This window comes from Aromatoleum toluvorans, assembly GCF_012910905.1.
GTDB classification, from domain to species: Bacteria; Pseudomonadota; Gammaproteobacteria; order Burkholderiales; family Rhodocyclaceae; genus Aromatoleum; species Aromatoleum toluvorans.
This window is the reverse complement of record NZ_WTVN01000034.1, coordinates 1-50,167: the sequence shown is the minus strand read 5'-3', so window position 1 is coordinate 50,167 and position 50,167 is coordinate 1. Positions and strand designations below refer to the sequence as shown.

Here is a 50,167-nt window from a genome sequence, read left to right as displayed (position 1 = left end):
CCGCACAACACCAAGGTCCGCAGCTTCCTCGCCGACATGGAGCCGGTGATCGCGCTCGCGCCCGACGCGCTCATCATGGCCGACCCCGGCCTCATCATGATGGTGCGCGAGCGCTGGCCCGAGGTCGGCATTTCTTGTAGTGGCTGCGTGCTGCTGGGGAAGCGCGCAAGGATACCGGAAACGACACCGGCGCCCGTAGGCGCCGGTGGTGCTGCGTGGCGGGAGGCAGGCTCCCGCTGCGATCAGGCCGACTTCTTGGCCTTGGTCGCGGTGGGCACGCTCACCGCATCGACGGCGGCGCGGGTGGTCGCCGCGACGTTGGCTTCGGTGAACTGGATGACCTTGCGGGTCGCCTTGTTCATCGTGTCGTAGGCCGAGTTGGCGGCGGCGATCGCCGACTGCACCGCGGCGACGGCGACTTCGGAGCCGGCCGGGGCGGACTTCGCGGCCTTCTCGAGCGCGGTGCCGACGGCCTTGTTCACTTCGGAGAGCTGGGTCTCGAAGGGCGCGACGGCGCGCTCGACGCCCTGGGCGACGATCTCGTAGCCGGAATGGAACCAGGCCAGCGCCTTTTCGGCGGACGGACGGGCAAGCGAAGCCGACACGGCGACGAGCTCGTTCGGCGTCTTCGCGGCGAGCAGCGCACGCGTCGCCGCGACACCATCCTCGAATGCGGTGCGGCTGGCGTTGAGGTTCAGCGCGACGAGGCGCTCGACGGTGTCGAAGCTGCTGCGGGCGGAGGCTTCGGCGGTGGCGAAGACGTTGCGGGCGGCGGTGGCGAAGCTTTCGTTGGTGGCGATCATGGTCATCTCTCCTCGGGGGGCGGGGTTTGTCGTCTGCAAGCTTCTGCCGTCGACCGGTTTGCTGCATTGCACAATTCCATTGTAGCGGGACGGGAAATCCCGTCAAGAAATATTTTGTGCAGTGCAACAAATGGCCCGTGAGAGGACCGGCCGCCGTCCGGGCTCAAGCCGCAACGCCTTGTCCGGCGGGGCTTGCGGCGTCGTCATGGACGAAGGCGCCGCGGCGCAGGAAGGCCGTGACCTGCTCCGCGCAGCGCGCCGAGAACAGCATCTCCATGTGGCTGACGTGCAGCGTGACGGCGTCGCGCGCGGCGGCGATGCGGGTCTCCTCGACGCGCACGATGCCGTCGTGGGGCCGCGGCAAGCCGACCAGCGTGCCGGCGAGGCCGATCGGGCGGGTGCCGGCGATCACGCCGATCTCGGTGCCGGGCAGCTCGGGGCGCGCCATGTCCATCCAGTCGCGCATCGAGCGGCCGACCAGGGCCGACACGCAGGGCACGCGCAGCAGCGCCGCGGCACTGCGCGATGTGGCCCACGGCGGGCCCATCAGCACGATGCGGTGCACGCGCGGCTCGGGATGGCGGGCGAGGGCGTTCGCGATCACGACGCCGCCCAGGCTGTGACCGACGAGGTGCAGCGGGCCGGCGCCGGGCAGGGCGGCGAGGAAGGCGGTGAGGGCGTCGGCGTTCGCAAGGAGCCGGCCGCGCACCGACGGATAGGACCACGCCAGCGCCGTGAAGCCGGCGCGGGCGAGGCGGCGGCGCAGGAGGGTGAAGACGACCGGGTGCATCCACAGGCCGTGCACGAGCACGACGGTTTCCCCGCCTCCGTGCGCCGGGGGCGCGGCCGGCGCGGGCCTCATGCGGCGGTCGTGAACACGGTGAGCACGCCGGTGTAGCCGTACAGGCGGTCGCGCGCGACTTCGCCGCCGGCGAAGAAGCCGGCCAGCGGGACGTCGCCGAGGGCCTCGCGCAGGGCCCGCAGTTCGGCGTGCGGCGCGCCGAAGTGCGGGCCGCCGCGGCCCGAGCAGCTGACGTACAGCGCGCCGGCGGCCTGCTCGCCGCTCGCGGCGAGTTCGGCACGGATCTCGTCGACGATGCGCACGAGGTCGGCGCGGGCCGCCTCCGGGTTGCGCGTGCAGAAGGTGAGCCGGGTGCCGACCGCGATCTCGTCGCCGACCGCGAGCACCTGATGCTGCGGATCGACGCCGACCAGGTGGCGGACGAGGGTGTCGCTGCCGAAGCGCCCCGGCGGCGCCAGCCGGTCGCCCTCGCCGCCTTGGCCGAGGCCGACGAGCGTGGCCGACAGCGCTTCGAGGAGCTCGTCCTCTTCGAGTTCGCCGTCCAGCCCGAGGTCTACGAGCAGGCACTCGAGCGCGGGGCGCCCGTCGAGGCGGATCGCGTAGTTGCCTTCGCCTTCGGTGACCATGCGCTGCGGTCCGATCGGCTGGCAGCCCTGCGTGACGCGCGACACCAGTCCGACCGCCGACGTGAAGGCGACGCCCGACAGCCCGCCGTCGAGGACGCGGTCGGCGATCTGCAGCGTGTGGGTGCGCGCCGACGACAGGCCGCCGAAGAGGTAGCCGGTCGTGGTGCGTGCGGCGAGCTCCTGCAGCAGCTCCTGCACGTCCGGGGTGGTGGCTTCGGCGTGCACCAGCGCGGTGTGCGCGACGAAGTCCGTGGGGTGCTGCGGCAGCGGCTGCAGGCCGGAGAAGAGGCGGAAGGCGTCGCGCGGCAGGGGGGCGAGCATCAGCACCAGCGCCGGCTCGTCGAAGTATTCGATGCCGGTGGCGGCGACGCCGAGACCGTCCGTGCCGACCCACGCGACCTCCGGCAGGTCGTCGCGCAGCGCGGCGACGATCGCTTCGGCGTTGGCAGCGTAGTAGTCGCTGAGGTAGCACCAGCCGAGCGTGAACGGGGCGGCATCGGGATGTTCGGCGCGCCGCGCGGCGAACTGCGCCTGCAGCTGGTTGTGGGCGCGCGCGAAGGCGATGCGCCAGTCGGGGTGCGCGGCGTGCGCGAGCACGAACGAGGCGGGCGACATGTCCAATACTCCGTGAGGGTCACGCCGGGTTGGACACCGGCGCTGCGGGGGCGTTTGGAGCGGGCGTGAAAAACCCCGTGCGGGTGAGAGGCGATGAGCGAGAAGCGCGGCAGCGACGGCAGTGAAGGGCGGGAAAGCGGCATCACCGTCTATTACGACGGTGCCTGCCCGAGTTGCGTGCGCGACCGCGCGCAATACGAGCGCCTGGCCGGCAAGGCGAGCGCGGGGACCTGCTGGGTGGATATCACGGGGCGCGACGCCGAGCTGCGTGCGCAGGGCATAGACCCGGACGCGGCGCTGCGCGAGCTGCACGTGCGCGACGCCGAAGGCCGGGTGCGGCGGGAACTCGACGCCTACATCCTGCTGATGTCGCGCGTGCCGCCGCTGCGCCCGCTGGCGTGGCTGATCGGCCTGCCCGGCGTGCGGCCGCTGGTGTCGCGCTGGTACCGCGCGAGCGTGCTGCGGCGGCTGCGCGCCGAAGGGCGGGGGTGAGCCGCCCCTCGAGGCTCAGGACGCCTTGCCGAGCCCGAGCGGTGCCGGCGTCAGGCTGAGGATGCGCTGGTACAGCGTCTCGGCCTCGTCCTTGGGCTTGATGCCGAAGAGCGGGTTGTCGTTCTCGCGGAAGGCCGCGGCGATCTCGACCCAGTCCTCGGGCGTGAGGATGCGCTCGGCGATGGGGATCAGCGCGTCTTCCTCGGTGCGCAGGTGGTCCCACTCGAACTCGGCGTAGCGCTCGGCGGTGGCGCAGAAGGCGTCGCCGGCCTTCGCGTCGCCGCCCTGGAAGGCGAGGAGCGTCTTCTTGAGATCCTCGACCATCGGGTAGCCGAGGTTGTGCTCGCGCTCGAGCCGGGCGATGAGGGCGTCGGCCTCGCGCGTGCGGCGCTGCACCGCGGCGAAGAGGTACTTGTCCTCCTTCGGGTGGTGCCAGCGGTCGGGGTAGGACACGATGTAGTCGAGGATCGCGCGCAGCAGCGGGAAGTTGGGCGCCTCGCCCTTGCGCATGCCCTTCACGAGGTAGCGCAGCGAGTACAGCACGGCGCTGATCGCGAGGTGCTCGTCGCGGATGATCTGGATGGCTTCGGGTTTCACGGGGAGCCTCGTGGTTAGTGGGCGTCGAGCGCCCTGCCAATATCTGCACCGAGGGTGCGCTGGTGCGCGAGTGCCTCGGTGATCTGGGTGACGACCTGGATGCGGCGGCCGGCGCCGGCGCGGATCTCGTCCATCGCGGCGAGCGCGGCCCGGCTCGCGTCACTGCCTGCCTTGACGACGCCGTCGGCCTGTTGCATGGCTTCGGAGGCGTCGCGCGACATCGCGGCGATATCCGCCGCAATCTCGCCGATCTGCTCGCTCGCGACCTTGGCCTGTTCGGCGAGCTTGCGCACCTCGTCGGCGACGACCGCGAAGCCGCGTCCGGCCTCGCCCGCCCGCGCCGCCTCGATCGCGGCGTTGAGCGAGAGCAGGTTGGTCTGGTCGGAGATCTGCTTGATCGTCTGCACGATCGCAGCGATGCGGCTCGACTGGCCGGCGAGCGTTTCGAGGTCCCCCTCGGCGCGCGCCATCGACATGCCCATGCGCTCGATCTCGGCGCCCGCGTCGGCCATGCGCGTCGCGCCTTCGGCCACGCACGCGCCGCTGGCTTTCGCGAGCGCGTTCGCGGTCGCCATGTCGGCGAGCGTCTGGTCGATGCTGGCGAGCAGTTCGGCCATGCGCTGGCGGGCCGCCGCCACGGTCGCGCGGTCCTGTGCGTTGCGGCGCTCGGTCTCGTGGCTGGCGGCGACGGAGGCCGCGCGGGTCTCTTCGAGGACGGACTCGAGATTGCGGATGTGCGACTGCGCCGCCTCGATTTCAGCCCGGTGTGCCGCACGCTCGGCCGTGATGCCGGCGACGCCGCTGCGCCGCAGACGCGCCACGACGACGAGGAAGCCCGCGACGGCGAGCACGATCGCGCCGTGATGCAGGGCGCCGGGCTGGAACACGAGGGCCGCCAGCGCGAGCGCGGTGGCGGCGGTCGCGGCGAGAATGGGGGTCCGGTCTTGTGCGCGTTGCATGTGCCGTCGCCCCGGTTCAGACGCGCTCGAACGCGAGCGCGATGCCCTGGCCGACGCCGATGCACATCGTCGCGAGGCCGAAACGGCCGCCGGTGGTTTCGAGCTGGTTGAGCGCGGTCGTCACCAGGCGTGCGCCCGAGGCGCCGAGCGGGTGGCCGATCGCGATTGCGCCGCCGTTCGGATTCACGTGCGCGCCGTCGTCGGGCAGGCCGAGCTGGCGCAGCACCGCGAGGCCCTGCGCGGCGAAGGCTTCGTTGAGCTCGATGGTGTCGAACTGGCCGATCGTCATGCCGAGGCGTGCGAGGAGCTTCTGCGTCGCCGGCGCCGGGCCGATGCCCATGATGCGCGGCGCGACGCCCGCGGCGGCGGTGCCGAGGATGCGCGCGCGCGGGGTGAGGCCGTAGCGGCGCACGGCGTCTTCGGACGCGAGCAGCAGCGCGCAGGCGCCGTCATTGACGCCGGAGGCGTTGCCAGCGGTGACGGAGCCGTCGGGGCGCACGACGCCCTTCAGCTTCGCCAGGACGTCCGGTGTCGTGTCGGGGCGCGGGTGCTCGTCGGCGGCGAAGATCACCGGATCGCCCTTCTTGCGCGGGATTTCAACGGGCAGGATCTCGCGCTTGAAGAAGCCGCGCTCGTTCGCGGCGGCCCAGCGCTGCTGGCTCCTGAGCGCGAAGGCATCCTGGTCGGCGCGGCTGACGCCGAAGTCCTGCGCGACGTTCTCGGCGGTCTCGGGCATCGAGTCGATGCCGTACTGCGCCTTCATCAGCGGGTTCACGAAGCGCCAGCCGATGGTCGTGTCCTCGATCTTCGCGCTGCGCGAGAAGGCGGTGTCGGCCTTGCCCAGCACGAAGGGGGCGCGGCTCATGCTTTCGACGCCGCCGGCGATCATCAGCCCGGTCTCGCCGGAGGCGATCGCGCGCGCGGCGATGCCCAGCGCGTCGAGGCTGGAGCCGCACAGGCGGTTGACGGTGGTGCCGGGCACCTCGACCGGCAGGCCCGCGAGCAGCGCGGCCATGCGCGCGACGTTGCGGTTGTCCTCGCCCGCCTGGTTGGCGCAGCCGTAGATGACGTCGTCGACGGCGGACCAGTCGACGGCGGCGTTGCGCGCCATCAGGGCCTTGATCGGCAGCGCGGCGAGGTCGTCGGCGCGCATTGACGAGAGGGTGCCGCCGTAGCGGCCGAAGGGGGTGCGGATGGCGTCGCAGATGTAGGCGTGACGGGTCATGTCGGGGAGTCTCCTCTCGTTATGTCAGGGGCGGCCGTCTCGTGCGGGCGCTCCGCGTGCCATTGTGGGGCCAAACGGCCCGGCAGCGTCGGGCGCTGCGTTTGCTCCGGGGCGGCAGCCCGTGTTGCGTAGGGCGGAAAAGCCGGAGGCGCCTTCCGCCGCATGCATCGATGCCGAAGTAGCGAAATCGACGGCATACGGCGGAAGGCGCTTTTCCGCCCTACGGGCTACGTATCCTTAATACGTTTCGACGTGGAAGCGTGCCTTCGACAGCAGCTGCGGGCGCAGCGCGTCCCAGTCGGCGCCCTTGGCGCGGCAGATGTCGCGGAAGGCTTCCAGCACGCCGGCTTCCATGCCCTTCAGGCCGCAGATGTAGATGTAGCAGTCGTCGTCCTGCAGCATCTGGAACACCTTGTCGGCGCGCTCGCGGATGGCGTCCTGCACGTAGCGCTTGGGTTCGCCGGGCACGCGCGAGAAGGCGAAGTTGATGTCGATGAAGTCCTTCGGCAGCTTCTGCAGCGGGCCGAAGTAGGGCAGTTCCGCGGGCGCGCGGGCGCCGAAGAACAGCACCATCTCGCCGCCTTCCTTGCGGTCCATGCGGCGGCGGCGGCGCTCGGTCATCGCGCGCATCGGCGCGGAGCCGGTGCCGGTGCAGATCATCATGATCGACGAGCCGGGATGGTTGGGCATCAGGTAGGTCGAGCCGTAGGGGCCGGTGACCTGCACCTTGTCGCCCTTCTTCAGGTCGCACACGTAGTTCGACGCGACGCCGCGGGTCGGATTGCCGTCGTGGTCCTCGACGACGCGCTTCACCGTGAGCGACAGGTTGTTGTAGTGCGGACGCTCGCCGTCGCGCGGGCTGGCGACCGAGTACATGCGCAGCAGGTGCGGCTTGCCGCGTTCGTCGACGCCCGGCGGGATGATGCCGATGGACTGCCCTTCGAGCACCGGGAAGGGCGTCGTGCCGAAGTCGAGGACGATGTGGTGGATGTCGCTGGAGGCGTCCTCGGCGGTGAGGCGGTAGTTGCCGGTGACGGTCGCGGTGATCGGGGTGGCCGGCGTGTAGAGATTTACGTAGGGGTGGGACGCGGACCACGGCGCCAGCGCCGGGCCGCCCTGGCCGGCGGTCGCGACTTCGGTGATCTGCTGCACTTCGGCGGGGAGTTCCGCCGCGCCCATCACCGTCGCTTCGAGCTGGTCGAGCTCGGTGGTGTCGGGCAGGTAGTCCCAGGAATACTGGTCGTCGAGGGTGTGCGGCGCGGCCTTTTCGACGTTGCGCCACGAGTCGATCGCGCCCGTCGGACAGGGCGAGATGCAGGCCAGGCAGCCGTTGCAGGTGTCGAACTTGACGACGTAGTTGCGGCTGTCGTGGGTGATCGCATCGACCGGGCAGATCTCCTCGCAGGTGTTGCAGCGAATGCAGATCTCGGGATCGATGAGGTGTTGCCTGGCGAGGTTGGCGTGCTCTGCGGGCGCGTTCATGGTTGTCTCTCTCCACGGGTCGGGGCGGTTTCCCCCCCGTTCTGTCGTGTTCGGGGTTTCGTAGGGCGGAAAAGCGAAGCGCCTTCCGCCGGATGTTTTTGGCTCGACGCATGGTCGAACCGCAGGCATGCGGCGGATTACGCCTTCGGCTCATCCGCCCTACGGGGGCCTCTTAATTAAAGCGCACGTACTCGAAGTTGACCGGCTGGTTGTTGATGCCGCGGCCCGGGGCTGCGATCCAGTTGGCGAACTTGCCCGGCTCGAGGCAGCGACCCATCAGCGAATGCACGTACAGGCGGTCGCTTTCGGTCGGCAGCCAGTTGTTGTGCTGGTGCGTCCATTCGGCTTCCGACAGCAGGCGGCCGTCCGGGCTGACATGCACGTCGGCGAACATGCCGATGCGGCGGTGGAAGCCCTTGTGCGGCAGCGTGAAGCGGAAGGCGAAACCGAACTTGGCCGGGATGCGGTTCCAGCGCTCGACGCCGGCCTGCACGTCGGTGATCCAGTCGTCGCGCAGGCGCTCGTTCAGCGCCGACAGCGCGGCGACCTTGCGGGTGCCGATCGTGTCGCCGGCCACGTCCATGACCTCGTATTCCGAGTTCTGCAGCTTGTGGTCGTCGTCGATCTTCTCTTCCTCGAAGCGGCCCTTGAGGCCGTTCGTGTAGTAGGTCGCGGCGTTGGACGACACTTCGGCGCCGTACAGGTCGCTGGTGACGCTGTAGTGGAAGTTGAGGTACTTCTGCAGCGTCGGCAGGTCGATGACGCCGGCGGCGCGCAGCTTGGCGGGGTCGTCGGTGCCGAGTTCCTTCATCACTTCGCAGGTGCGCTGGATCACGCGGGCGATGCCCGATTCGCCGACGAAGAGGTGGTGCGCTTCCTCGGTGAGCATGAACTTGCAGGTGCGCGCCAGCGGGTCGAAGGCCGATTCGGCGAGCGAGGCGAGCTGGTACTTGCCGTCACGGTCGGTGATGAAGGTGAACATGAAGAACGACAGCCAGTCCGGGGTCTTCTCGTTGAACGCGGTGAGGATGCGGGGGTTGTCCTCGTCGCCCGAGCGACGCTCGAGCAGGGCCTCGCCTTCCTCGCGGCCGTCGCGGCCGAAGTGCGCGTGCAGCAGGTAGACCATCGCCCACAGGTGGCGGCCTTCCTCGACGTTCACCTGGAACAGGTTGCGCAGGTCGTACAGCGACGGGGCGGTGAGGCCGAGGTGGCGCTGCTGCTCGACCGATGCCGGCTCGGTGTCGCCTTGGGTAACGATGATGCGGCGCAGCGTCGAGCGGTATTCGCCCGGGACTTCCTGCCACACGTCCTGGCCCTTGTGCTCGCCGAAGGTGATCTTCTTCTCGCCTTCCTGCGGCGCGAGGAAGATGCCCCAGCGGTAGTCGTGCATCTTCACGTAGCCGAAATCGGCCCAACCCTTGGGATCGACGCTGACGGCGGTGCGCAGGTAGACGTCGTAGTTGGTCGAGTTCTCCGGACCCATGTCGTCCCACCAGTTCAGGAAGGACGGCTGCCACTGCTCGAGCGCGCGCTGCAGCGTCTTGTTCTCGTTGAGGTTGACGTTGTTCGGGATGCGTTCGCTGTAGTTGATCATCTCTGTACTCCTCCGATTTTGGTCGTGTCGGCCGGGGATTCCGTAATCCGCCGGCCTCTCGCTTTTGCTGCCATTTCCCCGCCGCGCCAGGGCGCCGGATGCAACGGCAGGGGGACGGCCTGCCGCGCGGCGCGGGAACGATTCGTGGGTCGCTTACACGCGGTTCCAGTCGAACTGCGCCTTCTTGCCGGAGCCGAAGAGCTTCAGCGCGCCGTTTTCGCCGACGGCGTTGGGGCGGTTGAAGATCCAGTTCTGCCACGCCGACAGGCGGCCGAAGATGCGGGTGTTCATCGTCTCGCCGGGGCCGAAGCGCAGGTTGGCTTCGAGGCCGGTGAGCGCGTCGGGCGACAGCGCGGCGCGTTCCTCGATGGCGATGCGCACTTCCTCGGCCCAGTCGAGGTCGTCGGGGATCGCGGTCACGAGGCCCAGCTCCATCGCCTCGGCGGGCGACAGCAGGCTGCCCTGCTTTGCCTTGACGGCGGCGACCGGGGCCTCTTCCTGGTAGAAGCGCGCGGCGATGCGGGAGAGGCCATTCACCATCGGGAAGGTGCCGAAGTTCATCGCCGACAGGCCGATGACGTTCTTGGCTTCCGCGGCGTCGAGCATGTAGCTGCGGTCGGCGGCGAGCGCGACTTCGAGCAGCGTGCCGGCGAAGCACGAGCCCGGCTCGATCAGCGCGTACAGGCTGCGCGAGGACACGTCGATGCGCGCCAGCGTGCGGCGGAGCATGCCGATCGTCTCGCGGACGAACCAGTTGTCGCGGTTGGCGTCGATGGTCGCGTCGATGTCGAGCACGACCTGGGCGTCGCCTTCGGTGCGCAGCTGCCACAGGCCGACGTCGAGGTGGTTGGTGCGCAGGTTGAGGATCGCGTCGTCGAGTTCGCGCGCCATCTGCAGCGGCCACCACTTGATGCCCTGGGCTTCGATCTCGGCGGCGGTCTTCGCGGTGACGGCGGCCGGCGCGCGCACGGTCAGCGTCACGGTGCGGCCGTCGGCGTCGATCGTCGCATCGACGAATTCGTAGTGGTAGCCCTTCTCGTCGACCGTGCGCTCGAGCGTCGTGAGCTTCACGCCCTTGGCGCCGGCCGGGCGGTCGGAGGTCTTGGCGAGTTCCTTGGCGCGGGCCTGGATGTGCTCGGCGAACTGCTGCTGCTTGACGACGTCGTCGACCAGGCGCCAGTCCTTGGCACGCTGGCCGCGCACGCCTTCCGAGATCGTGCAGAAGATGTCGGCGTGGTCGCGGCGCACGCGGCGCTTGTCGGTGACGCGGGTGAGGCCGCCGGTGCCCGGCAGCACGCCCAGCAGCGGCACTTCGGGCAGCGACACGGAGGAGTTGCGGTCATCGACCAGCACGATCTCGTCGCAGGCGAGCGCCAGCTCGTAGCCGCCGCCGGCGGTGGTGCCGTTGCACGCGGCGAGGAACTTGAGGCCGGAGTACTGGCTGGAGTCCTCGATGCCGTTACGCGTCTCGTTGGTGAACTTGCAGAAGTTCACCTTCCACGCATGGGTCGAGAGGCCCAGCATGTAGATGTTGGCGCCGGAGCAGAAGATCTTCGGCTTGCCGGAGGTCACGACGACAGTGCGCACTTCCGGATGCTCGAAGCGCACGCGCTGCAGCGCATCGTGCAGTTCGATATCGACGCCCAGGTCATAGGAGTTGAGCTTGAGCTTGTAGCCCGGGCGGATGCCGCCGTCCTCGTCGATGTTGAGCGTCAGCGTGGCGATCTCGCCGTCGGTCGCGAGCGACCAGTGGCGGTACTTCGACGGCTCGGTGCGGTAATCGACCAGTTCGGCGACCGGCTTGTTGGCGACTGCTTGCATCGTGTGTCTCCTCTCTCTCTGTAGGACGTGCTCAGCCCAGGACGAGCTGGCGCAATTTGATGAAACTCTGGTCCACCGTCTCGCCCGAGGTGTCGAGCACGGTGTCCGCCTTGGCGTAGAGGGGCAGGCGCGCCTCGAGGATGCGCTTGAGGTCCTCCATCGCCTCGTCGTTGCCCGCCATCGGCCGCAGGTCGCCCTGGGCCATCACGCGGGCCATGTGTTCTTCCGGCTGGGCCTTGACCCACACCGTCATGCATTGCGACAGCAGCATCTCGAAGCTCTCCGGCTGCGACACCACGCCGCCGCCGACCGAGATCACGGCGCGCGGGTTGTCGCGCAGCACGCGCTCGAGGGTGCGCTTCTCGATGCGGCGATAACCGGACTGGCCGTACAGCGAGAAAATCTCGCGCCCGGGGATGCCGGTTTCCTTCTCGATCTCGCGGTCGAGCTCGACGAAGGGCATGTTCTCTTCCTGTGCCAGGCGCTTGCCCAGCGTCGACTTGCCCGCGCCGCGCAGGCCGATCAGCGCGATGCGCTTCCTGCGCACGGCTTCCTCGTGGCCGAAGTCGCGCATCAGGCGGAACACCACTTCTTCCAGGCGGTGCTGCGGCAGGCGCTCGAGGAAGCGGCGGATCAGGCGCTTCTCGACCGTGTCTTCCGTTTCCGGCGCGAGCAGCTCGATCAGCGGGACGTTGAGCGCGCGGGCGATGTTGTGCAGCAGGACGATGGACACATTGCCGTCGCCGCCTTCGAGGTGGGCGAGGTGGCGTTCCGACACGCCGGCTTCGCGCGCCACGAGCTTCCTCGTCATGCCACGGCGGTCGCGGATCTCGCGGACGCGCTTGCCGAGCGTCGGCAGGATATTGCCGTCGGCGGACTGGTCGGCCGCCTGGAGCTCTTCCTGCTGCGATTCGGTGGTGGGTTCGAGGCTCATCGGATTTCCTTTCTTGCAGCGAACTGCATCGGTTGAGTTGAACAATAGTGCAGCAAGATCGAGACGTCAACACCTAAAGTGCAGTTTTATTTGTGCTGCACTGCAGTAATCTGCAGTTTGTGTACATTGTAGAAGACGTCTGACCGGCGTGTCGTGTCGAAAATTGCAGCTTTCGGGACTCGTTGCCAATAAAAGTGGAAGTAAAGTGCTTGACGGGGAAATTTCCGCGTGTATTCTATCTCCACCGGTTGCGCCTCGGCGCGACGCCAGAACATCAGTCATCCGGCGCAAGACCGCGATGCCTCAACAGAGAGAGGAGACAAGCAGGTGAAGCTGGCTAATTACGTATACGGGCAGTGGGTCGAAGGCGCGGGCGAAGGCACGGCGCTCACCGATCCCGTCACCGGCGAGGCGCTGGTGCGGGTTTCGTCCGACGGCATCGACGTCGCGCATGCACTGGAGTTCGCCCGCCGCGAAGGCGGCGCTGCACTGAAGGCCATGAGCTACGAGGAGCGCGCCGCCAAGCTCGCCGCGATCGCCGAGCTGCTGCAGGCCAAACGTGCAGAATATTTCGACCTCTCGCTGCGCAACTCCGGCGCGACCGAAGGCGATGCGTCCTTCGACGTCGATGGCGCCATCTTCACCGTCAAGAGCTACGCCCGCGCCGGCAAGGCGCTCGGCGCCGGGCGCCACCTGAAGGAAGGCAGCCGTGTGCCGCTGGCGAAGACCGACGTCTTCCAGGGCCAGCACTTCCTGATGCCGCTCACCGGCGTCGCGGTCTTCATCAACGCCTTCAACTTCCCCGCCTGGGGTCTGTGGGAGAAGGCCGCGCCGGCGCTGCTCGCGGGCGTGCCGGTGTTCGCGAAGCCGGCGACGCCGACCGCGTGGCTCGCCCAGCGCATGGTCGCCGACGTCGTCGAGGCCGGCATCCTGCCGCCGGGCGCGATCTCCATCGTGTGCGGCTCGGCGCGCGACCTGCTGGATCACGTCAGCGAATGCGACGTCGTGTCCTTCACCGGCTCGGCCGACACCGCGGCGCGCATGCGCACGCACCCGAACGTCGTCGCGCGCTCGGTGCGCCTCAACGTCGAGGCCGACAGCGTCAATTCGGCGATCCTCGGGCCGGATGCGCAGCCCGGCACGCCCGAGTTCGATCTCGCGGTGAAGGAGATCGTGCGCGAGATGACGGTCAAGACCGGCCAGAAATGCACCGCGATCCGCCGCATCCTCGCGCCCGCGGGCACCTCGCGCGCGCTCGCCGATGCGGTGGCGGGCAAGCTCGCCGGCTACAAGGTCGGCGATCCGCGCAGCGAAGGCGTGCGCGTCGGCCCGCTGGTGAGCAAGGCGCAGCAGGCTGCGGCCTTCGAAGGGCTGGCGAAGCTGAAGACGGAATGCGAAGTCGTGTTCGGTGGTGATCCCAACTTCGAGCCGGTCGGCGCGGACGCCGCGGTCTCGGCCTTCGTGCAGCCGACGCTGCTGTTCTGCGACCAGGGCCTGGCGGCACGCCATGTGCATGACGTCGAAGTCTTCGGCCCGGTCGCGACCATCGTCCCCTACGCCGATACCGCCGACGCGATCGCGATCGCGCGCCGCGGCCACGGCTCGCTCGTTGCGTCCGTGTATTCGGGCGATGCCGCCTTCCTCGGCGAGCTGGTACCGGCGATCGCCGACCTGCACGGCCGCGTGATGGTCGTCGATGGCGCGGTGGGCGCGAACCACACCGGCCACGGCAACGTGATGCCCACCTGCCTGCACGGCGGCCCGGGCCGCGCCGGCGGCGGCGAGGAGCTCGGTGGCCTGCGCGCGCTGGCGATGTATCACCGCCGCTGCGTCGTGCAGGGCGGCCCCGCGGTGCTCGAAGCCCTGTCGCGTGACGCAGTCGACGCCGCGCTGCTCGGTGCATGAACTATAAAACCTGTACGCATCCCGCCCCCAATCCCCAGCCCTGACGGAGAGAGACGGAACATGACGCCTGACCAGTTCCAGACGCTGATCGCGAAAGTGACCGGCGCGATCGCCGGCCGCGCGATCGACGCGCAGCTTGCGGACTTCCTCAACGAACGCTTCCCGGCGAACGGCCCCGAGTTCCGGGCCATCGCGCAGGCCTGTAGCGAGGCCGTCGCGGCCGGCTGGATGTGCGATCGCGAGCACGGCGGCATCCGCTACGGCCGCGTCATCAAGCCGACCGACGCGCTCCACGGTTTCAGCGTCGACGTCGTCGAGATGCAGGACCTCGTCGGCCCGCAGCACGCCCATCCCAATGGCGAGATCGACATGATCATGCCGCTCGAAGGCGACGCGAAGTTCGACGGCCACGGCGCCGGCTGGTTCGTGTATGGGCCGGGCAGCGTGCACCGGCCGACCGTGATGGGCGGCCGCGCCTATGTGCTGTACCTGCTGCCGCAGGGCGCGATCGAGTTTACGAAGCAGTAAGGCAGCCTCTTTAACCGCCTCGCGCGCACGACAAGGCACGGCGCAGCCCCCGTCACGGGGTGTTTCGTGCCGAGGCGTCCGCCACGCGCCAACGAGGCGCGGAACACCCCGTGACGGGGGCGGTTTACTGCAAGAGGCTGACCTGAACAAATAACGCCGGCATCAAGACCGGCATCGGAATACCCCCGGCACCTGCCGGACGAACGGAGGAGAGAAAGGCATGACCACGCTCAGCGCCGCGGACCACAGCACCAGTCCGCCCACCATCACCCTGCCGCGTCAGTACAACGCCGCGGACGACCTCATCGGCCGCAACCTCGACGCCGGCCGCGGTGCGAAGACCGCCTATATCGACGACAAGGGCCGCTATACCTACGACGAACTCGCCGCGCGCGTGAACCGCTTCGCCAACGCGCTCGGCAGTCTCGGCATCGTGCGCGAGCAGCGCATCCTGATGTGCGTGCACGACTCGATCGACTTCCCGACCGTGTTCCTCGGCGCGATCAAGGCCGGCGTCGTACCGATCGCGGTGAACACCCTGCTCACGCAGTCCGACTACGAATACATGCTGACCGACAGCCGCGCGCGCATCGCCGTCGTGTCGGCGCCGCTGTACGACACCTTCGCGCCGCTGCTGGGCAAGGTCGAGTCGCTCGAACGCATCGTCGTTGCCGGCGCTGAGAACGCACAATCGGGCGACAACGCGCTCGGCAGCCTGATGGACCAGGCCTCCGACAAGTTCGACGCGGTCGCGACGACCTGCGACGATCCCTGTTTCTGGCTGTACTCGTCGGGCTCGACCGGCGCGCCCAAGGGCACCGTGCACATCCACTCCAGCCTGATCCACACCGCCGAGCTGTACGCCAAGCCCATCCTCGGCATCAGGGAAAGCGACGTCGTGTATTCCGCGGCCAAGCTCTTCTTCGCCTACGGCCTCGGCAACGGCCTGACTTTCCCGCTCGCGGTCGGCGCGACCGCCGTGCTGATGGCCGAGCGCCCCACCCCCGCCGCCGCCTTCAGGCGCCTGCGCGAGCACCAGCCGACGATCTTCTACGGCGTGCCCACGCTGTACGCGTCGATGCTGGCGGACGCCGACTGTCCGACGCGCGACGAGCTCGCGATGCGCATGTGCACGTCCGCCGGCGAAGCGCTGCCGGAAGACATCGGCCGGCGCTGGACCGAGCGCTTCGGCGTCGAGATCCTCGACGGCATCGGCTCGACCGAGATGCTGCACATCTTCCTGTCCAACCGCCCCGGCGAAGTGCATTACGGCACCACCGGCAAGCCGGTGCCGGGCTACCAGGTGCGCCTGATCGACGACGACGGCAATGAAGTCGAGGGCGCCGACGAGCCGGGCGAGCTGCAGATCTCCGGCCCGTCGAGCGCGGTGATGTACTGGAACAACCGCGAGAAGACGCGTTCGACCTTCCAGGGCCCGTGGACGCGCAGCGGCGACAAGTACTCGCGCAATGCCGAGGGCTACTACGTGTATGCCGGGCGCAACGACGACATGCTCAAGGTGTCCGGCATCTACGTGTCGCCGATCGAGGTCGAGTCCTGCCTGATCCAGCACCCGGCGATCCTCGAGGCGGCCGTCGTCGGCCACGAGGACGAGGAGCGCCTGATCAAGCCCAAGGCCTTCATCGTGCTCAAGCCCGGTTTCAGCCGCTCGGAGCAGCTCGCGGCGGAGATCAAGGCGCACGTGAAGGCGCACCTCGCGCCCTACAAGTACCCGCGCTGGATGGAGTTCGTCGACGAGCTGCCGAAGACGGCGACGGGCAAGATCCAGCGCTTCAAGCTGCGCGCAATGGCTGCAAAGTAGGGCGGAAAAGCCGGAGGCGCCTTCCGCCGGATGTATTCGGCCCGAGGTGTCTTCGGCCCCGCGCATGCGGCGGAAGGCGCTGCGCTTTTCCGCCCTACGAACAAACAGATCAAAAGGGGCAAAGCCCCACCCATCCCCATGGAGGAGACAACCATGCAGAAGACGCAAGAGAAGCGCCGTACGATGAAGCAGGTGATGCTGGGCGCACTTGTCGGTGTGCTGGGCGGCGCGCTGGTGCCGCTGGGCGCCGCGCAGGCCGCCGAGAAGATCAAGGTCGGCCTGATGCTGCCCTACACCGGCACCTACGCCGCGCTCGGCACCGCGATCACCAACGGCTTCAAGCAATACGTGCAGGAGCAGGGCGGCAAGCTCGCCGGCTACGAGGTCGAGTATTCGGTCGTCGATGACGAGTCCGACCCCTCGAAGGCGACCGAGAACGCGTCCAAGCTCGTCAAGCGCGACAACGTCGATGTGCTGGTCGGCACCGTGCATTCGGGCGTCGCGCTGGCGATGGCGAAGGTCGCGCGCGATACCAAGACGCTGCTGATCATCCCCAACGCCGGCGCCGACGAGCTGACCGGCCCGCTGTGCGCGCCCAACGTCTTCCGCAGCTCCTTCTCGGCCTGGCAGCCGGCGTACGCGATGGGCAAGATCGTCGCCGAGCGCGGCCACAAGAACGTCGTCACGGTGAGCTGGAAGTACTCCTTCGGCGAGCAGTCGGTCGCGGGCTTCAAGGAAGCGTTCGAGAAGGCGGGCGGCAAGGTCGCGAAGGAGCTGTATCTGCCCTTCCCGAACGTCGAGTTCCAGCCCTTCCTGACCGAGATCGCGTCGCTCAAGCCCGACGCGGTGTTCGTGTTCTTCGCCGGCGGCGGCGCGGTGAAATTCGTCAAGGACTACGACGCGGCGGGCCTGAAGAAGTCGATCCCGCTGTACGGCTCGGGCTTCCTCACCGACGGCACCATCGACGCGATGGGCGGCTCGGGCGAAGGCCTGCTGACGACGCTGCACTACGCCGACAACCTGACCAACCCGAAGGACCAGGCTTTCCGCAAGGCGTACGCGATGTCGTACAAGATCCAGCCCGACGTGTATGCGGTGCAGGGCTACGACGCCGCGCAGATGCTCAAGACCGGCCTCGACTCGCTCAAGGGCGCCAAGTTCGACAAGGACGCGGTGATCAAGGCGATGGCGGCGGCGAAGATCGACAGCCCGCGCGGCGCCTTCACGATCTCCAAGGCGCACAACCCGGTGCAGGACATCTACCTGCGCAAGGTCGAAGGGCGTGACAACAAGCTCATCGGCGTCGCCGAGAAAGGCCTCGCGGATCCGGCGCGCGGTTGCAGGATGTAAGGCCAACTCGCCCGGCCACCGGTTCAGACAAGGTCCCTTCCCCTTCAAGGGGAAGGACAGGATGGGGATGGGTTTCTTTCGGGCGCTTCGGAGTCCACCCATCCCCACCCCAGCCCTCCCCTTGAAGGGGAGGGGGCGACCGTGCCTACCGGGCCGATAGCAGTCCGTCCCATCCGCTCCAATCCAACATATCCGGGCACCCAGAAAAGGCGCCCGGAGGGGAAGACTCATGGATTTCGTTTCCTTCCTGATCCAGGTGCTGAACTCGCTGCAGTACGGCCTGCTGCTGTTCCTGGTGGCCAGCGGCCTGACGCTGGTGTTCGGCATCATGGGCATCATCAATCTCGCGCACGGCAGCTTCTACATGGTCGGCGCCTACCTCGCATTCGCGCTGACGAGCCTGACGGGCAACCTGATGCTCGCGATCGCGCTGGGGCTGCCGCTCGCCTTCGTGTTCGGCGCGATCCTCGAATGGGCACTGTTCTCGCATCTGTACAAGCGCGACCACCTCGAGCAGGTGCTGCTGACCTACGGCCTGATCCTGATCTTCGAGGAGCTGCGCAGCCTCGCCGTCGGCGACGAGGTGCATGGCGTGACGATCCCGGAACTGTTCTCGGCGTCGATCCCGCTCTCCGACAACCTCAGCTACCCCGTCTATCGCCTGGTGATCTCGGTCGTGTGCCTCGCGCTCGCGGGCGGGCTGTACTGGCTGATCCAGAAGACGCGCCTGGGCATGATGATCCGCGCCGGCAGCCACGACCGCGACATGGTCAAGGCGCTCGGCATCGACATCAACCTGCTGTACCGCACCGTGTTCGCGCTGGGTGTCGCGCTCGCGGCGCTCGCCGGCATGCTTGCGGCGCCGATCAGCTCGGTGTATCCGGGCATGGGCTCCAGCGTGCTGATCATCTCCTTCGTGATCGTCGTGATCGGCGGCGTCGGCTCGGTGTGGGGCGCGCTCGTCGCGGCGCTGGTGATCGGCTTCGCCGACACCTTCGGCAAGGTGCTGCTGCCGGATCTCGCGGGCCTGATGGTCTATCTCGTGATGGCCGTGGTGCTGCTGTGGCGCCCCGAAGGCATCTTCAAAAAGGCGTGAGGGAGACAAGGCGATGAATTCCCGTACCACCACCTTCCTCAAGCTCGCGGCGCTGGCCGGCGTGCTGGCCTTCCCGGCCTTCGGCTCGGAGTTCTACGCCGAGCTGATCGCCAAGGTGCTGATCCTCGCGATCTTCGCGATGAGCCTCGACCTCTTGGTCGGCTTCACCGGGCTGGTGTCCTTCGGCCACGCCGCCTACTTCGGCATCGCGGCCTACGCGGTGGCGCTGCTGACGCCGAAGTACGACCCGGCGAGCCTGTGGCTGGCGCTGCCCGCCTCGGTGCTCGCGGCGGCGGTCGCGGCCTTCCTGATCGGCCTCTTCGTGCTGCGCACCAAGGGCATCTACTTCATCATGGTGACGCTCGCGTTCGCGCAGATGGCCTACTACGTGTTCCACGACACGCCGGTGGGCGGCGGCTCGGACGGCATCTACCTCAACTTCAAGCCGGATGCGGCGATCGCCGGCTGGGCGCCGTTCGACCTCAACGAGCCGCATCACCTGTACTACTTCGTCGTCGGCGCGATGCTCTTCGTGTATGCGCTCTTGAAGCTCGTGCTGCGCTCGCCCTTCGGCCGCGTGCTGGTCGGGATCCGCAGCAACGAGCACCGCATGCTCTCGCTCGGCTACGCGACCTTCCGCTACAAGCTCGCCGCCTTCACGTTGGCGGGCGGCCTCGCGGGGCTGGCGGGCTTCCTGTACGCGGTGCTGTTCGGCTTCGTCACGCCGGAGTACCTGTCGTGGCACAAGTCCGGCGACGTGCTGCTGATGGTGATCCTCGGCGGCATGGGCAACCTCGTCGGCGCGATTGCCGGGGCGGTGGCGCTCGTGGGCCTGCAGGAGATCTTCACCGGCCTCACCAAGCACTGGCAGTTGCTGATGGGCCTCACCATCGTCGCCGCGGTGCTCTTCATGCCGGGCGGCATGGCCGCGACGCCGGCCCGCATCCTCGCGCGCATCAACGGGGGAAAGACCAATGAGTGAAGTGCTGCTTGCCGCCGAAGGCATGACGCGCCGCTTCGGCGGCCTCACGGCGAACCAGAACGTCAACATCGCCCTTGAGCGCGGCGTGCTGCACGCGCTGCTCGGGCCCAATGGCGCCGGCAAATCGACCTGCATCAACATGCTGTCGGGCGACCTGCCGCCGTCCGAAGGCACGATCCGCTTCAAGGGCGAGGACATCACCGGGCTGACCGCCTACCAGCGCTCCAGGATCGGCATCGGCCGCAGCTACCAGCGCACCAACATCTTCCCGAAGTTCACGGTGCTGGAGAACTGCCGCCTCGCCGCGCAGTCGCGCAAACCCCGCCCGTGGAGCCTGCTGACCGATGCGCTGCGCATGCCGGATGCGGTCGAGCGCGCGCGCGCCGCGATCGCCGAGGCGGGCCTTGCCGGCCGCGAGGAGCGCGTCGCCGGCACGATGTCGCACGGCGAACAAAGGCAGCTCGAGATTGCGATGGTGCTCGCGACCGACGCCGAGGTGCTGCTGCTCGACGAGCCGCTCGCCGGCATGGGCTCGGAGGAGTCGGCGCAGATGGTCACGCTCTTGAACCGCCTGAAGACGACGCGCGCGATCCTGCTCGTCGAGCACGACATGGACGCGGTGTTCGCGGTTTCGGACCGCATCACCGTGATGGTCAACGGCCAGGTGCTGGAATCGGGTTCGCCGGAGCAGATCCGCAACAGCCCCGACGTGCAGCAGGCCTATCTCGGACACGAGGCGGAGCATGAATGACATGTCCATGTTCAGAATGAATGACACGGCGGCCCCCGTCGCGATGGCGGCCGTGGCCCCGGCCGCGCAGGCGGCGCCCGACCAGCGCGAGCTGCTGCTCGAGGCGATCGGCCTGCACACCTATTACGGTTCCAGCCACATCCTGCACGGCGTGAATTTCCACATCCGCAAGGGCGAGGCGCTCGGCCTGATGGGCCGCAACGGCATGGGCAAGACGACGCTGATCCGCACGATGATGGGCTTCCTGATGCCCAAGGCCGGCGGCGTGCTGGTGCGCGGCCAGCGCATGACCGGCGGGCCGACGCACAAGATCGCGCGCCTCGGCATCGCCTACGTCCCCGAAGGCCGCGGCATCTTCCCGAACCTGTCGGTGAAGGAGAACCTGCTGATGGCCGCGCGCGCCGGCGTCGACGGCCAGCGCGACTGGACTTTCGACCGCGTGATGGCGACCTTCCCGCGCCTTGCCGAACGCCTCACCAACGGCGGCGGTCAACTCTCGGGCGGCGAGCAGCAGATGCTCACGATCGGGCGTGCGCTGATGACCAACCCGGACCTGCTGATCCTCGACGAGGCGACCGAAGGCCTGGCGCCCCTGATCGTGCGCGAGATCTGGCGCGTGGTGCGCGAGATCCGCGACAGCGGCATCGCCACGGTGATCGTCGACAAGAACCACTCGGCGGTCACCGCGCTGACCGACCGCTCGATGATCCTCGTGAAAGGCCAGGTCGTGTTCGATGGCCCGAGCGAGGAGGTGCGCAATAATCCCGAGCTCATCCAAAAACACCTGGGGGTCTGAATGAAGCAGGTTCATGTCGGCGGCAAGAATCTCGAATACGTCCGGCTGCCTTCCGCGCATCCGCGCGAAGGCGCGCCCGCGATCGTGTTCCTGCACGAGGGGCTGGGTTCGGTGGCGATGTGGCGCGACTTCCCGCAGAAGATCGCCGATGCGACCGGCTGCGAGGCGGTGGTCTTTTCCCGCGCCGGCTACGGCCGCTCCGATGCGGCCGAGCTGCCGCGCACCACGCGCTACATGCACGACGAGGGCCTCGCGGTGCTGCCGGCGCTGCTCGACGCGCTGCAGCTCGACCGGCCCATCCTCCTCGGCCACTCCGACGGCGGCTCGATCGCGCTGATCTGCGCGGGCGGCACCGACACGAAGCTCTCCGGCGTGATCCTGATGGCGCCGCACGTGCTGGTCGAGGACATCTCGGTGAAAAGCATCGCGCAGGCCAAGGTCGCGTGGCAGAGCACGGATCTGCCGGCGCGCCTCGGCAAGTACCACGCCGACGTCGACGCGGCCTTCCGGGGCTGGAACGACATCTGGCTGCACCCGGATTTCCGCGCGTGGAACATCGAGGAGTACGTGCCGCGCATCGCCTGCCCGGTGCTCGCGATCCAGGGCGAGGACGACGAGTATGGCACCATGGACCAGATCGACCGCATCGCCGCGCAGGCGCGCGACGTGGATCTCGTCAAGCTCGCCGACTGCCGCCATTCCCCGCACAAGGACCAGCCCGCGGCCGTGATCGAGGCCGTCGGCGAATTCGTGAACCGCATCCTGGACTGAAACCGCCATGATCTTCGAATGCAAGAAACCCATCCGCTTCCACCACTGCGACCCGGCCGGCATCGTCTTCTACCCGCAGTGCCTGGTGCTGTGCAACGAAGTGATCGAGGACTGGTTCGACCGCGGCATCGGCGTGGACTTCTACAAGCTGCACGCCGAGATCCGCCGCGGCGTACCGATGCGCCACCTCGAAGTCGATTTCATCGCGCCGAGCATGCACGGCGACGAACTGACCTTCACGCTCTACGTCGCGCGCATCGGCGGCAGCTCGATGGACATCGTCACGACCGCGTCGATGGGCGAGCAGGTGCGCTTCCGCGCGAAGCAGACGGTGGTGTGGGCCGATCTCGGCGGCGCCCCGCGCGCGACCGCGATCGACGGCGAATGGCGCGAGCGCTTCAGCCGCTTTCTGGAGCCGCATAACCCGTAGGGCGGAAAGCCGAAAGCAACTTCGCCGCCGCATGCGCTCATCCGGGCCCGGCATACGGCGGAAGGCGCTTCGCTTTTCCGCCCTACGATCGAGAACGAAGGACAGACGATGGACTACAGCCGTTACACCAACCTCAAGGTCGAGCTCCACGAGCACGGCATCGCCGAAGTGATCCTCGGCGAGCCGGGCAAGCTCCCCGCCGCCGACGCCACCGGCCACGGCGAGCTCGCCGACATCTGGCGCGACCTCGACCGCGATCCGGCGGTGTCGGTGATCGTCGTGCGCGGCCAGGACAAGGGCTTCTCCGCCGGCGGCACACTGGACCTCGTCGCCGCGATGGTCGACGAGTTCGAGCACCGCGCCCGCGTGTGGAAGGAAGCGCGCGACATCGTCTACAACATGATCAACTGCTCGAAAGTGATCGTCTCGGCGATCAACGGCCCGGCGGTCGGCGGCGGCCTCGCCGTCGCGCTGCTGGCGGACATCTCGATCGCCGCGAAGAACGCACGCCTCATCGACGGCCACACCCGTCTGGGGGTGGCCGCGGGCGACCACGCCGCGATCATCTGGCCGCTCCTGTGCGGCATGGCGAAGGCGAAGCTGCATCTGCTGCTGTCGAACGAAGTGAGCGGCGAGGAAGCCGAACGCATCGGCCTCGTGTCGATGGCGGTGGAGGCCGACGCCCTGCGCGCCACCGCCTTCGACATCGCGAAGAAGCTCGCCGCCGGCCCGCAGACGGCGCTGCGCTGGACCAAGCACAGCCTCAACAACTGGCTGCGCCAGGCCGGCCCGATCTTCGACAACTCGGTCGCGCTGGAGATGCTCGGCTTCACCGGCCCCGAAGTGCGCGAAGGCCTCGCCGCCGTGCGCGAGCGGCGGACGCCGAATTTCCCGAGCACTTCACCGATATGACGTAGGGCGGAAAAGCCGAAGGCGCCTTCCGCCGTGGTGCTTGGATCGCCCCATGCATCCGGCGGAAGGCGCTGCGCTCTTCCGCCCTGCGAAACCCCAGAACGGCGCCGCAGAGCGCCCGACCCCCCCTCAACGACACAGAGAGAACGCCATCATGACCATCTACCAGTGCAGCGCCTGCTACTTCCCCTACAACGAGGCCGACGGCCTGCCCGACGACGGCATTGCGGCCGGCACGAAATGGGAAGACGTCCCCGAGGACTGGGTCTGCCCCGACTGCGGCAACGGCAAGGAGCACTTCAACCCGGCCCCCGATTCGGAGTGAGGTGACGCGATGACCGCGCTCACCACCGACGTGAAGGTGCTCGTCATCGGCGCCGGGGCGATGGGCAGCGGCATCGCCCACGTCGCCGCCGCCGCCGGGCACGCCGTCTACCTCTACGACACGCGCGCCGAAGCGGTCGAGAAGGGCCGCGACGGCATCGCGCGCGACCTGCGCTTCCTCGCCGCCAGGGGCAAGCTCGCCGAGGCCGAGGCGGACGCCACGCTCGCGCGCGTGATCCCCGTCACCGAGCTCGCCGCCGCGCGCGACGCCGGCCTCGCGATCGAAGCCATCGTCGAGAACCTCGACGTCAAACAAAAACTTTTCCGGGCGCTCGAAGACCTGCTCGACGCGGACGCGATCCTCGCGACCAACACCTCGTCGCTGTCGATCACGCAGATCGGCGCCGCGCTCGACCGCCCGGAACGCCTCGCGGGCCTGCACTTCTTCAACCCCGCGCCGCGCATGAAGCTGGTCGAGATCGTCTCCGGCCTCGCGACGACGCGCGCCCTCGCCGACACGCTGTACGAAACCGCGAAAGCCTGGGGCAAGGTCCCGGTGCACGCGACCTCGACGCCCGGCTTCATCGTCAATCGCGTCGCCCGCCCGTACTACGCCGAGGCCCTGCGCGTGCTGGGCGAGCGCGCCGCCGACCCCGCAACGCTCGACGCGGCGCTGCGCGACGGCTGCGGCTTCCCGATGGGCCCCTTCGAGCTGATGGACCTCATCGGCCACGACGTGAACTTCGCCGTCACCCGGTCCGTCTTCGACGCCTACTTCGGCGACAAGCGCTTCACGCCGAGCCTGATCCAGCAGGAGCTCGTCGCCGCCGGCCGCCTGGGGCGCAAGAGCGGGCGCGGTTTCTACGACTACGCCGAAGGCGCGAGCCCGCCCGCGCCGCAGAGCGAAGCGCCGCAGCAAGGTGAAGCCGCGGTCACGGTGGTCGGCGACCTCGGCCCCGCGACCCCGCTGATCGCCCGCCTCGAAGCCGGTGGCGTCATCGTGCGCCGCGTACCGGGCGAAGGGCAGGGCGCCGGCGCCGCCCGCGGCTGGATCGACATCGGCACCGCCCGTCTGGCGCTGTCCGACGGCCGCAGCGCCTCGCGCCGTGCCCACGAGGAAGGCTTCGCCAACCTCGTCGTCATGGATCTCGCGCTCGACTACGCAACGGCCAAGCGCCTCACGCTCGCCCGTGCCGATTCCTGCGGCCACGGGGCGTGGAACGCCGTCGTCGGCACGCTGCAGCGCACCGAGGCAGTCATCGGCCGCCTCGACGACGTCGCCGGCCTGGTCGGCCTGCGCACCGTCGCGATGCTCGCGAACGAAGCCGCCGACGGCGTCCTGCAGGGCATCGGCACCGCCGCCGACATCGACACCGCGATGCGCTACGGCACCAACTACCCGCGCGGCCCGCTCGCGTGGGCCGACGCGCTGGGCGTCCCCTTCGTCGCGCGCGTGCTGGAGAACCTGCGCGCGCACTATGGCGAGGAGCGCTACCGCCTGTCGCCGCTGCTGCAGCGCGTGGCATTGCGGCCGGACGGGCGCTTCCACGCCTGATCCCCGCGGCGGGGCAGGGCCGCGACGCCTTGCCCCGCGCGCCTGCCGCACCCTCGTGACACGGCGCCCCCGCTCCTGCGCCTTCCGCCACCGCTAATGGGTCGGCGCCGCCGCCCTGCGCCCTGAACGCGTCGACGGGCACGCAGGGATTCGCCGTCGATTCCCTTTTCCTCGCCTCGCCCCTTACCGCAGGTCCGTCCGCCTGCACTCCATTGCAGTCGAATGAATAATTGTTCATTCTGCGCTTGCTTTCGCCAAACTCCGGATGTAGAGTGAACGAACATTCAGTCAGTTGATGGACATCAAACAGACTGGAGTGGAGACGGGAACGGACAGGGGACCGGGACGACTGGGCCGGCAGGCTCCCCGACAGGGCGGATCGCCCGGCGGGTGGGGCAATCACAAGGAGACGGATTCATGAACGACGGATTGTTTGACCAGTTCAAGGAGTGGTACGAGAAGCGCCACGACTACGCCCGCGCGTGGAAGGCGCGCACCGGCGGCCAGGTCGTCGCGACGATGTGCACCTACACGCCCGAGGAGCTGCTGATCGCGGCCGGCATGCTGCCGGTGCGTGTGCTCGGCGCGCACGAGCCGCAGAACGTCACCGAGCCGCACATCTTCGGCATGTTCTGCCCGTTCTGCCGCGACTCGCTGGCGCAGGGCCTGCTGGGCCGCTTCGACTACGCGGAAGGCGTCACGCTGACGCAGTCCTGCATCCAGTACCGTCAGGCCTACAGCTCGTGGCGCCAGAACGTGCCGACGGTGCAATGGGACTACTACGTGGCGATGCCCAATGACGTGCAGTCGCCGCACTCGCGCAAGGCGCACTACGCCGAGATCCAGCGCTTCCGCGTGTTCCTGCAGACGCTGACCGGCAAGGAACTCACCGACGACATGCTGCGCGACGCGCTCGTGGTGATGGACGAGAACCGCCGCCTGCTGCGCGAGCTGTTCGACTACCGCAAGGACGAAAATCCCAAGGTCACCGGCGTCGAGGCGCTGTACGCGTCGATCACCGCGCAGTTCATCGACAAGCGCGAGCACAACGAGATGCTCCGCAAGGTGCTGGCGGCGCTGCCCAGCCGGAAAGTCACGCGCCCGACGGGTGCGCGCTTCATGACGATCGGCTCGGAGAACGACGACGTCGCCTTCATGGCGATGGTCGAGTCGGTCGGAGCCACGATCGTCATCGACGACCAGTGCTCGGGCACGCGCTACTTCTGGAACGCCTCGAAGCCCGAGGCCGACGTCGTCAAGGCGATTGCCGAACGCTACTGCGACCGCCCGGCCTGCCCGACCAAGGACTACCCGGCGCACACGCGCTTCGACCACGTGCTGAACCTCGCGAAGGAATACAAGGTGCAGGCGGCCGTGTTCCTGCAGCAGAAGTTCTGCGACCCGCACGAAGGCGATTACCCGGACCTCAAGCGTCACCTCGAGGCCAACGGCATCCCGACGCTGTTCCTCGAATTCGACATCACCAACCCGATCGGCCCGTTCCGCATCCGCATCGAGGCGATGCTCGAGACGCTGAGCGAAGAAGAGCTGTTCTGAGCCCGACAGGAGACAAGACATGGATACGAAGGCGATCTACCCGACCGAGCCGCTCAAGCTGTGGGGCAAGGCCAAGCAGCTGCGCGAGCAGTACTACCACAACTACGCCCGCGCCAAGGACAACGGCGGCATCCGCTGGTCCGCTGCGGGCTGGTCCTTCGACGCGATCCCGACCTCGCTCGGCGACGACGTCTATCCGCTGACCGGCGAGCCGTACTCGGCCGGCGTGTCGCTCGACAAGAAGTTCACGCAGCGCTGCCTCGACGCCGCCGAGTCCTACGGCTTCGCGCGCGACATGTGCTCCTACATGCGCATCTACTGGGGCAGCATGCATCTGGACGAGTACTTCTACGGCGGCAAGTGGCCGACCTCGGACTTCATCTACCAGACGCAGATCTGCTGCTCGCATGCGAAGTGGTACCAGCATGTGTCGCGCGTGAAGAACATCCCCGACTTCTACGTCGACGTCTCGGTGGGCGCCTACAAGGACCTCACGCCCGAGCGCCTCGACTACGTCACCAGCCAGCTGCACGACTCGATCGAGTTCGTCGAGAAGGCCACCGGGCGCAAGTGCGACGACGAGCTGCTGATCCGCGCGATCAGGAACGAGATGCGCTCGACCAGCCGCTGGGCGCAGATCTGCGAGCTGCAGAAGGCGCGGCCCGCGCCGCTCGACGAGAAGACGATGTACTCGTTGTATGTGCTGTGCATCCTGCACAAGTCCTCGCAGTGGTGCGCGGACTTCATGGACGAGCTGTACGACGAGGTGAAGGACCGCGTCGCGCGCGGCATCGCCGCGGTGGCCAACGAGCGCTGCCGCCTGATGTCCGACACGCAGCCGCCGTGGCCCTTCCTGAAGATCTTCCGCTACCTGGAGAGCTACGGTGCGGTGTCGATCGGCTCGCTCTACACCTTCGGCCTCGAAGGTACCTGGGAGTACAAGGAAGACGGTTCCTGGGGCGCGCGCACCGTGCCGTGGGAGAAGGGCATCGAGCTGAACGACCGCGACACGGCGCTGCGCCTGTATGCCGACTGGAACCTGTCGAAGCCGCTGTGGCAGCAGTTCTTCGACCCCTCGGTGAAGTCCCGGATGATGCTCGACATCGCACGCGACTGGGGGGTCGACGGCTGCATGATGCACCTCAACCGCGGCTGCGAAGGCCTCTCGGTCGGCATCATGGAAAACCGCCAGGCGATGGCCAAGGCCGGCATCCCGATCATGACCTACGAGGGAAACATGGGCGACGAGCGCGAGTTCGACGAAGTGCGCACCCAGGCGCGCGTCGATGCCTTCATGGAGCAGCTGGGCCTGCGCAAGCTGGCGGCCTGATCCGCCCAACAACAGCAGAGAGCGGCGCGGCAATCGAACTCACGAGTCAGGCGGGGCACCTTGTTCCTCCCCCTTCAAGGGGGAGGTTAGGAGGGGGATGGGTTTCGGTGAGGTCCGCGCAACCCATCCCCACCCCGGCCCTCCCCTTGAAGGGGAGGGAGCAAGCCGTGCAACGCTCAACCTATCACCCGAGTGCTCGCGGCACACCCAACCCCCCAGAGAGCGGCGCGCCCGTACAACATGCACAAGCAATTCCAACGAGATGAGGACAGGAAGATGATCACCGCAGGAATCGACATGGGGTCGCGCAGCGTCAAGGTCGTGCTGCTCGAAGAGGTCAGCATGGAAGGCAAGCCGCTGATGGTCGTGAAGCAGGCGCACCTGATGCTGCCGGGCGACCTCGACGCGGACCAGGCCGCCGAACAGGCCTACGACGATGCGCTGAAGGCGGCGGGCGTGGCGCGCGGCGACGTGAAGTCGGTGTTCGCCACCGGCGCCGGCCGCGGCCAGGTCGCCTTCGCCACCGAGGGCATCACCGAGATGACCGCCGGCGCGCGCGGTGCGGTGTACATGTACCCGCAGGCCCGCACGGTGGTGGACGTCGGTGCCGAGGAAGGCCGCGGCATCAAGACCGACGCGGAGGGCAAGGCCATCGACTTCGCCGGCAACGAGAAGTGCGCGGCCGGCGCCGGTTCCTTCGCCGAGGCGATGAGCCGCGCGCTGCAGCTCTCGCTCAAGGAGTTCGGCGAAGCCAGCCTGAAGTCCGACAAGAGCATTCCGATGAACGCGCAATGCACGGTGTTCGCGGAGTCCGAGGTGGTGTCGCTGATCCACTCCTCGACGCCCAAGGAAGACATCGCCAAGGCCGTGCTGGATGCGGTCGCAAGCCGCGTGTGCGCGATGGTGCGGCGCGTCGGCATCGACGGTCAGGTCGTGCTGATCGGCGGCATGGGCCATAACCCGGGCTTTGTCGCGTCGCTGAAGAACGCGATGGAGGTCGACGAGGTGCTGCTGCCCGAGCTGCCCGAATTCGCCAGCGCGCTGGGCTGCGCGCTGATCGCGGCCGAGCGCCTGCACTGAACCGACCGGACATGAATCAAGGAGAGATCAAGTGAACGCTGGAGTCGATGAAAGCAAGCTCGCCACCGCCGCCCCCGAGAAGAAGGAATTCTGGCGCTGGCAGGAAAACACCTGGTACGACGAGTCGAAGAACTGGAAGGACGCGAAGATCATCACTTGCGGCATCGACGTCGGCTCGGTGTCCTCGCAGGCGGTGCTGGTGTGTGACGGCGAGCTGTATGGCTACAACAGCATGCGCACCGGCAACAACTCGCCGGATTCGGCCAAGAACGCGCTCGCCGGCATCATGGACAAGATCGGCATGAAGCTCGAGGACATCAACTATGTCGTCGGCACCGGCTACGGCCGGGTGAACGTGCCCTTCGCCCACAAGGCGATCACCGAGATCGCGTGCCACGCCCGCGGCGCGAACTACATGGGCGGCAACAAGGTCCGCACCATCCTCGACATGGGCGGCCAGGACTGCAAGGCCATCCACTGCGACGACAAGGGCAAGGTCACGAACTTCCTGATGAACGACAAGTGCGCCGCCGGTACCGGCCGCGGCATGGAAGTCATCTCCGACCTGATGCAGATCCCCATCGCCGAGCTGGGCCCGCGTTCCTTCGACGTCGACGAGGAGCCGGAAGCCGTGTCGTCGATCTGCGTGGTGTTCGCGAAGTCCGAGGCGCTGGCGCTCCTGAAGGCCGGCTACACGAAGAACAAGGTGATCGCGGCTTACTGCCAGGCGATGGCCGAGCGCGTGGTGAGCCTGCTGGAGCGGATCGGTGTGGAAGAGGGCTTCTTCATCACCGGCGGCATCGCGAAGAACCCGGGCGTCGTGAAACGCATCGAGCGCCTGCTGGGCATCAAGCAGCTCGAGACCAAGATCGACAGCCAGATCGCCGGCGCGCTGGGTGCCGCGCTGTTCGGCTACACGCTGATGCAGAAGCAGGGCGGCAAGGCCTGAGCGACGGGCTGGTCCACCGGCGCGGAGCGGAAAACGCCGTCCATGATGACAAGCATTGACGCGCGCCCGGGCCCGGGCGCGCCCATTCGAGGAGGAAGACGCATGGCGAACCAGAAGCGGGTAATGCGGGTGCTCAGGAAGGACGACCTGGATGCGATCGTCCGCATCGACCAGGTGGCCTCGAAGCAGAACCGGCGCGAGTACTACGCGCGCAAGATCGAGGCGATCCTCAACCCGAAGCACAACATCAACGTGTCGCTGGTGTGCGAGATCGACGGCCACGTCGCCGGTTTCGTCATGGGCGACATCTATTTCGGCGAGTTCGGCATTCCCGAGACCTCGGCGACCATCGACACGATCGGCGTCGACCCCGAGCTGCAGGGCCACGGCGTCGGCAGCGAACTGCTCGACCAGTTCATGACGAACATGAAGGTGGCGGGCGTGAAGAAGGTGTACACCTCGGTGAACTGGGACGACTTCGCGCTGGCAAGATTCTTCTCGCGCCAGCGCTTCGCCCCGTCCAAGCGGGTCAACCTGGAATACGCGATCGCCTGAGGGCTCGCGTAGCAGTGCCGCCCCTTGCGGGCGCGGGACCTGCGGCGTCGGCAAGGGGCGGGCGCCGCGGGATCCGCCTCCCGCCTCTGAGAAAATGCCCCCTTCGACAATCCCGGGGCGAACGGAGACTGATTTCAGCAATTTGCCGGCTTGCCAAGCAGGCTTAAGATTGCCGTCCATTCGGGAATCCCCTGCGAGGATCGGCAACATGACTGCTCTCTCTCCGGCGCTATTGGCGCAGCTTCAATCCCGCCAACCGCTGCTGTGGCTGAACCCTCGGCTGGGGCAGGCCCTGCCGGCCTCCGCCCCGTCGACGGAGCTGATCGCGGCGGCGGAGGCGCGTCTTGCGCGCTTTGAACCGCTCATGGCGACGCTGTTTCCGGAACTCGCATCGAGCAACGGGCACGTCGAATCGCAACTGACGCCCGCCGCTGCGCTGCGCGAGGCGTTGGCCGGCGACGATGGCGCCGGGGGCGCGTGGTTCGTCAAGCGCGACGACGAGTTGCCGGTCGCCGGCTCCATCAAGGCGCGCGGCGGCTTTCACGAAGTGCTCGCCTTCGCCGAGGCCGTCGCGACCGAACATGGCCTCCTCGCCGCCGGCGCCGATCCCCGCATTCTCGCGACCGCGGCGGCACGCGCGCTGTTCTCGCGCTACACGGTGTCGGTCGGCAGCACCGGCAACCTCGGCCTGAGCATCGGGGTGATGGCGGCGGCGCTCGGCTTCGACGCGGTGGTGCATATGTCCGCGGATGCCAAGGCGTGGAAGAAGGACCGCCTGCGCCAACGCGGCGTGCGCGTCGTGGAACACGTCGGCGACTACGCCGCAGCCGTGGCGGCGGGACGGGAAGAGGCGAAGGCTTCGTCGCGCAGCCATTTCGTCGATGACGAATCCTCCGCGCTGCTCTTTTTCGGCTACGCCGCCGCGGCACGTCATCTGGCCCGCCAGCTTGCCGCAGCCGGCCGCGTCGTGGACGCCGTGCATCCGCTTTTCGTCTACATCCCCTGCGGCGTCGGCGGCGCACCCGGCGGCATCACCTACGGTCTCAAGGCGCTGTTCGGCGATCATGTGCATTGCTTCTTCGCCGAGCCCGTCGCCGCGCCGTGCATGCTGGTGCAGCTCGCTTCGGGGGGCGACGCCCCCGTCTCCGTCTACGACATCGGCCTCGACAACCGCACCGATGCCGATGGCCTCGCCGTGGGCCAGGCTTCCCATCTGGTCAGCCCCCTGATGGCGTCGCAACTCGCCGGCGTGTTCACCGTCCCCGACGACCAGCTCTACCTTCACCTGCTCGCGCTCAAGACATCGCTGGGCGTGGAAGTCGAGCCCTCCGCGGCGGCCGGGGTCGCCGGGCCGGGCTGGCTGCGCGATTCGGCCGAAGGCCGGGCCTACGTGCGCGAGCATGGGCTCGACCTGCGCGCCGCGACGCAGGTGATCTGGTTGACGGGCGGCTCGCTCGTGCCGCGCGAGGAGCTCCGGCGCTTCCAGGCGCACGCGGCAACCCTGGCCGGCCCTGGGTCTGGCGCGCCGCAACGGGCGGCGTAAGCTGCCGACGAGGGGGCGATCCGGCGCCCCACAACGGGAAAACGTCGCAAGAAAAGATTCCCGTTGACTGCACGAGTAAAATGAACGACTATTCATTCACCGAATTGCAGGGCGTATCCGGATCCCGGTGCGCGGCGGTCTCGGCCGGGATGGACAAGCGAAAGCGGAGGATGTGATGGCGGCAGATCTGGATCGCGCACTCGCAGGCAAACACGTGGTGATCACCGGCGGCGGCCGCGGCATCGGCGCCGCGATCGCCGCGGCCGCCGCCGCGCAAGGTGCGCGCCTGACGCTGATGGGCCGCACCCGCGCGCAGCTCGAAGAGCGCGCTGCCGCGCTGCGCAGCACCGGCTGCGAAGTGCATTGCGAGGCGGTCGATGTCGCGAAAGCGGATTCGGTCGAGGCGGCTTTTGCCGCCGCTGCGCGCACGCTCGGCCCGGTCGCGGTGCTGGTGAACAACGCCGGCCAGGCCGGCAGCGCCCCCTTCCTGCGTACCGACCCGGCGCTGTGGCAGCAGATGCTGGACGTGAATCTCACCGGCACCTACCTCGCCACCCGCGCCGCGCTGCCCGGCATGCTCGCCGCCGGCTGGGGCCGCATCATCAACGTCGCCAGCACCGCGGGCGAGAAGGGCTATCCCTACGTCTCGGCCTACTGCGCCGCCAAGCATGGCGTCATCGGAATGACGCGCGCGCTGGCGCTGGAACTGGCGCACAAGCACGTCACCGTGAACGCCGTGTGTCCCGGCTACACCGACACCGACATCGTGCGCGACGCGGTCGCCAACATCCGCGAGAAGACCGGCCGCAGCGAGGCCGAGGCGCTCGCCGAACTGGCGAAGCACAACCCGCAGGGCCGCCTCGTGCGCCCGGAAGAGGTTGCCAACGCGGTGCTGTGGCTGTGCCTGCCGGGCTCCGAGGCGATCACGGGGCAGGCGGTGTCGGTGTCGGGCGGTGAAGTGATGTGAGGCGGATAGGGTCGAAGAAAAATCATCGATCCTGTATGTGAATGCATTACCCCGTTCGCCCTGAGCCTGTCGAAGGGCATTGGCAGGGCTTCGACAGGCTCAGCCCGAACGGTCGTCGGTGGCCGATGGGCCGATAGAAACAAGCGGCACAGACCTGCCCGAGCGGGCGCCGCACAGGACGATATCCAAAGGAGGAGGGTGGGCGCCGCCGGCGTACCGCCCCGAGAGGAGACGCGAAAATGAGTGATCGAAGCTATCTGGAGTGGCCCTTCTTCGACGAGCGCCACCGCGGCATGCAGATCGAGCTGGAGGCGTGGGCGGCCGCGCACATCGACGGCCACCCGCACGGGGATCTCGACGACGCCTGCCGCAAGCTGGTGCGCCAACTCGGCGCCGACGGCTGGCTGCGCTACATGGTCGGCGGCACGGCCTACGGCGGCCGCCACGACCAGATCGACACGCGCGCCGTGTGCCTGCTGCGCGAGACGCTGGCGCGCCATTCGGGCCTCGCGGACTTCGCGCTGGGCATGCAGGGGCTGGGCTCGGGCGCGATCACGCTGCACGGCAGCGACGCGCAGAAGCGCCGCTACCTCACCGAAGTCGCCGCCGGCCGCGCGATTCCCGCGTTCGCGCTGTCCGAACCCGATTCGGGCTCGGACAGCGCGGCGATGGCGTGCAGTGCGCGCCGCGACGGCAACGACTACGTGCTCGACGGCGAGAAGACGTGGATCTCCAACGGCGGCATCGCCGACTTCTACGTCGTGTTCGCGCGCACCGGCGAGGCGCCCGGCGCGCGCGGGCTGTCCGCCTTCATCGTCGAGGCCAACCTGCCCGGTTTCGAGATCGCCGAGCGCATCGACGTGATCGCGCCGCACCCGCTCGCACGCCTGCGTTTTTCCGGCTGTCGCGTGCCCGCGTCCAGCCTGCTGGGCGAGCCGGGGCAGGGCTTCAAGGTCGCGATGCAGACGCTCGACATCTTCCGCACCTCGGTCGCCGCCGCCGCGCTCGGTTTCGCGCGCCGCGCACTCGACGAGGGGCTGCGCCGCGCTACCACGCGCGACATGTTCGGCAAGAAGCTCGCCGACTTCCAGATCACGCAGGCGAAGCTCGCGCAGATGGCGACCCACGTCGACACCGCGGCACTGCTCACCTACCGCGCGGCGTGGCTGCGCGACCAGGGCAAGAACATCACGCGTGCCGCGGCGATGGCCAAGATGACTTCCACCGAGACCGCGCAGCAGGTCATCGACGCGGCGGTGCAGCTGTGGGGCGGCTGCGGCGTCGTCTCCGACCATCCGGTCGAGCGCCTGTACCGCGAGATCCGCGCGCTGCGCATCTACGAAGGGGCGACCGAGGTGCAGCAGCTCATCATCGCCCGGCAGACGCTCTCCGCATACGAGCAGGAACAGGCCGCCTGAGCCTGGGCAGGGTTCGCGGCAGGCGTCTTGCGGCGCCTGTCGCGCCCATCATTTTCTCCGCATGTCTACTGAATGAACGTTCATCTATAGAACGGAGCGAGGAGGAGACGGAACATGCATGCAAGCGTAGTGAGCCTGGACGCGGCCGCCGCCGCGGGCCTGCGGCCGGCGAAGGTCTGTGGCACCGGGAGCGGAGACGGGGAGGAGGACGCCGGCGTCCAACTCGAACCCGGTTCGATCGAACACGTCGCGCACCCCGAGGCCCTGCCGCACGGGCCGTGGGGCCGGCGCCTGTACGCGGCGAGCCGGGTGTCGGCGCTGATGGGCGGGACGGTGTTCATGCTCATGATCGGCATGTCGCTGGTCTCGATCGTCGGGCGCAAGCTGTTCGCGCTGCCGGTGCCGGGCGATTTCGAGGTCCTGCAGATGGGCGCGGCGGTCGCGTCCGCGACTTTCTTCTCCTACTGCCAGATGGTCGACGGCCACGTGCGCGTGGACTTCTTCACGCACTGGCTGCCGCTGCGCGTGCGCGCGCTGCTCGACGGCGTCGCGGCGCTGCTGATGGGGGCGGTCGCGCTGCTGGTTGCGTGGCGCACCGGCGCGGCGGCGGTGTCGTCCTACGACTCGGGCGAGGCATCGGTGATGCTCGGCTGGCCGGGCTGGGTGGCGATCGCCTTGATCGTGCCGGGTTTCCTGTTGTTCACGGCGACCAGTCTTTACATCGCGGGGCGCCGCTTCGGCGTCGTGCTCGGAGGTGCGAAATGAGCGGCATTGCGATCGGCGCGACGATGTTCGCGATCCTGCTGGCGATGCTGGTGCTGCGCGTGCATATCGGCATCACCATGTTCGTCGTCGGCGCAGGCGGCTACCTGACGATGATGGGCGGCGAGCTCCCCCCCTTCCTCAACATGCTGAAGAACCTCGCCTACGCGCGGCTCTCCAACTACGATCTGGCCGTCATCCCGATGTTCCTGCTGATGGGCCAGTTCGCGACCCACGGCGGCCTGTCGCGCGCGCTGTTCCGCTGCGTGAGCTCGCTCGTCGGGCACTGGCGCGGCGGCGTCGCGATCGCCTCCACCGGCGCCTGCGCGGGCTTCGGCGCGATCTGCGGCTCCTCGCTTGCGACGGCGGCGACGATGGGACAGGTCGCGCTGCCGGAATTGAAGCGCTACAACTACTCCGGCGCTCTGTCGACCGGGGCGCTGGCGGCGGGTGGCACGCTCGGCATCCTGATCCCGCCCTCGGTGCCGCTGGTGATCTACGCGGTGCTCACGCAGGAGTCGATCGGCAAGCTCTTCATGGCGGCGGTGCTGCCGGGCCTGATCGCGATGCTCGGCTACATGCTGGTGATCCGCATCATCGTCACGCTCAAGCCCGAAGCCGGCCCGGCGGGCCCGCATGTGCCGCTGGCGGAGAAGCTGCGCTCGATCGCCAACGTCACGCCGGTGGCGCTGATCTTCCTCGTCGTCATCGTCGGCATCTACGGCGGCTGGGCCAACCCCACCGAGGCGGCATCGATCGGCGCCGCGGCCTGCGGCATCCTCGCGGTAGTCACTGGCGGCATGCGCGCCGAGGGCGTCCGCGAAAGCGTGCTCGGCGCGGCCGAGGCCACGGCGATGATCTTCCTCGTGCTGCTCGGCGCCGACATGCTCAACACCGGGCTCGCGCTCACGCAGATGCCGGTCGAGCTCGCGAACTGGGTTCGGGACAGCGGCCTGCCGCCGTTGCTGGTGCTCACCGCGATCCTGCTGATCTACGTCTTCCTCGGCTGCGTCATGGACGCGATGGCCATGATCCTGCTGACCATCCCCATCTTCTACCCGGTGATCATGGGGCTGGAGTTCTGGGGGCTGGCGCCCGAGGAGAAGTCGATCTGGTTCGGCATTCTGGTGCTGATGGTGGTCGAGATCGGCCTCGTGCATCCGCCGGTCGGCATGAACATCTACATCATCAACAAGGCCGCGAAGGACGTGCCGCTCACCGACACTTTCCGCGGAGTCATGCCCTTCCTCGCCTCCGACATGATGCGCATCACGCTGCTGCTGTTCTTCCCCGCCATCTCGCTGTACCTGGTCCGGACCTTCGGCGGCTGACAAGCCGGGGCCGGCCATCCATTCCAAAGAGGAGACGCGATGAAAACCCGAACACTGCTCAAGCCGCTGCTGACGGCGATGCTGCTCGTGGCCGCTGCCGCCCAGGCCCAGTCGGACAAGGTCGTGACGCTGCGCGTGCACCACTTCCTGCCGCCGAACTCGAACGCACAGGTGAAATTCATCGAACCGTGGTGCGCGAAGGTCGCTGCCGAGTCGGCCGGGCGCCTGAAGTGCCAGATCTACCCGGCGATGCAGATGGGCGGCACGCCGGCGCAGCTCTTCGACCAGGCCAAGGATGGCGTCGCCGACATCGTGTGGACGGTGCCCGGCTACCAGGCCGGCCGCTTCCTCGTCTCGGAAGCTTTCGAGCTGCCTTTCATGGGCACTTCCGGCGAGAAGTCGAGCCGCGCGCTGTGGATCTACGCGACGAAGAACGCCGCGGCGGAATACAAGGGCGTGCGCCCGCTGGTGTTCCACGTCATCCCCGGCATGACGCTGCACACGACGGACAAGCAGGTGAAGACCATGGCCGACCTCGGCGGCATGAAGCTGCGCGCTCCGACGCGCATGGCGACCCGCATGCTTTCCGCCCTCGGCGCCACGCCGGTGCCGATGCCGATGACGATGGTCTCCGACAGCCTCGCCAAGGGAGTGATCGACGGCGCGATGATGCCGTGGGAAGTCGTGCCGACGATCAAGGCGCAGGAGATCGTGAAATACCACAGCGAAACCGATCCCGCGATGCCGCTGATGTCGACCTCGACTTTCGTGCTGGCGATGAACCCGGCGAAATACGACAGCCTGCCGCCCGACCTCAAGAAAGTCATCGACGCCAACAGCGGCCAGGAGGTGTCGGCGTGGGCGGGCAAGGTGTGGAACGAGGCGACCCTGACCGGACGGCAGGCGGGCATCGACCGCAAGAACACGTTCTACACCGTGCCCGCGGCCGAAGTGGGCAAGTGGCAGAAGGCGTCCGAGTCGGTCGCGGCCGACTGGGTCAAGGAAGTCAGCGCCAAGGGCTACGACGGGCAGAAGCTGCTCGCCGAAGCCCGCGCGCTGCTCGCCAACTGAGCGGAGCCGCCATGAGTTTCGACCACACTCCGTACCACGGCGCGATGAACGCCGCCGACGAGATCATCGGCCGCCCGCTCGCGCAGGGCCTCGCCGAGCAGCCGGCGATCGTCGGCGGCGGCCGTTCGGTCACCTACGGCGAGCTCGACGCGCTGGTCAATCGCTGCGGCAACGCGATGAAGGCGCACGGCGTCGGGCGCGGCGAGCGCGTGCTGTTCCTGATGGACGATTCGCCCGAGATGGCCGCCGGCTACCTCGGCGCGATGCGCATCGGCGCCGTCGCGGTGGCGCTCAACGTGCGGCTCGCGCCGCGCGACGTGCGCTACGTGATCGAGGACAGCGCCTGCCGCCTGCTGTTCGTGGACGCGGAATTCGCCCACCTCTACCAGGAGATCGCCGCCGAGCTCGCCGACCCGCCGCAGCTCGTCGTGCGCGGCACCGCACCGCGGGCGGGCGGGGTGCCGCTCGAAGACTTCCTCGCCGGGCAGCCCGACACCCTGGCATCGACCCCGGCCGCGCCCGACGACGTCGCCTTCTGGGTGTATTCCTCGGGCACGACGGGGCGGCCGAAGGCGGTGATGCACACGCACGCCTGCGTGCTGATCGCCGACCGCATGGAGACCGACTACTTCGGCGTGCGCCCGGGCGACCGCATCTTCGCGACCTCGAAGATGTTCTTCGGTTGGGCGCTGGGCCATTCGCTGATGGGCGGGCTGCGCTGTGGCGCGACGGTCATCGTCGCCCCCGGCTGGCCGGACCCGGCGCGCATCGTCGATGTGGTCGAGCGCTACCGGCCGACGCTGTTCTTCAGCACGCCGGTGATGTACCGCAACCTGCTGCGCGAAGGGGCGGACGCGAGCGAAGGCTTCCGCAACGTGCGCCACTTCCTGTCGGCCGGCGAGAAGCTGCCCGAGACGCTGTACCAGTCCTGGCTGGAGGCGACCGGCAAGCCCATCATCGACGGCATCGGCGCCTCCGAGACGATCTTCCTCTTCCTCGTCAATGAAGGCCACGCCCAGCGCCCCGGCTCCTGCGGCAAGCCGGTGCCGTGGGCCGAGGTGCGCCTGGTCGACGACAGCGGCGCGGACATCACCGAAGCCGGCGTCCCCGGGCAGATCGCGATCCGCACGCCGTCGCAGTTCAGCGGCTACTGGAAGCTGCCCGAACAGACGGCGAAGTCCCTGCGCGACGGCTGGTACTTCCCCGGCGACATGTTCAGCTTCGATGCCGACGGCTACTGGTATCACAACGGCCGCGCCGACGACATGCTGAAGATCTCCGGCCAGTGGGTGAGCCCGTCCGAGATCGAGTCCTGCGCGATGAGCGCACAAGGCATCGCCGAGGCGGTCGTCGTCGGCGTGCCGCAGGAGGACGGCCTCACGCGCCTCGTGCTCGTCGCCGTGGCGAAGGATCCGGCGGCGAGCCACTCGCGCCTGTCCACGCAGGTGCAGGACACCCTGATGGCGAACCTCTCGATCTACAAATGCCCGCGCACGGTGCGCTTCGTCGACGAGCTGCCGCGCACCGCGACCGGCAAGATCCAGAAGTTCCGCCTGCGCGAGCTGCTCAAGGCGGGGCGGCTGTAGGGGGCGTGTCACGACCCAGCCCGATGGTGGCGGCTGGCGTAGGGCGGATAACGCCTGCGGCTCATCCGCCCTACGCCAGCCGTCCTCCTTACCCGCTTCACGCAACTGATTGATCGTTCAGTTGCACACGGCCGGATTTCCGGCCGTGTGCATTAGTGCGATTGGCATTTATACGGCGTCGTCCATACCCATTCTTCCTGAGCCCGTCGACGGGCATCAGCAAGCCGCCAAAGGGTTAAACCCGAATCGTATCGGGCTGCCGGACCCATCATCGCGCAGGACAGGTGCCTGACCCATTGCGCTGAAATTCGCGCCAAGGGGTTGACTTGATGAATTGACTGAACGATCATTCATTCAACTGCTGGCGGAACCGGACACGGAACGCTGCAGCAAACGGGAAGCGGGGCGGCGCACGCGCAGACGTCCCAGGCTCGAATGACTGGTGAATGAGGAGACAGACATGAACCTGCAAGGCAAAACGGCCGTCGTCACGGGCGGCGCATCGGGGATCGGGTATGCGACGGCGGAGACGCTGGCGCGGGCGGGCGCGAAGGTCGTGATCGGCGACATCGATGCGGCCAAGGGCGCGGCCGCGGCCGGCCTGCTCGCCGAGCAGCGCCTGGACGTCGACTTCGTCCGCCTCGACGTCACCGACATCGACTCCATCCACGCCTTCCGCGACGAAGCCTATCGTCGCCATGGCCAGGTCGACATCGTCGCCAACGTCGCCGGCTGGGGCAAAATCCAGCCCTTCATGGAGAACACGCCCGACTTCTGGCGCAAGGTCATCGACCTCAACCTGCTCGGGCCGGTCGCGGTGTCGCAGGCCTTCCTGCAGCAGATGATCGAGCGCGGCTCGGGCAAGATCGTCACCGTGTCGAGCGACGCCGGCCGCGTCGGCAGCCTGGGCGAGACCGTGTATTCGGGCGCCAAGGGCGGCGCGATCGCCTTCACCAAGTCGCTCGCCCGCGAGGTCGCGCGCTACAACATCAACGTGAACTGCGTGTGCCCCGGCCCGACCGACACGCCGCTGCTGCGCGCGGTGCCGGAAAAGCACCAGGAAGCCTTCGTCAAGGCCACGCCGATGCGCCGCCTCGCCAAGCCGTCCGAGCTCGCCGACGCCGTGCTGTTCTTCGCCAGCGAGCGCGCGAGCTTCATCACCGGCCAGGTCATCAGCGTCAGCGGCGGTCTCACGCTCGCTGGCTGAGTGAGTGTTCATTCTCATACCGAATCATCCCAAGGAGACTCTCATGTACAAGCTCAAAGCCGCCGAATGGCGTCCGGAACACTTCAAGTTCGAGGTCGCCGACCGCGTCGCGACCATCACGCTGAACCGCCCCGAGCGCAAGAACCCGCTCACCTTCGAGAGCTACGCCGAGCTGCGCGACACCTTCATCAAGCTGCAGTACGCCGAGGACGTGCGCGCGGTGGTGATCACCGGCGCGGGCGGCAACTTCTGCTCCGGCGGCGACGTGCATGACATCATCGGGCCGCTGACGAAGATGGACATGAACGGCCTGCTCACCTTCACGCGCATGACCGGCAACCTCGTGAAGGAGATGCGCAACTGCCCGCAGCCCATCATCTCGGCGGTCGACGGCATCTGCGCCGGCGCCGGCGCGATCATCTCGATGGCGTCCGACCTGCGCTACGCGACGCCCGAGGCGAAGACCGCCTTCCTGTTCGTGCGCGTCGGCCTCGCCGGCTGCGACATGGGCGCGTGCAGCATCCTGCCGCGCATCATCGGCCAGGGGCGCGCCTCCGAGCTGCTCTACACCGGCCGCTCGATGAGCGCCGAGGAGGGCCGCGCGTGGGGCTACTACAACGACCTCGTCCCCGCCGAGAAGGTGCTCGCGAAGGCGCAGGAGATGGCGCTGTCGCTCGCCAACGGCCCCGCGTTCGCGCACTCGATGACGAAGAAGTGCCTGCACCAGGAATGGAACCAGACCATCGAGCAGGCGCTCGAGACCGAGGCTGAAGCTCAGGCGATCTGCATGCAGACGCAGGACTTCACGCGCGCCTACAACGCCTTCGTGAACAAGCAGGTGCCGAAGTTCGAGGGCGATTGAGGTTCCGGCGCGCCGGGCGGCCGTCCCCGCCGCCCGGTTGCGTCTCGCGGTACGGCCGGTTTGACGCGCAGTTTCACCGGCCGGTTTGAGAGGGGCGTCGCGCAGGCGGCCTGTGCGTTCTGCCAACGAATCCTCCTCTGATGTGCGCAGAGGCCGGCGGCGCCCCGTTTTTTAGCAAAGGCGGCAATCGAAAACACGGCCGTTCGCCCTGAGCTTGTCGAAGGGCCGGGTTCAGCAGGGCTTCGACAGGCTTCGGCCCGACCGGTACCCGGTTTGACGGCGCCCTGGCGCAAAAGGACATCGCAATGATTTCGCTGACGATTGAAGATTCGGTTGCGACCGTGACGCTGTGCCGCGCGCCGGTCAATGCGATCAACGAGGAATGGATCGAACAGTTCGATCGCATCCTTGCCGAACTCGAAACCCTGCGCCACGTGAATGTGCTGCGCATCCGTAGCGGCGAACGACTGTTCTGCGCCGGCGCCGACCTCGAACTGATCGGTTCGCTGTTCGCCACCGAGGCCGGGCGCGTGAAAATGATCGCGATCACCCGCCGGATGCAGGAAATCTACGCCCGCCTCGAACGCCTGCCGCAAGTGACCGTCGCCGAAATCAACGGCGCGGCGATGGGGGGCGGCTTCGAACTCGCGCTCGCCTGCGACCTGCGTGTGGTCGCCGACAGCGCGAAAGTGGGCCTGCCCGAAGCGCGCCTCGGCCTGCTGCCCGCCGCCGGCGGTACCCAGCGCATGACGCGCATCTGCGGCGAAGCCGTGGCCAGGCGCCTGATCCTCGGCGCGGAGGTCCTTGCCGGCGCCGACGCGGTCGCCCTGGGCTGCGCGCACTGGGTCGTCCCGGCCGCCGAGTTGCCGGCATTCGTCGCTGCCCTGGTCGCGCGCCTCGCGGCCCTGCCCGCGAAGGCGATCGCCGAGTGCAAGCACTGCATCGAGGTCGCGGTGGCAGGGCGCGCGGACGGCTACGAAGTCGAACTCGCCGGCAGCGCCGCCTTGCTCGCGGACGGCGAGACGCAGGAGCGCGTGCGCGGCTTTCTGAACCGTCAGTAAGGCGGGCGGCAAGGCGACGCGGAAACCCGGCTGTTCCGGTGGCACAATACGGCGTCCGGCCGACGCCGGGCTTTGCGGCAATGGTTCACCGAGGGAATGGACATGAGTTCAGCAGAAAGCGTCAAAAGCGTGGTCACGGACCCGAAGCTGGTCGAGGAGCGCCGTCACCAGATCATCAGCGCCGCCACCAAGCTCTTCTCCGAGCAGGGCTACTACACGACGACGATTCTGCAGATCGCCCGCGAGGCCAAGGTCAGCACCGGCCTGATCTACCAGTACTTCGGCGACAAGGACGACATCCTGTTCCTGACGCTGAAGAACGTGCTCGACACCTACGAGCAGGAGATCCCGCGCCAGATCGAAGGCCTCACGCACCCGGTCGAGCGCCTGTGCCGCGCGGTGTGGGCCTACTGCGCGGTCGTCGACGCCCAGCGCGACGCCACGGTGCTCGCCTACCGTTCCACCAAGTCGCTGCGCGCGGACCGGCGCGTGCTCATCAAGGACGGCGAGACGCGCACCAACCGCATGATCGAAAAGACCATCCGCGCGTGCACCACGGGCGGCTTCATGCGGCCGGTGAACGAATACCTGCTGTGCTACCAGATCGTCAATTTCGCCCACGCCTGGGCGCTCAAGCACTGGGCCTTCGACGACCGCTTCAGCCTCGCCGAATACGTCGAGGAAGGCCTGCAGCTCCTCGTCGAGCCTTTCCTGACGGCCAAGGGCAAGACCGCGCTGGCGAAGATCCCGAAGGATTTCGAAGCGCCGCAGCGCGAGCCCGCCTGAGATTCCCCCCGATGCGCGGGACTTACGCCAGGCACACGATCTGGTTCAGTACCGCGCACGCCTCCGCAAACAGTTCATCCGCCATCCGCTTCATCGGGTGCGGCGCGGCCTCGCGCACGCGCCAGTCGAACGACTTGGGCTGGTGGCAAAGAACATAGCTGGTCTTGCCGGTGCGGCGTCCGCCGGCCGTTCCCGCGGCGATTGCGAAGGGATTGTCGGCGTTGTACTCGGCGGTCGTCATCGGCAGGCCGATGACCAGCGAGGTGCGTTCGTTGAAGGCGCGCGGCGAGAGCACCAGGAAGGGGTGGCGGTCGCGCATTTCGCGGCCGGCCTGCGGATTGCAGTCGATCCAGATGATGTCCTGGCGGTCGGGCGCCCACGGCGCCTTGCCGCGCGCGCTCACCACCGTTCGGCCCCGACGTTCGGGCTCGCCATCGCTTCGCCGCCGTGCCGTTCCGGATCGAAGCGGGCAAGCCTTTGCTCGAGGCTGAGTTTCTCCGGTGCAAGGGGCGTGATCACGACGCGGCCTTCCTCGACCGTGATCCGTACCTGCTGATCGGCATCCAGACGGGCCTCGCGCGCGACGGCAGCGGGCAGGCGCACGCCGAGGCTGTTGCCCCAGTGCTTGATGGCAAGAATTGCTTCGGTCATGGCGCGCGCCCTCGGATGTTTAAACGCAGTATAAACATCGCGCAACGGGTCGGCAACAAAGCCTCGCCGGCGGTCGATCGACTGCGTCCTGACCCTTCACCGCCCGCTCACCCCCACCCCATCCCGCAGCCGGTCATCGGGATGCACGACCACCCGCTCGCCTTCCTTCAGCCCGCCCAGCACCTGCGCGACCAGCCCGGTGCGCTGGCCCGTCTCGACGCGGCGGCGCAGCGCGCGCCCTTCCTCGACCGCGAACACCGCCCAGCCGTCGCCGTCGCGGAACAGTGCGCTCGCGGGTACCTGCAGCACGTCCTCGCCTTCCCACAGCACGAAGCTCGCCTCGACGCGGTAGCCGTCGCCGAGGCGCTGCCAGGTCCCGGGCGGCGACGCGAAGTCGGCGATCACCCACACGCGCTGCTCCTCGACGCCCAGCGCCGATACCTTCGTGAAGCCTGCTGGCTCGACCACGCGCACCTTGCCTTCGAGCGCGCCGTCGCCGCCCCAGCGCTCGAACAGCACGCGCGTGCCGGGGCGGATGCGCACCGCGTCGGCCGAGAGCACATCCACCTCGACCTCCAGCGCGCGCGGGTCGCCGATCTCGACCAGCGGCTGCCCGGCTTCGACCGCGCCCTCGCTCTTGCGCGGGATCTTCAGCACCTGCCCCGCGACCGGCGCGCGCACCAGCACCGGCTCGCCCTTGCCGCCCGCCGCGGCGAAGCCCAGCGCCGTGCGCGCCGCCTCCAGCTCGTGGCGCGCGGTCGCGACCGTGAAGCGCGCCGAGCGCAGCTCCGAGCCCGCGCGCTCGTCCTCGGCGCCCGCGCGGTCCTCGGCTTCCGCCGCGACGTGGCCGGACGCGCGCAGCCTTTTCATGCGCTCGAGGTCTTTCGCCGCGAGCGCCGCGCCGGCCTCGGCCGCTTTCACGCGCTGTTCGACCGCCGCGAGGTTCGCCTGCGCCGCCGCGACACGTGCCTCGGCCTCGGCGCGTCGGCGCGCATCGAGCACTTCCGAGCGTGACGCTTCCAGCAGGACGAGCGGAGCGCCCGCCACGACCGCGTCGCCGACGTCCAGGGCGATGCGCCGCGCGTAGCCGCCCACCGGCGCGGTGACGACGTAGCGGTCGACGACGCGCGTGCGTCCCTCCTGCTCGACCGTCACGCGCAGCGGCGCGCGCACCGCCTGGCCGAATTCGACGACCACCGGCTGCGGCCGGAAGCCCGAGTACAGGCCCCACGCGACCGCCGCGACGATCAGCGCGAACACGATCTGCCTGCGCCATTGCACCCTGGTTTTCATGGTTTCACTCCGGAGTCTTCAGGACCGCGATGAGGTCGAGTCGGTCGAGGCGGCGGCGCACCGCGAGGCCCGACAGCAGCGCCGAGATCAGCACCACCGTGACCGCGAAGGCATAGGTCTGCGGTACCAGCACGACCGGCACGCGGAACAGGTCGGTCTGCATCGTCTGCGCGATGTAGTAGCACATCCCTTCGCCCAGTTTGAGCCCCAGCGGGATCGCGGCGAGCGTCAGGACGCCCAGTTCGCCGAGCAGGATGTAGCCGATCTCGCCGCGCGTGAAGCCCAGCACGCGCAGGCTCGCGAGCTCCCGCCCGCGCTCGGTCAGCGCGATGCGCGCGCTGTTGTAGATCACGCCGAACGCGATGATCACCGCGAACACCGTCGACACGTAGGTGAAGAACAGCATCGTCTCGTCCATCAGGCGGTTGAAGTTGCGGATCTCCTGCACGCGCTCGGCCACGCCCGCGACGCGCGGCAACCCCTTCAGCCGCGCGTATAGCCCCTGCAGCCGCGCGTGATCGACGGCGAGCCAGGCGCCGGAGATCGTCGGCCCCTCGTGCATGAAGCGGTTGAGCGCCGAGAGATCCATGTAGGCCGCCACGCCGAGGTATTCCTTCACCAGCCCCGCGACGGTCGCCTCGCGCAGCGGCCGGTTGCCTTCCAGCACCTCGATGACGATGCGGTCGCCCGCGCGCACGCCCAGCATCTTGCCGAGATGGTCGGTCATCAGGATGCCGTCGGCGGGCATCGTGACCGGCCGCAGCTTCGTGTCGAGGAGGCGTTGCAGGTCGCCGTCCGGTTCGATGCCGCGGATCGTCGTGCGATAGTCCAGATGCCCGTGACGCAGCCGCACCGGCACGGAGCGGAAGGCCTCGACGTGCTCGACCCCCGCCAGGCCGGCGAGATCGAAGCGCGCACGATAGGTGGTGGGGTCGGTGAACGCCACCGACAGATCCTCGCGCTGCGCCATGCCGTAATGCACGTTCATCATGTAGCCGACGGTGTCGCGCTGGAACAGGCCGGTCAGGATGATGCCGCACGCGAGCGCGATGCCCAGCACCGTCAGCGCCGACTTCAAGGGTTTGCGCCAGATGTGGCGCAGGATCATGCGCGTCGGCTGCGACAGCCAGCGCTTCACGCCCAGCTTCTCGACCAGCGTCTCGCGGTAGCGCGGCGGCGGTTCGGGGCGCATCGCCTGCGCCGGACTCAGGCGCGCCGCGCGCCACACCGCGACGATCGTGCCCGCGCCGGCCGCGGCGAGGCTCGCGCCTGCGGCCTCGAGAACGGTTGCCGGCTGCAGGCTGAAGCGCAGCCACGGAAAGTAGTAGAACTCCATGTAGATCCCGGACAGCGCGTGCCCCAGCCACACGCCGAGCGCCGTGCCGCCGAGCACGCCACTGCCGGCGATCACCGCGACGAGCTTCAGGTAATGCGCGGTCACCGCGCCGTTGCCGTAGCCGAACGCCTTCAGCGTCGCGATCTGCTCGCGCTGCATCGTCACCAGGCGGCTGATCACGACGTTGAGCAGGAAGGCCGCGACGCCCATGAACATCGTCGGGAAAAGGGTGGCCAGCGTGCCGAGCTGGTCCAGCTCCTGGGTGAGGAAGCGGTGCGAGAGCTGATCCTTGCGCGCGTACGCGCCGAGCCCGCCGAAAGGTGTGATCAGCGCATCGACGCGGTCGATCACGTCCTGCGCATTCGCGCCCGGGCGCAGGCTCAGCGCGAGGTCGTTGAACGCACCGTCGAGGTCGTAGGCCTGTCCCAGCGCCTTGCGCCCCATCCACATCACGCCGTAGCGCTTCGGATCGGGAAAGGCCGAGCCCGGGCGCAGCTGCTGCACGAACTCCGGCGACAGCGCCGTGCCCACCACCGTCAGCGCCTGCCGTCGCCCGTTGAGGATCGCGTAGAAGCGTCCGCCCGGATGCAGCGCGTGCGCCTTCGCGAAGGGCGTGCTGATCACGACCTCGTCCGCGCGCCCGGGCAGCGGCAGCCGTCCCTCGCGCAGGTGCAGGCCGTTGAGCCCATGCGGCGCATCGTCGGCGAGGGACACCATGCGCGCGCTCACCGGCTCGGCGAAATCCGGCATGTCGAGCCGCACCTGCTGCACGACGCGCGTCTCCGCGCGCTCCACGCCGGGGATCGCCGCGAGCCGTGCGCGCAACGACTCCGGCGCGCGCTTCAAGGTCGCGAACACCTCGGCGAAGCGGTACTCGCGGTAATAGTCGTCCTGCGTCGCGCGCAACGCGCCGAGCGTGGACAGGAACATCACGTAGGTGCCGACGCCGCACATCACCACCAGCGCGATCGCGATGGCCTGCCCGCGCATGTGCCACAGGTCGCGCCACAGCTTGCGGTCGATGGCGCGCATGGCGCTACCAGCTCAGCTCGGAGGCCGCCTTGCGGCTCTCGTTGCGTTCGATGCGCACGACGTGGCCGTCGCCGAAATGCACGACGCGGTCCGCCATCGCCGCGATCACCGCGTTGTGCGTGATCACCACCGTCGTCGTCCCCAGCTCGCGATTCACGCGCGCGATCACCTCCAGCACCATCACGCCGGTCTGTGCATCGAGCGCCCCGGTCGGCTCGTCGCACAACAGCACCTGCGGCCGCTTCGCCACCGCCCGCGCGATCGCCACGCGCTGCTGCTCGCCGCCCGAAATCTGGCTGGGGAAGTGGTCCATGCGCGGCGCGAGCCCCACCAGCGCGAGCGCCTCCTCGGGCGTCATCGGGTCGTGTGCGATCTCGGTCACCAGCGCGACGTTCTCGCGCGCGGTGAGGCTGGGGATCAGGTTGTAGAACTGGAACACGAAGCCGACATGCTCGCGCCGGTACTGCGTCATCGCCGCGTCGTCATCGACGGTGAGGTCATGCTCCGCATAGCGCACCGTGCCGCTCGTCGGCGTATCCAGCCCGCCGAGGATGTTCAGGAGTGTCGATTTGCCGCTCCCCGACGGCCCCAGCAGCACGACCAGCTCGCCGGTGTACAGGTCGAGATCCACCCCGCGCAGCGCCTCCACGCGCACCTCGCCCATCTGGTAGACCTTCGTGAGGCCGCGCGCCTCGAAGATCGGGCGCGGAGACGGCGCGGAAAGAGCGGGTGGGGAGGATTGCTCCGTCATGCGAAGCTCCGCAGGTGGCTACGCTGGGAGCATAGCGCGACGGGCGGGGGATGTCGCGGGCGGGCTTCCACGCACATTGACCCGCGCCGCGGGGCTCGAAGTCGGGAGGTCAAGGAGCTTGTTCAGGAGCAGCTCGCGCTTTCGCTCCGCGCGTCAGTGGACTGGATGCCATATAGGCGCGGCTTGCACATTGCCGCGAAGGATCGCGCTGCCCATGGCGTTGTCGCATACCACGAGCTGAAGCGCGAATCCCCGCATCGCCTGCAAGCTTGTTACTGCAGGCAGCTGCGGCCACCGATGGTCGCAGTCGGGTCAGTACGAGTAAGAGAACCCCCCGGTTTTCTTCCATCCCGGATTGATTCGGGCCATGTCGCGCTCGATCATGTCTTGCCTAGCCAGTTCCGTATCAACCGCCGTTTCCTCCGCCGTCCGGCGGGCAACCTTCTCGCCAGGGCACAACGTTCGGCCTGAAACCCCCTGCATGAAGAGTCGCGCGTCGCCGTCCGGCACGTAGTAGACGTCGCTCGTCCTCGACACAAAGCGGTTTTGCTCCGCGATCGTCGTCGTCACGATGATCTCTGCGCGGCTTGGACTCGCCAGGTAGCCGGCCCACCATTCGGCGGCGGCGATACCACCCAATGTCGCCGAAGTGGTATGTCCGGCCAGCGCCGTATTGCGCACCACGGCAATCCCTGACGCCAAGATCGTCAGCATCGGCGGCTGGTATTCAGGCCCGGACTTGGCGTGAACGACGAGCTGCGTGTCATATTGAACCTCAACGTCCTTCCCATCCCCAGAGAACCCCGCCCCTGCCTGGGGTGCGACCTTGCAGACGGACACGTTGGCACCACGATCGACCAGGTGCGTGATCATGAATTCGCGAAACGCCGTGTTGAACGCAGTGTTCTTCGCCGGCACGACATAGACGCCACGCGACTGGAGCTGCGGCTTCGTTGCGATCGCCTGCAGCGTCTGGCTGACGACATCCTTCGCGACGACATCCCAGTGATGCGCGGTGCGTGCGACCTTCTGGTGGCTGAGCGGGAAATTCTGCGCGACCGGCACCGGACTGGCACAGCCGACGACGGCAATTGCAGCCGGAATCAACAGCGAATAGACGAGTTTCATATTCCCTCCTCATTGGGCTCGTGGTTCCGCTTGAACCGTAGCAGCTACCCGGCGTTTCCCGCCATGAACCGATATGCACCCCTCGCATGTGACAATTGTCATGGAGGGGGATACCGGAAAAGGGGGCAGGCCCGAGTCTGACTCCTTTTCCTTGCTCGCGCGGGCAGGCCCCAGGCGGCCACCAGGGGGCGATGTCCCGGTCATTGCAAGCTACGCGGGCTGGTTTTCCCTTTCCACGTCCGCAAGGAAATCCGCCGCGCGCATCTGCTCGGCCCGTTCGAGCCATACCGGGTAATGCGTGCGGAAATTCGGCGATCGGCGGCGGTACGTGGGTTCGCCCGCTTGACACCGTCACCAGCCTTTACGGGGGTGGCGGCGAAGTCCTCCTCGCATGTCAGCGCGAATGTGAGGGATTTCCCATTCCGCATCGCGCCGGAGCGGTGCTGCGCTGTCGCGCATGCATTCTTCGACTATATTCCAAAACGTTTCTTGCGGATCCCTCACTCCATGAACGCAATGTCGTCGGGGCATGACGCCCGGGAAACAGCACATGCGTCGCGCGGCGACGAGGCGCAAACGACGGTGCTGCGCGCGATCGCGCAGGCGCGGGCGGGCGCGGTGCGCGAAGAGCGCGCGCGCATAGCCCGCGAGCTGCACGACGACGTGCTGCAGCTCCTTGCCGGTGTGGCGATGCAGCTCAAGGCGCTGCGCGATGAGGAGCAGAGGGAAGGGCGGGCGG

47 protein-coding genes and 1 pseudogene are annotated in these 50,167 nt (G+C 68.2%); 32 read left to right on the top strand and 16 right to left on the bottom strand.

Features of this window, described 5'->3' with window-relative positions; all coding sequences use genetic code 11:
• Nucleotides 1–141, top strand: a pseudogene (locus tag GPA22_RS18410) (U32 family peptidase); the annotation flags it as partial.
• Between the two features lie 101 nt (nt 142–242).
• On the opposite strand, the gene GPA22_RS18405 reads toward GPA22_RS18410, so the two are convergent.
• The 3 genes from GPA22_RS18405 to GPA22_RS18395 form a co-directional block, all read right to left on the bottom strand.
• Nucleotides 243–809, bottom strand: a complete 567-nt coding sequence (locus GPA22_RS18405; protein WP_169257516.1) for a phasin family protein — start codon at nt 807–809, stop codon at nt 243–245.
• 157 nt (nt 810–966) lie between these two features.
• Nucleotides 967–1,665: an alpha/beta fold hydrolase gene (locus GPA22_RS18400; RefSeq protein WP_169257515.1), complete on the bottom strand. Its 699-nt coding sequence runs from the start codon at nt 1,663–1,665 to the stop codon at nt 967–969.
• Nucleotides 1,662–2,846 (bottom strand): FIST signal transduction protein, encoded by a 1,185-nt coding sequence (locus GPA22_RS18395; protein ID WP_169257514.1) that lies wholly within the window; start codon nt 2,844–2,846, stop codon nt 1,662–1,664. The genes GPA22_RS18400 and GPA22_RS18395 overlap by 4 nt, the downstream gene beginning before the upstream one ends.
• 93 nt (nt 2,847–2,939) lie before the next feature.
• Here GPA22_RS18395 and GPA22_RS18390 point away from each other — a divergent pair, with 93 nt between their 5' ends.
• Nucleotides 2,940–3,338: a thiol-disulfide oxidoreductase DCC family protein gene (locus tag GPA22_RS18390; RefSeq protein WP_169257513.1), complete on the top strand. Its 399-nt coding sequence runs from the start codon at nt 2,940–2,942 to the stop codon at nt 3,336–3,338.
• Between the two features lie 15 nt (nt 3,339–3,353).
• On the opposite strand, the gene GPA22_RS18385 is transcribed toward GPA22_RS18390, so the two are convergent.
• From GPA22_RS18385 to GPA22_RS18355, 7 genes are all read right to left on the bottom strand, one after another.
• Nucleotides 3,354–3,935: a hemerythrin domain-containing protein gene (locus GPA22_RS18385; RefSeq protein ID WP_169257512.1), complete on the bottom strand. Its 582-nt coding sequence runs from the start codon at nt 3,933–3,935 to the stop codon at nt 3,354–3,356.
• Between the two features lie 14 nt (nt 3,936–3,949).
• Nucleotides 3,950–4,894 carry a methyl-accepting chemotaxis protein gene (locus GPA22_RS18380; RefSeq protein ID WP_169257511.1) on the bottom strand — a complete coding sequence of 315 codons (945 nt, stop codon included), beginning with the start codon at nt 4,892–4,894 and terminating at the stop codon, nt 3,950–3,952.
• Between the two features lie 16 nt (nt 4,895–4,910).
• Nucleotides 4,911–6,119 (bottom strand): 3-oxoadipyl-CoA thiolase, encoded by a 1,209-nt coding sequence (gene pcaF, locus GPA22_RS18375; RefSeq protein ID WP_169257510.1) that lies wholly within the window; start codon nt 6,117–6,119, stop codon nt 4,911–4,913.
• 237 nt (nt 6,120–6,356) lie between these two features.
• Nucleotides 6,357–7,601 carry a benzoyl-CoA 2,3-epoxidase subunit BoxA gene (gene boxA / locus GPA22_RS18370; protein WP_169257509.1) on the bottom strand — a complete coding sequence of 415 codons (1,245 nt, stop codon included), beginning with the start codon at nt 7,599–7,601 and terminating at the stop codon, nt 6,357–6,359.
• Nucleotides 7,602–7,773: 172 nt separating this feature from the next.
• The gene (boxB, locus tag GPA22_RS18365) at nt 7,774–9,195 is read right to left on the bottom strand and encodes a benzoyl-CoA 2,3-epoxidase subunit BoxB (protein WP_018988738.1); all 1,422 of its coding nucleotides are present in this window, start codon (nt 9,193–9,195) and stop codon (nt 7,774–7,776) included.
• A gap of 153 nt (nt 9,196–9,348) precedes the next feature.
• On the bottom strand, nt 9,349–11,016 hold the full coding sequence (boxC, locus tag GPA22_RS18360) for a 2,3-epoxybenzoyl-CoA dihydrolase (protein ID WP_169257508.1): 1,668 nt from the start codon (nt 11,014–11,016) through the stop codon (nt 9,349–9,351).
• Between the two features lie 31 nt (nt 11,017–11,047).
• The gene (locus tag GPA22_RS18355; RefSeq protein ID WP_169257507.1) at nt 11,048–11,950 is read right to left on the bottom strand and encodes a helix-turn-helix transcriptional regulator; all 903 of its coding nucleotides are present in this window, start codon (nt 11,948–11,950) and stop codon (nt 11,048–11,050) included.
• 327 nt (nt 11,951–12,277) lie between these two features.
• Between GPA22_RS18355 and GPA22_RS18350 the strand changes: the two genes are divergently transcribed.
• From GPA22_RS18350 to hbdR, 29 genes are all read left to right on the top strand, one after another.
• A complete protein-coding gene (locus GPA22_RS18350) occupies nt 12,278–13,855 on the top strand; it encodes a 3,4-dehydroadipyl-CoA semialdehyde dehydrogenase (protein ID WP_169257506.1) in 1,578 nt (525 codons plus the stop codon).
• Nucleotides 13,856–13,915: 60 nt separating this feature from the next.
• On the top strand, nt 13,916–14,383 hold the full coding sequence (locus tag GPA22_RS18345) for a DUF4863 family protein (protein ID WP_169257505.1): 468 nt from the start codon (nt 13,916–13,918) through the stop codon (nt 14,381–14,383).
• 220 nt (nt 14,384–14,603) lie between these two features.
• A complete protein-coding gene (locus tag GPA22_RS18340; RefSeq protein ID WP_169257504.1) occupies nt 14,604–16,205 on the top strand; it encodes a benzoate-CoA ligase family protein in 1,602 nt (533 codons plus the stop codon).
• Nucleotides 16,206–16,400: 195 nt separating this feature from the next.
• On the top strand, nt 16,401–17,555 hold the full coding sequence (locus GPA22_RS18335; protein ID WP_169257518.1) for an ABC transporter substrate-binding protein: 1,155 nt from the start codon (nt 16,401–16,403) through the stop codon (nt 17,553–17,555).
• Nucleotides 17,556–17,784: 229 nt separating this feature from the next.
• Nucleotides 17,785–18,651 (top strand): branched-chain amino acid ABC transporter permease, encoded by an 867-nt coding sequence (locus GPA22_RS18330; protein WP_169257503.1) that lies wholly within the window; start codon nt 17,785–17,787, stop codon nt 18,649–18,651.
• A gap of 13 nt (nt 18,652–18,664) precedes the next feature.
• Nucleotides 18,665–19,633 (top strand): branched-chain amino acid ABC transporter permease, encoded by a 969-nt coding sequence (locus GPA22_RS18325; protein ID WP_169257502.1) that lies wholly within the window; start codon nt 18,665–18,667, stop codon nt 19,631–19,633.
• Nucleotides 19,626–20,384 (top strand): ABC transporter ATP-binding protein, encoded by a 759-nt coding sequence (locus GPA22_RS18320; RefSeq protein ID WP_169257501.1) that lies wholly within the window; start codon nt 19,626–19,628, stop codon nt 20,382–20,384. Before GPA22_RS18325 ends, GPA22_RS18320 begins: the two co-directional genes overlap by 8 nt.
• 43 nt (nt 20,385–20,427) lie before the next feature.
• The gene (locus GPA22_RS18315; protein WP_169257517.1) at nt 20,428–21,180 is read left to right on the top strand and encodes an ABC transporter ATP-binding protein; all 753 of its coding nucleotides are present in this window, start codon (nt 20,428–20,430) and stop codon (nt 21,178–21,180) included.
• Nucleotides 21,181–21,951: an alpha/beta fold hydrolase gene (locus GPA22_RS18310; RefSeq protein ID WP_169257500.1), complete on the top strand. Its 771-nt coding sequence runs from the start codon at nt 21,181–21,183 to the stop codon at nt 21,949–21,951.
• 7 nt (nt 21,952–21,958) lie between these two features.
• The gene (locus tag GPA22_RS18305; protein WP_169257499.1) at nt 21,959–22,381 is read left to right on the top strand and encodes a benzoyl-CoA thioesterase; all 423 of its coding nucleotides are present in this window, start codon (nt 21,959–21,961) and stop codon (nt 22,379–22,381) included.
• A 108-nt stretch (nt 22,382–22,489) separates the two neighbouring features.
• Nucleotides 22,490–23,293, top strand: coding sequence for an enoyl-CoA hydratase/isomerase family protein (locus GPA22_RS18300; RefSeq protein ID WP_169257498.1), 804 nt, complete (start codon nt 22,490–22,492; stop codon nt 23,291–23,293).
• Nucleotides 23,294–23,447: 154 nt separating this feature from the next.
• Nucleotides 23,448–23,618, top strand: coding sequence for a rubredoxin (locus GPA22_RS18295; protein ID WP_169257497.1), 171 nt, complete (start codon nt 23,448–23,450; stop codon nt 23,616–23,618).
• A gap of 9 nt (nt 23,619–23,627) precedes the next feature.
• Nucleotides 23,628–25,172, top strand: coding sequence for a 3-hydroxyacyl-CoA dehydrogenase PaaH (gene paaH / locus GPA22_RS18290; protein WP_169257496.1), 1,545 nt, complete (start codon nt 23,628–23,630; stop codon nt 25,170–25,172).
• Between the two features lie 417 nt (nt 25,173–25,589).
• Entirely contained in the window at nt 25,590–26,729 is a 1,140-nt protein-coding gene (gene bzdN / locus GPA22_RS18285) for a benzoyl-CoA reductase, bzd-type, subunit N (RefSeq protein ID WP_169257495.1), read from the top strand.
• A gap of 19 nt (nt 26,730–26,748) precedes the next feature.
• Entirely contained in the window at nt 26,749–28,059 is a 1,311-nt protein-coding gene (gene bzdO / locus GPA22_RS18280; RefSeq protein ID WP_169257494.1) for a benzoyl-CoA reductase, bzd-type, subunit O, read from the top strand.
• Between the two features lie 276 nt (nt 28,060–28,335).
• Nucleotides 28,336–29,139, top strand: a complete 804-nt coding sequence (locus GPA22_RS18275) for an acyl-CoA dehydratase activase (RefSeq protein ID WP_169257493.1) — start codon at nt 28,336–28,338, stop codon at nt 29,137–29,139.
• Between the two features lie 31 nt (nt 29,140–29,170).
• Entirely contained in the window at nt 29,171–30,088 is a 918-nt protein-coding gene (bzdQ, locus tag GPA22_RS18270; protein WP_169257492.1) for a benzoyl-CoA reductase, bzd-type, subunit Q, read from the top strand.
• Nucleotides 30,089–30,190: 102 nt separating this feature from the next.
• On the top strand, nt 30,191–30,643 hold the full coding sequence (locus GPA22_RS18265) for a GNAT family N-acetyltransferase (protein ID WP_169257491.1): 453 nt from the start codon (nt 30,191–30,193) through the stop codon (nt 30,641–30,643).
• 208 nt (nt 30,644–30,851) lie between these two features.
• The gene (gene dsdA / locus GPA22_RS18260; RefSeq protein WP_169257490.1) at nt 30,852–32,186 is read left to right on the top strand and encodes a D-serine ammonia-lyase; all 1,335 of its coding nucleotides are present in this window, start codon (nt 30,852–30,854) and stop codon (nt 32,184–32,186) included.
• Nucleotides 32,187–32,361: 175 nt separating this feature from the next.
• Nucleotides 32,362–33,153 carry an SDR family NAD(P)-dependent oxidoreductase gene (locus GPA22_RS18255; protein WP_169257489.1) on the top strand — a complete coding sequence of 264 codons (792 nt, stop codon included), beginning with the start codon at nt 32,362–32,364 and terminating at the stop codon, nt 33,151–33,153.
• A gap of 239 nt (nt 33,154–33,392) precedes the next feature.
• Nucleotides 33,393–34,571 carry an acyl-CoA dehydrogenase family protein gene (locus GPA22_RS18250; RefSeq protein WP_169257488.1) on the top strand — a complete coding sequence of 393 codons (1,179 nt, stop codon included), beginning with the start codon at nt 33,393–33,395 and terminating at the stop codon, nt 34,569–34,571.
• A gap of 114 nt (nt 34,572–34,685) precedes the next feature.
• Nucleotides 34,686–35,336: a TRAP transporter small permease gene (locus GPA22_RS18245; protein WP_169257487.1), complete on the top strand. Its 651-nt coding sequence runs from the start codon at nt 34,686–34,688 to the stop codon at nt 35,334–35,336.
• Complete coding sequence (locus GPA22_RS18240; RefSeq protein ID WP_169257486.1) at nt 35,333–36,664, top strand: TRAP transporter large permease; 1,332 nt, start codon at nt 35,333–35,335, stop codon at nt 36,662–36,664. Before GPA22_RS18245 ends, GPA22_RS18240 begins: the two co-directional genes overlap by 4 nt.
• 39 nt (nt 36,665–36,703) lie before the next feature.
• Entirely contained in the window at nt 36,704–37,735 is a 1,032-nt protein-coding gene (locus GPA22_RS18235) for a TRAP transporter substrate-binding protein (RefSeq protein WP_169257485.1), read from the top strand.
• Nucleotides 37,736–37,746: 11 nt separating this feature from the next.
• Nucleotides 37,747–39,321, top strand: a complete 1,575-nt coding sequence (gene hbdA, locus GPA22_RS18230; protein WP_169257484.1) for a 3-hydroxybenzoate--CoA ligase HbdA — start codon at nt 37,747–37,749, stop codon at nt 39,319–39,321.
• Between the two features lie 460 nt (nt 39,322–39,781).
• Nucleotides 39,782–40,528, top strand: coding sequence for an SDR family NAD(P)-dependent oxidoreductase (locus GPA22_RS18225; protein WP_169257483.1), 747 nt, complete (start codon nt 39,782–39,784; stop codon nt 40,526–40,528).
• Nucleotides 40,529–40,571: 43 nt separating this feature from the next.
• Nucleotides 40,572–41,390 (top strand): enoyl-CoA hydratase family protein, encoded by an 819-nt coding sequence (locus tag GPA22_RS18220; protein WP_169257482.1) that lies wholly within the window; start codon nt 40,572–40,574, stop codon nt 41,388–41,390.
• Nucleotides 41,391–41,695: 305 nt separating this feature from the next.
• The gene (locus GPA22_RS18215) at nt 41,696–42,451 is read left to right on the top strand and encodes an enoyl-CoA hydratase/isomerase family protein (protein WP_169257481.1); all 756 of its coding nucleotides are present in this window, start codon (nt 41,696–41,698) and stop codon (nt 42,449–42,451) included.
• A gap of 96 nt (nt 42,452–42,547) precedes the next feature.
• Nucleotides 42,548–43,237 carry an HTH-type transcriptional regulator HbdR gene (gene hbdR, locus GPA22_RS18210; RefSeq protein WP_484463055.1) on the top strand — a complete coding sequence of 230 codons (690 nt, stop codon included), beginning with the start codon at nt 42,548–42,550 and terminating at the stop codon, nt 43,235–43,237.
• 22 nt (nt 43,238–43,259) lie between these two features.
• Here hbdR and GPA22_RS18205 read toward each other — a convergent pair whose 3' ends face one another.
• From GPA22_RS18205 to GPA22_RS18180, 6 genes are all read right to left on the bottom strand, one after another.
• A complete protein-coding gene (locus tag GPA22_RS18205; protein ID WP_343036093.1) occupies nt 43,260–43,640 on the bottom strand; it encodes a type II toxin-antitoxin system PemK/MazF family toxin in 381 nt (126 codons plus the stop codon).
• Nucleotides 43,637–43,888 (bottom strand): AbrB/MazE/SpoVT family DNA-binding domain-containing protein, encoded by a 252-nt coding sequence (locus GPA22_RS18200; protein ID WP_121430571.1) that lies wholly within the window; start codon nt 43,886–43,888, stop codon nt 43,637–43,639. The genes GPA22_RS18205 and GPA22_RS18200 overlap by 4 nt, the downstream gene beginning before the upstream one ends.
• Nucleotides 43,889–43,984: 96 nt before the next feature.
• Nucleotides 43,985–45,181 carry an efflux RND transporter periplasmic adaptor subunit gene (locus GPA22_RS18195; protein WP_169257478.1) on the bottom strand — a complete coding sequence of 399 codons (1,197 nt, stop codon included), beginning with the start codon at nt 45,179–45,181 and terminating at the stop codon, nt 43,985–43,987.
• 4 nt (nt 45,182–45,185) lie between these two features.
• Complete coding sequence (locus tag GPA22_RS18190) at nt 45,186–47,549, bottom strand: ABC transporter permease (RefSeq protein ID WP_169257477.1); 2,364 nt, start codon at nt 47,547–47,549, stop codon at nt 45,186–45,188.
• Nucleotides 47,550–47,553: 4 nt separating this feature from the next.
• Nucleotides 47,554–48,300, bottom strand: a complete 747-nt coding sequence (locus GPA22_RS18185; protein WP_169257476.1) for an ABC transporter ATP-binding protein — start codon at nt 48,298–48,300, stop codon at nt 47,554–47,556.
• Between the two features lie 312 nt (nt 48,301–48,612).
• Nucleotides 48,613–49,428 carry a hypothetical protein gene (locus tag GPA22_RS18180; RefSeq protein ID WP_169257475.1) on the bottom strand — a complete coding sequence of 272 codons (816 nt, stop codon included), beginning with the start codon at nt 49,426–49,428 and terminating at the stop codon, nt 48,613–48,615.
• Between the two features lie 507 nt (nt 49,429–49,935).
• On the opposite strand from GPA22_RS18180, the gene GPA22_RS22650 reads away from it, so the two are divergent.
• On the top strand, nt 49,936–50,167 hold a 232-nt coding region (locus tag GPA22_RS22650), incomplete at its 3' end, for a histidine kinase (RefSeq protein WP_211169211.1).

Excerpts from the sequence above, each read along its gene's own strand:
- GPA22_RS18330 (WP_169257503.1), top strand. The coding sequence starts at position 17,785 with ATGGATTTCGTTTCCTTCCTGATCCAGGTGCTGAACTCGCTGCAGTAC.
- hbdA (WP_169257484.1), top strand. The coding sequence starts at position 37,747 with ATGAGTTTCGACCACACTCCGTACCACGGCGCGATGAACGCCGCCGAC.
- GPA22_RS18320 (WP_169257501.1), top strand. The coding sequence starts at position 19,626 with ATGAGTGAAGTGCTGCTTGCCGCCGAAGGCATGACGCGCCGCTTCGGC.
- dsdA (WP_169257490.1), top strand. The coding sequence starts at position 30,852 with ATGACTGCTCTCTCTCCGGCGCTATTGGCGCAGCTTCAATCCCGCCAA.
- hbdR (WP_484463055.1), top strand. The coding sequence starts at position 42,548 with ATGGACATGAGTTCAGCAGAAAGCGTCAAAAGCGTGGTCACGGACCCG.
- boxC (WP_169257508.1), bottom strand. The coding sequence starts at position 11,016 with ATGCAAGCAGTCGCCAACAAGCCGGTCGCCGAACTGGTCGATTACCGC.
- GPA22_RS18310 (WP_169257500.1), top strand. The coding sequence starts at position 21,181 with ATGAAGCAGGTTCATGTCGGCGGCAAGAATCTCGAATACGTCCGGCTG.
- bzdO (WP_169257494.1), top strand. The coding sequence starts at position 26,749 with ATGGATACGAAGGCGATCTACCCGACCGAGCCGCTCAAGCTGTGGGGC.
- GPA22_RS18180 (WP_169257475.1), bottom strand. The coding sequence starts at position 49,428 with ATGAAACTCGTCTATTCGCTGTTGATTCCGGCTGCAATTGCCGTCGTC.
- GPA22_RS18195 (WP_169257478.1), bottom strand. The coding sequence starts at position 45,181 with ATGAAAACCAGGGTGCAATGGCGCAGGCAGATCGTGTTCGCGCTGATC.
- GPA22_RS18250 (WP_169257488.1), top strand. The coding sequence starts at position 33,393 with ATGAGTGATCGAAGCTATCTGGAGTGGCCCTTCTTCGACGAGCGCCAC.
- GPA22_RS18225 (WP_169257483.1), top strand. The coding sequence starts at position 39,782 with ATGAACCTGCAAGGCAAAACGGCCGTCGTCACGGGCGGCGCATCGGGG.
- GPA22_RS18390 (WP_169257513.1), top strand. The coding sequence starts at position 2,940 with ATGAGCGAGAAGCGCGGCAGCGACGGCAGTGAAGGGCGGGAAAGCGGC.
- boxB (WP_018988738.1), bottom strand. The coding sequence starts at position 9,195 with ATGATCAACTACAGCGAACGCATCCCGAACAACGTCAACCTCAACGAG.
- paaH (WP_169257496.1), top strand. The coding sequence starts at position 23,628 with ATGACCGCGCTCACCACCGACGTGAAGGTGCTCGTCATCGGCGCCGGG.
- GPA22_RS18305 (WP_169257499.1), top strand. The coding sequence starts at position 21,959 with ATGATCTTCGAATGCAAGAAACCCATCCGCTTCCACCACTGCGACCCG.
- GPA22_RS18380 (WP_169257511.1), bottom strand. The coding sequence starts at position 4,894 with ATGCAACGCGCACAAGACCGGACCCCCATTCTCGCCGCGACCGCCGCC.
- pcaF (WP_169257510.1), bottom strand. The coding sequence starts at position 6,119 with ATGACCCGTCACGCCTACATCTGCGACGCCATCCGCACCCCCTTCGGC.
- GPA22_RS18245 (WP_169257487.1), top strand. The coding sequence starts at position 34,686 with ATGCATGCAAGCGTAGTGAGCCTGGACGCGGCCGCCGCCGCGGGCCTG.
- GPA22_RS18355 (WP_169257507.1), bottom strand. The coding sequence starts at position 11,950 with ATGAGCCTCGAACCCACCACCGAATCGCAGCAGGAAGAGCTCCAGGCG.
- GPA22_RS18300 (WP_169257498.1), top strand. The coding sequence starts at position 22,490 with ATGGACTACAGCCGTTACACCAACCTCAAGGTCGAGCTCCACGAGCAC.
- GPA22_RS18265 (WP_169257491.1), top strand. The coding sequence starts at position 30,191 with ATGGCGAACCAGAAGCGGGTAATGCGGGTGCTCAGGAAGGACGACCTG.
- boxA (WP_169257509.1), bottom strand. The coding sequence starts at position 7,601 with ATGAACGCGCCCGCAGAGCACGCCAACCTCGCCAGGCAACACCTCATC.
- GPA22_RS18335 (WP_169257518.1), top strand. The coding sequence starts at position 16,401 with ATGCTGGGCGCACTTGTCGGTGTGCTGGGCGGCGCGCTGGTGCCGCTG.
- GPA22_RS18240 (WP_169257486.1), top strand. The coding sequence starts at position 35,333 with ATGAGCGGCATTGCGATCGGCGCGACGATGTTCGCGATCCTGCTGGCG.
- GPA22_RS18235 (WP_169257485.1), top strand. The coding sequence starts at position 36,704 with ATGAAAACCCGAACACTGCTCAAGCCGCTGCTGACGGCGATGCTGCTC.
- GPA22_RS18185 (WP_169257476.1), bottom strand. The coding sequence starts at position 48,300 with ATGACGGAGCAATCCTCCCCACCCGCTCTTTCCGCGCCGTCTCCGCGC.
- GPA22_RS18215 (WP_169257481.1), top strand. The coding sequence starts at position 41,696 with ATGATTTCGCTGACGATTGAAGATTCGGTTGCGACCGTGACGCTGTGC.
- GPA22_RS18400 (WP_169257515.1), bottom strand. The coding sequence starts at position 1,665 with ATGAGGCCCGCGCCGGCCGCGCCCCCGGCGCACGGAGGCGGGGAAACC.
- GPA22_RS18200 (WP_121430571.1), bottom strand. The coding sequence starts at position 43,888 with ATGACCGAAGCAATTCTTGCCATCAAGCACTGGGGCAACAGCCTCGGC.
- GPA22_RS18190 (WP_169257477.1), bottom strand. The coding sequence starts at position 47,549 with ATGCGCGCCATCGACCGCAAGCTGTGGCGCGACCTGTGGCACATGCGC.
- GPA22_RS18220 (WP_169257482.1), top strand. The coding sequence starts at position 40,572 with ATGTACAAGCTCAAAGCCGCCGAATGGCGTCCGGAACACTTCAAGTTC.
- GPA22_RS18275 (WP_169257493.1), top strand. The coding sequence starts at position 28,336 with ATGATCACCGCAGGAATCGACATGGGGTCGCGCAGCGTCAAGGTCGTG.
- GPA22_RS18255 (WP_169257489.1), top strand. The coding sequence starts at position 32,362 with ATGGCGGCAGATCTGGATCGCGCACTCGCAGGCAAACACGTGGTGATC.
- bzdN (WP_169257495.1), top strand. The coding sequence starts at position 25,590 with ATGAACGACGGATTGTTTGACCAGTTCAAGGAGTGGTACGAGAAGCGC.
- GPA22_RS18315 (WP_169257517.1), top strand. The coding sequence starts at position 20,428 with ATGGCGGCCGTGGCCCCGGCCGCGCAGGCGGCGCCCGACCAGCGCGAG.
- GPA22_RS18325 (WP_169257502.1), top strand. The coding sequence starts at position 18,665 with ATGAATTCCCGTACCACCACCTTCCTCAAGCTCGCGGCGCTGGCCGGC.
- GPA22_RS18345 (WP_169257505.1), top strand. The coding sequence starts at position 13,916 with ATGACGCCTGACCAGTTCCAGACGCTGATCGCGAAAGTGACCGGCGCG.
- GPA22_RS18340 (WP_169257504.1), top strand. The coding sequence starts at position 14,604 with ATGACCACGCTCAGCGCCGCGGACCACAGCACCAGTCCGCCCACCATC.
- GPA22_RS18395 (WP_169257514.1), bottom strand. The coding sequence starts at position 2,846 with ATGTCGCCCGCCTCGTTCGTGCTCGCGCACGCCGCGCACCCCGACTGG.
- GPA22_RS18295 (WP_169257497.1), top strand. The coding sequence starts at position 23,448 with ATGACCATCTACCAGTGCAGCGCCTGCTACTTCCCCTACAACGAGGCC.
- GPA22_RS18405 (WP_169257516.1), bottom strand. The coding sequence starts at position 809 with ATGACCATGATCGCCACCAACGAAAGCTTCGCCACCGCCGCCCGCAAC.